At 60.5% G+C, this 45,616-nt stretch carries 38 protein-coding genes and 1 tRNA gene (1 of these 39 cut by a window edge); 22 read left to right on the top strand and 17 right to left on the bottom strand.

Annotation, left to right across the window (positions count from 1 at the left end):
- Window positions 1–150 precede the first annotated feature (150 nt).
- From V1T76_RS25375 to V1T76_RS25360, 4 genes are read right to left on the bottom strand one after another with little or no spacing between them, the layout of a single operon-like run.
- Window positions 151–1,467, bottom strand: coding sequence for an SGNH/GDSL hydrolase family protein (locus V1T76_RS25375; RefSeq protein WP_330563468.1), 1,317 nt, complete (start codon window positions 1,465–1,467; stop codon window positions 151–153).
- Between the two features lie 12 nt (window positions 1,468–1,479).
- Entirely contained in the window at window positions 1,480–3,315 is a 1,836-nt protein-coding gene (locus V1T76_RS25370; protein WP_330563467.1) for a carbamoyltransferase family protein, read from the bottom strand.
- A gap of 4 nt (window positions 3,316–3,319) precedes the next feature.
- Window positions 3,320–3,469: a DUF5989 family protein gene (locus V1T76_RS25365; RefSeq protein WP_330563466.1), complete on the bottom strand. Its 150-nt coding sequence runs from the start codon at window positions 3,467–3,469 to the stop codon at window positions 3,320–3,322.
- Window positions 3,470–3,513: 44 nt separating this feature from the next.
- Window positions 3,514–3,918 carry an SxtJ family membrane protein gene (locus V1T76_RS25360; RefSeq protein WP_330563465.1) on the bottom strand — a complete coding sequence of 135 codons (405 nt, stop codon included), beginning with the start codon at window positions 3,916–3,918 and terminating at the stop codon, window positions 3,514–3,516.
- Between the two features lie 657 nt (window positions 3,919–4,575).
- Here V1T76_RS25360 and V1T76_RS25355 point away from each other — a divergent pair.
- Window positions 4,576–5,778: a hypothetical protein gene (locus V1T76_RS25355; protein WP_330563464.1), complete on the top strand. Its 1,203-nt coding sequence runs from the start codon at window positions 4,576–4,578 to the stop codon at window positions 5,776–5,778.
- A 343-nt stretch (window positions 5,779–6,121) separates the two neighbouring features.
- Here the strand turns inward: V1T76_RS25355 and V1T76_RS25350 are convergent, their stop codons facing one another.
- Complete coding sequence (locus V1T76_RS25350; protein ID WP_330563463.1) at window positions 6,122–7,075, bottom strand: homocysteine S-methyltransferase family protein; 954 nt, start codon at window positions 7,073–7,075, stop codon at window positions 6,122–6,124.
- A gap of 283 nt (window positions 7,076–7,358) precedes the next feature.
- Between V1T76_RS25350 and V1T76_RS25345 the strand changes: the two genes are divergently transcribed.
- The 3 genes from V1T76_RS25345 (at window position 7,359) to V1T76_RS25335 (ending at window position 12,526) form a co-directional block, all read left to right on the top strand.
- Window positions 7,359–7,907: a GNAT family N-acetyltransferase gene (locus V1T76_RS25345; protein WP_330563462.1), complete on the top strand. Its 549-nt coding sequence runs from the start codon at window positions 7,359–7,361 to the stop codon at window positions 7,905–7,907.
- A gap of 4 nt (window positions 7,908–7,911) precedes the next feature.
- The gene (locus tag V1T76_RS25340) at window positions 7,912–11,637 is read left to right on the top strand and encodes an AAA family ATPase (protein WP_330563461.1); all 3,726 of its coding nucleotides are present in this window, start codon (window positions 7,912–7,914) and stop codon (window positions 11,635–11,637) included.
- A 592-nt stretch (window positions 11,638–12,229) separates the two neighbouring features.
- Window positions 12,230–12,526, top strand: coding sequence for a hypothetical protein (locus tag V1T76_RS25335; protein ID WP_330563460.1), 297 nt, complete (start codon window positions 12,230–12,232; stop codon window positions 12,524–12,526).
- A gap of 210 nt (window positions 12,527–12,736) precedes the next feature.
- On the opposite strand, the gene V1T76_RS25330 is transcribed toward V1T76_RS25335, so the two are convergent.
- Both V1T76_RS25330 and mnmA read right to left on the bottom strand, forming a co-directional pair.
- Window positions 12,737–12,813 (bottom strand) — tRNA-Met (locus V1T76_RS25330).
- A gap of 114 nt (window positions 12,814–12,927) precedes the next feature.
- Window positions 12,928–14,106, bottom strand: a complete 1,179-nt coding sequence (gene mnmA, locus V1T76_RS25325) for a tRNA 2-thiouridine(34) synthase MnmA (protein WP_330563459.1) — start codon at window positions 14,104–14,106, stop codon at window positions 12,928–12,930.
- 308 nt (window positions 14,107–14,414) lie between these two features.
- Here mnmA and V1T76_RS25320 point away from each other — a divergent pair, with 308 nt between their 5' ends.
- The 9 genes from V1T76_RS25320 to flhA all read left to right on the top strand — a co-directional run bounded on the left by V1T76_RS25320 (window position 14,415) and on the right by flhA (window position 25,603).
- Window positions 14,415–16,601, top strand: a complete 2,187-nt coding sequence (locus V1T76_RS25320; RefSeq protein ID WP_330563458.1) for a flagellar hook-length control protein FliK — start codon at window positions 14,415–14,417, stop codon at window positions 16,599–16,601.
- Window positions 16,602–16,631: 30 nt separating this feature from the next.
- Window positions 16,632–17,291: a flagellar hook assembly protein FlgD gene (locus V1T76_RS25315; protein WP_330563457.1), complete on the top strand. Its 660-nt coding sequence runs from the start codon at window positions 16,632–16,634 to the stop codon at window positions 17,289–17,291.
- A gap of 382 nt (window positions 17,292–17,673) precedes the next feature.
- On the top strand, window positions 17,674–17,949 hold the full coding sequence (gene sciP, locus V1T76_RS25310; RefSeq protein ID WP_006940094.1) for a CtrA inhibitor SciP: 276 nt from the start codon (window positions 17,674–17,676) through the stop codon (window positions 17,947–17,949).
- A gap of 309 nt (window positions 17,950–18,258) precedes the next feature.
- Window positions 18,259–19,872 carry a flagellar basal-body MS-ring/collar protein FliF gene (fliF, locus tag V1T76_RS25305; protein ID WP_330563456.1) on the top strand — a complete coding sequence of 538 codons (1,614 nt, stop codon included), beginning with the start codon at window positions 18,259–18,261 and terminating at the stop codon, window positions 19,870–19,872.
- A gap of 2 nt (window positions 19,873–19,874) precedes the next feature.
- Window positions 19,875–20,921 carry a flagellar motor switch protein FliG gene (fliG, locus tag V1T76_RS25300; RefSeq protein WP_330563455.1) on the top strand — a complete coding sequence of 349 codons (1,047 nt, stop codon included), beginning with the start codon at window positions 19,875–19,877 and terminating at the stop codon, window positions 20,919–20,921.
- A gap of 38 nt (window positions 20,922–20,959) precedes the next feature.
- On the top strand, window positions 20,960–21,652 hold the full coding sequence (locus V1T76_RS25295) for a FliH/SctL family protein (RefSeq protein ID WP_330563454.1): 693 nt from the start codon (window positions 20,960–20,962) through the stop codon (window positions 21,650–21,652).
- On the top strand, window positions 21,649–21,984 hold the full coding sequence (fliN, locus tag V1T76_RS25290) for a flagellar motor switch protein FliN (RefSeq protein WP_006940080.1): 336 nt from the start codon (window positions 21,649–21,651) through the stop codon (window positions 21,982–21,984). Before V1T76_RS25295 ends, fliN begins: the two co-directional genes overlap by 4 nt.
- Before the next feature lie 12 nt (window positions 21,985–21,996).
- Entirely contained in the window at window positions 21,997–23,349 is a 1,353-nt protein-coding gene (gene flbD / locus V1T76_RS25285; RefSeq protein WP_006940078.1) for a sigma-54-dependent transcriptional regulator FlbD, read from the top strand.
- A 76-nt stretch (window positions 23,350–23,425) separates the two neighbouring features.
- Window positions 23,426–25,603, top strand: coding sequence for a flagellar biosynthesis protein FlhA (gene flhA, locus V1T76_RS25280; RefSeq protein ID WP_330563453.1), 2,178 nt, complete (start codon window positions 23,426–23,428; stop codon window positions 25,601–25,603).
- Window positions 25,604–25,681: 78 nt separating this feature from the next.
- Here the strand turns inward: flhA and V1T76_RS25275 are convergent, their stop codons facing one another.
- Together V1T76_RS25275 and V1T76_RS25270 are read right to left on the bottom strand one after the other, a co-directional pair.
- Window positions 25,682–25,957: a flagellar biosynthesis protein gene (locus tag V1T76_RS25275; RefSeq protein ID WP_330563452.1), complete on the bottom strand. Its 276-nt coding sequence runs from the start codon at window positions 25,955–25,957 to the stop codon at window positions 25,682–25,684.
- Window positions 25,958–26,106: 149 nt separating this feature from the next.
- Complete coding sequence (locus tag V1T76_RS25270; protein WP_330563451.1) at window positions 26,107–26,382, bottom strand: flagellar biosynthesis protein; 276 nt, start codon at window positions 26,380–26,382, stop codon at window positions 26,107–26,109.
- 143 nt (window positions 26,383–26,525) lie between these two features.
- On the opposite strand from V1T76_RS25270, the gene V1T76_RS25265 reads away from it, so the two are divergent.
- Entirely contained in the window at window positions 26,526–27,143 is a 618-nt protein-coding gene (locus V1T76_RS25265) for a GNAT family N-acetyltransferase (protein ID WP_330563450.1), read from the top strand.
- A 180-nt stretch (window positions 27,144–27,323) separates the two neighbouring features.
- On the opposite strand, the gene mtnA is transcribed toward V1T76_RS25265, so the two are convergent.
- On the bottom strand, window positions 27,324–28,430 hold the full coding sequence (gene mtnA / locus V1T76_RS25260; RefSeq protein WP_330563449.1) for an S-methyl-5-thioribose-1-phosphate isomerase: 1,107 nt from the start codon (window positions 28,428–28,430) through the stop codon (window positions 27,324–27,326).
- Between the two features lie 229 nt (window positions 28,431–28,659).
- Between mtnA and V1T76_RS25255 the strand changes: the two genes are divergently transcribed.
- A complete protein-coding gene (locus V1T76_RS25255; RefSeq protein WP_330563448.1) occupies window positions 28,660–29,241 on the top strand; it encodes a hypothetical protein in 582 nt (193 codons plus the stop codon).
- A gap of 184 nt (window positions 29,242–29,425) precedes the next feature.
- On the opposite strand, the gene V1T76_RS25250 is transcribed toward V1T76_RS25255, so the two are convergent.
- Window positions 29,426–30,364: a metallophosphoesterase family protein gene (locus tag V1T76_RS25250; RefSeq protein WP_330563447.1), complete on the bottom strand. Its 939-nt coding sequence runs from the start codon at window positions 30,362–30,364 to the stop codon at window positions 29,426–29,428.
- A 531-nt stretch (window positions 30,365–30,895) separates the two neighbouring features.
- On the opposite strand from V1T76_RS25250, the gene V1T76_RS25245 reads away from it, so the two are divergent.
- A complete protein-coding gene (locus V1T76_RS25245; RefSeq protein ID WP_330563446.1) occupies window positions 30,896–31,381 on the top strand; it encodes an NUDIX domain-containing protein in 486 nt (161 codons plus the stop codon).
- A gap of 74 nt (window positions 31,382–31,455) precedes the next feature.
- On the opposite strand, the gene V1T76_RS25240 is transcribed toward V1T76_RS25245, so the two are convergent.
- Complete coding sequence (locus tag V1T76_RS25240; protein WP_330563445.1) at window positions 31,456–32,430, bottom strand: glutathione S-transferase family protein; 975 nt, start codon at window positions 32,428–32,430, stop codon at window positions 31,456–31,458.
- Between the two features lie 376 nt (window positions 32,431–32,806).
- On the opposite strand from V1T76_RS25240, the gene V1T76_RS25235 reads away from it, so the two are divergent.
- Window positions 32,807–33,319, top strand: coding sequence for a GNAT family N-acetyltransferase (locus tag V1T76_RS25235; RefSeq protein ID WP_330563444.1), 513 nt, complete (start codon window positions 32,807–32,809; stop codon window positions 33,317–33,319).
- Between the two features lie 236 nt (window positions 33,320–33,555).
- Here the strand turns inward: V1T76_RS25235 and V1T76_RS25230 are convergent, their stop codons facing one another.
- The 4 genes from V1T76_RS25230 to V1T76_RS25215 are packed head-to-tail and all read right to left on the bottom strand — an operon-like array spanning window position 33,556 to window position 40,452.
- Window positions 33,556–35,631, bottom strand: coding sequence for a hypothetical protein (locus tag V1T76_RS25230; protein WP_330563443.1), 2,076 nt, complete (start codon window positions 35,629–35,631; stop codon window positions 33,556–33,558).
- An 8-nt stretch (window positions 35,632–35,639) separates the two neighbouring features.
- Window positions 35,640–38,459, bottom strand: coding sequence for a DUF4159 domain-containing protein (locus V1T76_RS25225; RefSeq protein ID WP_330563442.1), 2,820 nt, complete (start codon window positions 38,457–38,459; stop codon window positions 35,640–35,642).
- 3 nt (window positions 38,460–38,462) lie between these two features.
- Window positions 38,463–39,398: a DUF58 domain-containing protein gene (locus V1T76_RS25220; protein ID WP_330563441.1), complete on the bottom strand. Its 936-nt coding sequence runs from the start codon at window positions 39,396–39,398 to the stop codon at window positions 38,463–38,465.
- A gap of 34 nt (window positions 39,399–39,432) precedes the next feature.
- Window positions 39,433–40,452 (bottom strand): AAA family ATPase, encoded by a 1,020-nt coding sequence (locus V1T76_RS25215; protein ID WP_330563440.1) that lies wholly within the window; start codon window positions 40,450–40,452, stop codon window positions 39,433–39,435.
- A gap of 280 nt (window positions 40,453–40,732) precedes the next feature.
- Here V1T76_RS25215 and V1T76_RS25210 point away from each other — a divergent pair, with 280 nt between their 5' ends.
- From V1T76_RS25210 to V1T76_RS25190, 5 genes are all read left to right on the top strand, one after another.
- A complete protein-coding gene (locus V1T76_RS25210) occupies window positions 40,733–41,341 on the top strand; it encodes a DUF1285 domain-containing protein (protein WP_330563439.1) in 609 nt (202 codons plus the stop codon).
- A 39-nt stretch (window positions 41,342–41,380) separates the two neighbouring features.
- On the top strand, window positions 41,381–42,031 hold the full coding sequence (locus V1T76_RS25205; RefSeq protein ID WP_330563438.1) for a CoA pyrophosphatase: 651 nt from the start codon (window positions 41,381–41,383) through the stop codon (window positions 42,029–42,031).
- Complete coding sequence (locus V1T76_RS25200; RefSeq protein WP_330563437.1) at window positions 42,031–42,291, top strand: DUF6111 family protein; 261 nt, start codon at window positions 42,031–42,033, stop codon at window positions 42,289–42,291. The genes V1T76_RS25205 and V1T76_RS25200 overlap by 1 nt, the downstream gene beginning before the upstream one ends.
- Before the next feature lie 5 nt (window positions 42,292–42,296).
- Complete coding sequence (locus V1T76_RS25195; RefSeq protein WP_330563436.1) at window positions 42,297–43,541, top strand: CCA tRNA nucleotidyltransferase; 1,245 nt, start codon at window positions 42,297–42,299, stop codon at window positions 43,539–43,541.
- 109 nt (window positions 43,542–43,650) lie between these two features.
- On the top strand, window positions 43,651–44,760 hold the full coding sequence (locus V1T76_RS25190; RefSeq protein ID WP_330563435.1) for an HD-GYP domain-containing protein: 1,110 nt from the start codon (window positions 43,651–43,653) through the stop codon (window positions 44,758–44,760).
- A gap of 9 nt (window positions 44,761–44,769) precedes the next feature.
- On the opposite strand, the gene hemF is transcribed toward V1T76_RS25190, so the two are convergent.
- Window positions 44,770–45,616 carry the 3' portion of an oxygen-dependent coproporphyrinogen oxidase gene (hemF, locus tag V1T76_RS25185; protein ID WP_330563434.1) on the bottom strand. Its footprint extends 80 nt past the window's final position, so only the last 847 of its 927 coding nucleotides appear in the window; its start codon lies off the right edge, out of view; the stop codon is at window positions 44,770–44,772.

The following is a 45,616-nucleotide window of genomic DNA, read 5'->3' as shown; positions in this document are numbered from 1 at the left end:
TCGGCCTTTCCTACCAGGGAGCCTTCGGGGAAAACGCAAGGGACCAGGGAGCAAACGCAAGGGTCAATATCAGGTTCTGAGGGGGGCTTCTCGAGCAGTTTGACCTTTGCCAGTCTCCTCGCCGCGTCCCCTGTTCCCGGCTAGGCGGGGTCAGGGGAGGGCCAGGAGCGGGTCGCTCATGATCCTGCCAGCAGCAAGCGCCGCGCCGTCGGCATTCAGATGCGCATCCGGCGCGTAAAGCCGCAGCGGCGAGGGGTGGTCGCGAAAGGTCGGGGTCAGGTCGATCAGGCCCACCCCTGCGTCCTCGGCCGCGCGAGCCACGTTCCGGCGTAGCGGGGCGCTGACGAAGCCATGCGGAAACAGCCCTCCGAACTGGTCGAGAGCGGGGATATAGACCACCACTACCTGCCCCTGCCAGCCATCCGCGATTTGCTTCATACGCTGCAGGATCTGCTCGAATTCCGGGTTGTCGCCGGCTGCCTTGGGGTAGTGCAGTCCCAAAATGCTGGCAGTTTCCTGCAAAGCGAGGAAATTGCGCATATAGGAGCGGCGGCGCAGATATTCCTCCAGACTGGCGGCGGTGCCCTGCCACCAGTCGGTGATGATCCGGGCCGCGCCCGCGCGCTGCGCCGCGTCCATCTCAATCGGGCCGAAATCAGCTCCCGGCGTCAAGGCTTCGTGCAGCCATGGCTGTTCGAGCTCTACGGTCAGGTTTTCCCAGTCATTCCCCTCGAAAAAGGCGACAACGGTGATACGGGGTCGGAAATGCGGGCCATAACGGCCAAGGACCGCCAGTTCATACAAGGGGCCCGCGCCCCTTGTGGCAGTGTTCAGGATCGAAGCCCCGCCCGCGCGCATCTGGTCGACGAGATGCTGGCCATCTTCGAGACAGATGCCTTCGGCAAAGGAATCGCCAAGGATCATCACATCGACCGGCGCGGCGGTTTCCGGCTGCGGGTTGCGAAAACCGTAACGGTCGGTGCGTGTCGTGACCGGCACGCCCATGCGGCTGCACAGCAGCATCTCGGTTCCGGGCATCCCGGACAGCACCGCATCGGCCAGAGTTTCGGTTCCTAATTTGGCATTAAGCGCTTTGATCGTATAGGCCGGGGGCATGGCGCCGCCGTAGCGGTCCTGATCGGCGCCGCCATCAACGATCCCGGCCAGGCCCACCCGCTGTGGCAGGTTTTGCCAGCGCATATAGCCCTCGAAGAGGAACATTGCGACAAGGATCGAGCAGGCAGTGATCCCAGTTGTCAGCGCATGGTCGCGCGGCAACAGCATGGCGCAACCGGCCAGCAGCGCTGCAATCGCCAGCGGTCCCACCACATAGCGCAGCAGCCGGGGCAGATCCGAGGCGTAGTCGTCGTAATGCGCCAGAGCAAAGATCGCGGTCAGCACGAAATAACTCGCCGGGATCAGGCACAGGATGATGGCAGTCCACCGATGGCGGCCAGCGATTGGCAAGGGCTTCTCCGATCAGTCCAGTTCGTACCTGTTTTCGTAATTCTCGTGCAGCGAGGCGTCCTGCGCCTCTTTCTCCAACAGGCAATTGCCGGCGACCAGCACCTCGATCCCGGTGCCCATGAAGCAGCGGAAGGCGTCGGTGGGGGTGCAGACGATCGGCTCCCCGCGCACGTTGAACGAGGTATTGACCAGCAGCGGGCAGCCGGTCAGGTCGTTAAAAGCGGAGATCAGCGCGTGATATTTCGGGTTGGTATCGCGATGAACAGTCTGCACGCGGGCCGAATAATCAACATGGGTTACGGCTGGAATGGCCGAGCGGCGGATGTTCAGCTTGTCGATGCCGAACAGGGCCTCTTCCTCGGACGTCATCTTGCGCCGGATATGTTCGGAGACATCGGCGACCAGCAGCATATAGGGGCTGTCAACGTCCAGATCGAACCACTCGCTGACATGCTCGCGCAGGACAGAGGGCGCGAAGGGCCGGAAGCTCTCGCGGTATTTCACCTTGAGGTTCAAAAGCTTCTGCATGGAGTCCGAGCGCGGATCGCCAAGGATCGAACGGTTCCCAAGGGCGCGCGGTCCGAATTCCATCCGCCCCTGGAACCAGCCCACTGCCTTGCCATCCGCCAGCGCCTGTGCGCTGCGGGTCAGGATCTCACCCTCGTCCAGCCGGGTAAAGCTGGCCCCGGCCGCCGTCAATTCCGCCGCGATCCGGTCGTCGTCGAACGCCGGGCCCAGATAGGCGCCTCGCATGGCATCACCGGGCTGCGCCTGTCGGGGTTGACCCAGTTCCATATGCCATGCCGCCTGCGCCGCCCCGAGCGCGCCCCCGGCATCGCCCGCCGCCGGCTGCACCCAGATATCGCGAAAGGCGCCGTCGCGCAGGATCTTGCCATTGGCCACGCAGTTCAGCGCCACCCCGCCGGCAAGGCACAGCGAGGGGATCCCGTATTCCTGAGCCAGCGCGCGGGTCATGCGCAGCAGGATCTCCTCGGTCACAGCCTGGACCGAGGCGGCGATATCCATGTGGAACTGTGTCAGCTGCTCTGTCTCGGGCTGGCGCACAGGATGGCCGAAAAGATCCTCCATGGCCTTGCTGGTCATGGTCAGCCCGGTCGCATAGTTGAAATAGCGCTGATCCAGCCGGAACGAGCCGTCCGGCTTTACATCGACGATCCGCTCCAGCATCAGGTCGCGAAAGCGTGGCTGCCCATAGGGGGCCAGCCCCATTACCTTGTATTCGCCGGAATTTACCTTGAAGCCGGTGTAATAGGTGAAGGCGGAATAGAGCAGGCCCAGCGAATGCGGGAAGTGCAGCTCGCGCTGGATTTCCAGATCCTTGCCGCGCCCGATGGCAACCGTGGTGGTCGCCCATTCCCCGACCCCGTCTATGGTCAGCACCACAGCCTCGTCGAAGGGGGAGGAGTAGAAGGCGCTCGCGGCATGGCTGACGTGATGCTCGGCGAACAGCAGCTTGTTCGCTGAGAAGCGTGGGTCCAAAAGGCTCAGTTCTCGCTTCAGCAGGTCCTTCAGGAACAGCTTTTCGCGAAGCCAGACCGGCATTGCCATCCGGAACGAGGCAAAGCCGTGCGGAACGTTGGCCAGATAGGTCTCCAGCAGGCGCTCGAACTTCAGGAAGGGTTTGTCGTAGAAGGCGACGTGATCGACGCCGGCCAGATCCAGCCCGGCTTCCTCCAGCACATAGGCGATGGCTTGTGCGGGAAACCCGGCATCGTGCTTGCGCCGGGTAAAGCGTTCCTCCTGCGCGGCGGCCACGATCCGACCATCGACCATCAGCGCCGCTGCGCTGTCGTGATACAGCGCAGAAATTCCGAGAATAGCCGTCACAGGCTTAGAACAGCGTATAGATAAAGGGAGCGACGGCAGAGCCCTGGCTGAGAACGATCAGCGCGCCGAAAATCGCCAGCACAATGAAGACCGGCAATAGCCAGAATTTCCGCCTTTCGCGCAGAAAACCCCACAGTTCTGCGATCATCGACATAGAGGCTACTCCTTTTTTTAAAAAAACCGTGCCAGTATTTCGTCTTAATATTGCAGTCTCATAGATTTCGGCTGCTCGGTTCTTGTAATCCAATATGATTTTTCAGTCGGATCCATTTTCTTTGAAAGCGGATCCTTTCCGCTGGCCCGCATTGCGAGGCCAATTGGAATTAATACGACGAGATAGACAATCGCCATGACGATCGGCGCCACCACAGCACCAAGCAGCAGGCCCAGCTTGAACCACAACCTGTTGGGCACTCGCAGGACCTGCGGCGCAAACATCGCGAGAGCGATGAAAACTGCCGAAAGACCAAGCAGAACCCAGCGCGGCGCGGCGCCGTCCGTGATCGGCCACAATCCGATCAGTGCAAAGACCGCCGCGAAGACCAGCCCGAAATTCCGTTCGGAGCCCATCCTGACCGATGTATTGAGCTGATTATCACTCATTTGGAAACGCACTAATTAAAACCAGTATTAGCTATATCAAAATCGAAGGGGATAGTCGCTAGTTAAAATTCCTGAAAAAAATAATTTCATAATTTGGTAATATTGCACCAATCGGTTGGCGGATTCTCTGCGTCAATCCAGTTTCTCCTCCTAGGGTCCGTAACCCATTGAACCTAGAGGAAGGACGGGCGCGGCTCCGACGCGCGCATGAATGACTACATCCTTTGCCCGACGGGTCTGAATGAACACAGCAATCAGGCGTCGGTCATCTGAGATCACCTGTTTCCGATCAACCTGGTCCATTGCGGCGGTGGCCTGAAGCCACGACACCGCAGCAAGCAATGGCAGCTTCTGCGATTGGTCACGAATAGTGGTAATCGTGTTTCTGGACCGCGGCTGGTTGCGAGAAAAACTATTCCACAATCCCGTTGCGATTACCGTAAGAGGATGAGATTGCGAAATGGTGGGCGCTAAGACGGGGGCGTTCCTCCCGACATGCGAATGATGGAGCCGACAAGCTGGAGCAGTTCAAAAAAACGCGAATGCGTGCACAAAAGTTGCGGCTGAGTTTGGAGAAATTGATTTTTTCAGCTTCAGGTCGCTTTATGCTTGCGGTGTTGCCTGCAGAAATCTGTTTGACGGATCAGAAATATCGCTGTGAAAATTCTCCTGATTGACGTGATAAACGTCCTCCTCATCCGCGATGAAAAACAGAACTATGTTCTCGATGCCGAGGTTCTGGGGGTGCTTGAACTCCTTTTGAGCCAAGGTGTCCCCATGTATGCGGTTTCAATGGTCTCGCGAGATCAATGGAAAACGTTGCAGCACGAATTTCCAGCCATGAAACCGTTGTTCCAGGGTGTAGCGTTTCCAATTGGAGAGACCGAAGATCCCATTGCCAGGACCGATGCGATCAAGCATTTCCTGAATATGCAGGGTGTCCCGGAAAACCTTGTCTTTTACGTCTTCGACAGCAGCGTTCTGGCCGAAGGCCGTACGCAAGAATTTTATGATGCCTTCCGCAATCATTCCGAGGTCGAACCTAACTTCTATGATCCAAAAAGGGTCAGTCCATATTGGTTGAAGATTCGTCTTGTCGCGAGCAAGTTGTTGTATCGGTTCGACAGGTCTACGGACATTTTGCTCAACGAGAAAGAAAAAGAGCTTTGTGGGATATTAGTCCGTTACCTCGCGATAAAAATGTGCCGACTGTTCTACGATCATGACTTTGAAATGCTGGAGTGGACTTCTCCAGAAGCAACTCGAAGCAGAGTGTATGATGAGGGGCAGCAAATAGAGGGTCGAAAATTTGCGCTTATGACAGAGCATGGGGTGAGGTCTTATGAGTTAGCTGTATCGTGTTTAATGGAATTTGATTTGGTATCTCAGGTTCTAGGCTACTACTATGAGATGCTGGTCGATGTTGATGATATTCCAAAGCTGCTGTCTGCCCGGGAGGATTTGCATCGAGAACAACTGGGTTGGGCTATCGAGACGTTCTTCGATATGGAATCTCAAGACCGGTGGAACGACGAGGATAACCGGGAACGCAGCTCTTTACGGCACGTGGAGATTACGCTCGACATAGTCGACAGTTTTCTCGCAAACGGGTTGATCGAATACGACGGTCCTGAACTCGTCTGGAGCGAAAAAATGGATCCTTATTTTCTCATGGCACAGTACGGAAAGCCGAATGCTGTGGATTCGGAATACCATTTTTCGCATGAGGAAGAAGCTGGCGAGTTTTTTCGAAGAATTTGTGGGCCACCCCAAAATATTACGGACGAGGATGAAGAATTCGACGAGCCAGGCTGTCGAACGGTTACCTGGACAATTTCTCCAATTATCTGGAAAAATTGAAATGGGTATTTTGATTAGGGCGATCCAAAATTCTGATGCTAGCGATTTTCTGATTTCGGCTGCGGTACTGTCTGCCGACTGAATGATCGCGGTTTGAGTGCCTCTTGTGATCTCATGATTGATGTTTCCGTAGAGCTCAGTCCCAGGGCCATATTCGGCTCGCGCCCGACCGGATGAAGAAAGCTGATACCTGCCAAAATACGCCGGGCGGGTTCCTTTTTGTTTCGCAAAGACGCTGCGAGCGCCCACGGCCGGGCACGATGATGCGGCGCTGTCGCGCGTCCGCTGGTGCCCGGCCGGGTTCCATGTAATCGCCGTTCGAAGACGGAGGCGATCGTGACCGTCAGGCGTGTTCCCGTGACACGCAGCAGTCGGCTATCGCTTCGACGTGCCGGTGGTCGGTTCCGCAGCAGCCGCCGTAGACCCGAAGGTTCGGCAACAGGCGCTTCAACTGCGCATAGTCACGGCCAAGTTCCGCGGGGTTGCCAGGATCAAGGTTTTCAGCCTCGTCCAGTTCCGCGTGGCTGAGGCGCGACGCGTTGGCCCGCACACCCCAGACGCGCTTCAACCATGCGGCGTCGGATTCCAGCGCGATGCGGAAATGGTCGGGATGCGCGCAGTTGACCATGAAGTAGGCCGCGGCACCCGCAGTCAGCATGTCTGTCTGCTCGAAGGCCTCGCCCAGAGGTGTGCCATCAGGCAGGCGGCCGTCGGTTTCCGTGGTGTAGGAAACGACCGACGGCATGCCTGCGGCCGCAGCGGCGCGGATGATGCCGACGCCTTCGTTCACGGTCGAGATCGTGAAGGCACTGACCATGTCGGCCTCGGTCTGGGCGAACCAGCCGATCTGTTCGGCGTGGAACGCTTCGGCCTCGTCGGCAGTCATGGCGAGATCAGGCTGGTAGCCGTCGCCGCGCGGTCCGATATTTCCTGAAATGACAACCGGCGACACGGTTTCAGAACCTCGCCTGATGTCGGCAAGCAGGGCAATGGCCGCCTCGTTGAGCTGCTTGAGATCTGCGGGTGAGTGTCCGATCTGTCGGCCCCAATCCCTGCTGGCGCGCCACGTTGGCGCTTCAAGCAGGAACCCGGTACCATGATCCGCAGCGATGGCGAGATGCCGTTCGAAATAGGTCCGCAGCACACTGCGTCCTTCCACTGTCTCAAGCAGCGGATAAGAGGCGAAAAGCGGCAGCTCAAGTCCCTCATGGAAGATCAGTGTCGTTTCGAGACCGGAATCTGTGAGAAGGGTGATGCCGTTCGATTGGGGCAGCTGATGGCGGTGAAGTGCTCGCATTACAGTTCTCCCCGTACGTGTGCAGAGTCCTGGCCGGAAAGGCAGGGCAAAGGCACGTGAGGGTTGCTGGCGCGAAAAAACCTTGAAATCGGTAGCATGGGTCGGCTCTCCTGTGGTTGACGAGGTGAGACTGACCGATGCCCATGCACTTCTGCGTTCCGGGAACCGTTACAAGCGCGTTAAATCGCACGGTGCGCATCCCGGTCCGGTTTACTCGGACCGGAGAGCGTGAGACCTAAGGGCTTCAAGTGTTGCGTGGATGTCTATTGGCCACGGAGGGGGCATGGCACAGGAACCAGGGAACCGGACCGGAAGCGAGATCATGATCCGTCATGTGCGCGCGAGTGATCGCGATGCGGTTGCGGCAATATTCAACTCCAGGCACGTCAACCTGGGAACGCAGCGACTGCCTTATCACGCCGACACCGACGTCGAGGCCCGCCTGTGCGACGATCCGGCGAAGATGAAACTGGTCGCGGAAATCGATGGCAATGTCGCCGGATACTGCGAACTGGAGACCTGGCCCACCCGGCCGCGGATCCGCCATGGTGGCGAGATCGACATGGTTGCAACGCATCCGGACTTTCGAGGGCGAGGTGTCGGGCATGCTTTGATGGAGGCGATAATCGACCTTGCAGACAACTGGCTGCAGCTGACCCGACTTCAACTCTATGTCTGGGACGGAAACGATGTGGCGGTCCGTCTCTATCAAAACTTCGGGTTCGATATAGAAGGGCGTTTGCGCCGCTTTGTTTTTATCAACGGCGAATATCGGGACGCCTTGATCATGGCCCGTCTTGCCGAGCCGGCCAGGCTCAAAACCGAGACCTGATCCCATGACGCCGGAAGACAGGCTCGCAATCAACCTTTTCGGGGTGTTTGAAGCCCGCGCGCAGGGCATTCCCCTGAGGTTGCCGACGCGGCGGGTGGAGCTTGTCCTCGCGCTTCTTGCTCTTTCTCCTGGCAAGGCAATCAGTCGCTCGTACCTTTCTGCGCTGCTTTGGCCCGGACAGGAGAGCTCGCTGGCGCGGGCTTCGCTCCGGCAGGCCCTGTTTCGATTGCGCGGAGCGCTCGGCACGCAACATGCGGCGGCCCTGGAAACGGAGGCCGGGTGGGTGAAACTTCGCCGCGAGGCTGTCGTGATCGACATCGATGCCATAGACGAGGAGGGCGCGGGTCCCGGCGAGGCCCCGGACGGGTTGCCGTTGGACGGGCTCTCCGGTTTTGAGCCGGAATTAGAAGAAGTGATCGATGCGGCGCGTGCCGACCTCCGCCTGCGCCTGTGTGCCTGGCATGCCGCGGCTGCGAAACGGGCCCTGGCTGAGCACCGATTTGTCGACCTCGAAGCTCACGGGCGACGGCGGCTCGCATTGGAACCCTATGACGAAGCGGCATTGCGTGACCTGATGACCGCCCTTTGGCGGCAAGGGCGACGTAACGCGGCGCTCCTGGCGTTCCAACAGGCGAGCCAGCGCATCCGGGAAGACCTGTCGGTCTCGGTCGAGCCTGAAACCATAGAGCTCTTCCAGAATATCCGTGCATCGCGTGACCCAAGAGAGGAAAGCAACAAGGCGGAAACCGCAGGCAAGGACAGCCCGGCCGCCGTGCATGGGGAGCCGCCAGGGCTACCGTTCGCCGAACGGGTCAAGAGCACGGAGGAGGGGGCTGGACTTGCGCATCTGCGCTACCTTGCCGTGATCCACCTTGCTTCGGAGCGATTGCGGGCGTCGATGATCGATTCCGATCCCGAAAACGCCGAGGCGGCAGGCAACAGGGCCATTCGCGCCATTGAGGTCGTTATCAAGCGCGAAGGAGGAAAGATCGTCGGCCGCGCGGGACATCAGCTTTCAGCCGTTTTCGGCGCATACCGTCCCGACGAGAGCCCGGCATTGTCCGCAGCGCTGGCGGGTTTTGAAATCGCCGGACAGGACTGCGCCGTCGGTATTCACGCAGGTGCAGGCCTCGTCGGCAGCCAGTCCGAGGCGTTTCCGCTTGCTCTGCACGCCCAGTCGCTTTCCGCTATGGCCAAATCTGGCGAGGTCCGCGTCACCGCCGAAGTCGAAGCCTCGTGCCGCGGTGCCTTCGAGTTTAGCCCGGCCGAGCCGCTACCGGAAGAAAGCGGCATCCCGGCCGTTGCGACCTGGCGTCTCAGGCGCGAAACATCGGTGCGTAGCGGCTTTGATATTCGAAAGGCGCGAGGCCTCGGCCGCTTCTGCGGAAGAGACCTGGAACTTGCTGCATTGACCGACGTCGCCGCGCAAAGCGGACCACGCATTGTGGCGGTCATCGGCACGGCCGGTATCGGAAAATCGCGCCTGGTCCATGAGTTCCTGAAGCAATCGCCACCCGGCACGTTGCTGCGCGTGCAGTTTGCACGCGGGGAGATGGGAGGGAGTGTCGCCTGCTTCTCAAACATGGTGCGATACCTCCTGGATATTGACCCGGACCAGCCGGAGCCGGGCATCGAGGCGGCGCTTCCTCCGGAACTGGCAACTGACGAGCTCAAGGAATGGCTTGTCCCGGCACTTGCCGGCGTGCTCGGCCAGGTGGAGCTGGAAAAACCATGGCTCGCGCTGCCGCGTCACCAGAGGTTTCAGGTGTTGGCAGATGCATTGCTGACGATCATCGGAGCGCTCGCCGGACGAGACTGCGTTCTGTTGATCGAGGACATGCATTGGGCCGATGAGCAGGCCGTTGCGCTGATTGAACGCCTGGTGCGCTCGCTGGATGCCGCGGGTCCGATGCTCGTCATCACACGCAGACCCGCCAGCGCGGAGAGCTGGTTCGGTCAGGAACATGTCAGGACACTGACGCTCCAGCCGCTGGGGCGAGAGGATGCGGTTGCGTTGCTCGCCGATACCGGCTTGCCAAGCTTGATCCGTGCCGCGGTGTTGGAGCGATGCGAAGGCGTGCCGCTTTTCCTGGAGGAGTTCTCGCGCGCTGCCATCTCGGAACACAAAGACCCGAAGGATGTCGCGGACACGTACCCTGGCTCTCAACCTTTCGGTTTCCTTCCGCCGGGCCTCCTCGGGATCCTGTCATACAGGATCGATGCACTCTCCGATCCGGCGCGCCAGACGCTTGAGGCCGCCGCCGTTCTTGGCGCGGAGCCGACGGATACTTTCCTGACGATGCTCTGCGGTCTGAGACGTGAGGCCTATGATGTGGCGATTTCTGAGCTCGCCGATGCTGACCTCCTGTACCGGATCCGCATGTTTCCGAAACGCTCCTACGCTTTCAAGCATGCCCTGATACAAGATGCCGCTTATCACGGGATTCCCGCGAGCCGGCGCGCCGCGCTGCATGCACGCGTCGTTCAGGCGCATGAAGAGCTGGGACGTGAAGGCGATATCGACGATGCCGCCCTGGCTTTTCACGCCGTGAACGGCAACCTGCTCGAACAGGCTGTTGAGTTTGCCACGCGTGCTGCAAGGGACGCAGCGACACGATCGAGCTACGCACAGGCCAACCGGATGACGGACATAGCGCTCCAGGCTATCGCCGGTTTGCCTTCGAGTGAGAGGCTGCTGCGCCTTGAGGCCGACATACTGTCGTGGCGCCGGGCGTTGCTGTGGCCGTTGGGGCAGATGAACCGGACCATCGACGGGCTGGAGCGGGCAGAGGCGATCGCCCGCGACCTTGGTGATGACCATAAACTGGCCGAGGTGTGCATTCACCGGGCCTATATGCATTCAGGCGATGGAAAACCCTGGCTGGGTCTTGATTTCTGCACCAAAGCCACGGCCGCGGCTTCCCGCATCGGCGAGAAACAACTTCTTGCCGAGGCTGCACTGGCCCGTTGCCAGATTCATTCGCTGCAGGGAAAGATGCGTGCGGCCCTGGAGGCGATCCATGATCACGCCGCAGCCTGGGATGATCGCCGGCACGCTCTGGACGGGCTTCTGGTGACCCGCTACGTGATGATGAATTTTCTCGTCGCGCGGGCTCATGTGGCCCTGGGGGAAGGAGACGCGGGATGGGAGCATATCCGCAGGGCCGCCAGGACAGCGATGGAGACAAACAGGCCCGCCGACCGATACATCACCTGCCGCGGACTGGCTGATATCGGCGCGTTCTGCCGGAACCCCGAAATGGCTCTCAAGGCGTGTTCAACGTCCCTTGAAATCGCGCGGCGTGCCGATATGCCGGCGTATGTCGCCTGGGCAGAGGCCGATTTGGCGGAGCTCAAGCTGGCTTCGGGTGAGTACAAGGAAGGCATGGCGGACCTGCAAACCTTGCTGGATCAGGACAGCGGCATGCTTCTGCGGATTGCCCGGATCAAGGCGAAAACGGCTCTGGCGTGTTCTGTTCCGGAGAACGGCAACAAGTCCGTTCAGCGCCTGCAAGACGTATTGCAGGAAGCCGAGGCTGCGGATCTTCCTCTGCCGCGCGTCAGGCTCCTTCGCGAGATTGCGGAGCAGCTCAAAACGGCGGACCCGGTAAATGCCACGGACCACAGAAACGCCGCAGACGAGATTGAAGCGACGGAAGGCTATTCGGTGGCAAATGCCCCGGATGCGTCAGCGTTTGATGCGCTTCTTGCAGCACTCGGGGACGTCTAGGGTGTGCCCCATGGGGCGAAACGTTCCTTGATTGCGAAGTTCAAGGTTCGTGGTCTGCCACTCCGGAGTATAGAGAATATTTCCCTGAGAGAATGGCGAATATATCTACCAAAATCATCGATGGCTTCGTCGCAAATAGACTGGTCGAAAAGAGAGACGGCAGGCTTGTTTGGAGCGAAAAGATGGCCCCGCATTTCATAATGACCCGGCGAGGAGGGCCGCTTGTCTGGCGTGATGGAAGCGACGAACCCTACAAAGAAGAAGCGAGCGAGTTCTTTGCAAGAATTTGCATGCTTTCTGATCACACCCTTTACTGACCAGGATAACCAGTCAGTTGTGCCGCTTCTGGAATTTCTTGCGGACTGCAAGGGGGAAGAGAGCCAAAGATGCCTAACAGGTTTTCTTGGTGGCCTTGAAGAATGTTGGTAGCGGAGGAGGGAGTCGAACCCCCGACACGCGGATTATGATTCCAACGTTGGTGCAATCGTAATAAGAACTCGGAGAAAGAAACGGATGCTCCACGATCGCATTCAGACTACCAATTCTACAGTTCGGCAGGTGTGTTGATCTGTGATTACTGGGCGCCTTTAAGATGAGGTATTTCACCGTAGACGGCATGAGTTCTGGAACGGGTGTCCGGGACACTCTGGATGGCGGGTTTGTTGATTTGGACAAAATCGGCGTTTCGGCCGGGTTAAAGAGAGATATCCGCGTATGGCTTTTGGAATATGAAGCTGAGTTCTTTGCTGGGTTTCGAAATTTGAAGACCCTGGCAGCCTTGGATGAGAAGGGTCTCCAAATCGCACAGCGTCTTTCCAAGGAAATACCAGGATCAAAAACTGAATATTATTCGGATGGAAAATCCGAAAAAATTTACTTCAAGCTATAGATCGATCCCATGCAGTGAAATTGATGCTGTAGTGAGCGCGATGGGGCTTGAAGTTCAAATCCGGGATCGGGCGGGCAGCGAGTGTCTCTGCGTACCCAAATTGAAGAAAATCAGGATCGACTGCAGGAAAGACAACAATCGCAAATGCAGCAGCATTTTCTTCATTGAATAAAATGCTGCTAGGCAACCGATAGGTTTTATTACGGAGGATGGTAGCGGAGGAGGGACTCGAACCCCCGACACGCGGATTATGATTCCGCTGCTCTAACCGGCTGAGCTACTCCGCCATCCCGTGCAATCCGGGCCTGGGTGGCCCGCGCGACGTGGGGTGCTTATAGTGAGGCGGCGGGCGGGCGTCAAGCGTTGAATTGGCGTCCGGCCGCAAAGTTTTTTGTCTTGCTTCAGGCCGCGGAAACCGGGGCTTTGGCCTGTGGAAAATCGATCGCCCAGTCGCCCGTGCGTTCGGTCTTGTGGATCCAGCCACCGCCCAGAACGCGGGCTGTTTCGTCGTCCGTATCGAAGAAGACGCAGGCCTGGCCCGGGGCGACACCTGTTTCGCCGTTGACGAGATCGACAAAGCCTTTGCCGTTCAAAATGCGCAAGGTGGCCGGTGCCGGCGGCCGGGTGGAGCGGACCTTGGCGAAGAGTTCGATCTCATCGCCTTCGTCCAGCGGCTGGTCGCCGATCCAGTTCATTTCACGCAGCAGGATGGTGCGGGTCGCCAGTGCTTCGCGCGGGCCGACGACGACACGGCGCTCGTCCGGGTCAAGGCGCACGACATAGAGCGGGTCACCCGTCGCGACACCAAGGCCGCGGCGCTGGCCGATGGTGTAATGGATGATGCCGTCATGCGTGCCGAGCACGCGACCGTCCATATGGACGATCTCGCCCGGTTCGGCCGCGTTGGGGCGCAGCTTGCGGATGACCTCGGCATAATCGCCATTGGGTACGAAGCAGATGTCCTGGCTGTCCGGCTTGTTGGCGACGGTCAGGCCGAATTCGGCTGCAAGCTCACGCACTTTCGACTTGGGCATGCCGCCAAGGGGAAAGCGGAGGAAATCGAGCTGATCCTGCGTGGTGGCGAACAGAAAATAGCTCTGGTCGCGGTCGAGATCGGCGGGACGGAAAAGCGCGCGCTTGTTACCCTGCTGGGCGGAGCGGACGTAGTGGCCCGTCGCCAGTGCATCGGCGCCGAGGTCCTTTGCGGTCTTCAGAAGATCGGTGAACTTGACCGTCTGGTTGCAGGAAACGCAAGGGATCGGGGTTTCGCCGGCAATATAGCTGTCGGCGAAACGGTCCATGACCTGTTCCTTGAACCGGCTTTCGTAATCCAGCACGTAGTGGGGAATGCCGATGGTTTCGGCCGCGCGGCGGGCATCGTGAATGTCGACGCCCGCGCAACAGGACTTCGCCTTGCTGACGGCGGCGCCATGATCGTAAAGCTGCAGGGTGACCCCGATGACGTCGTAGCCTTCGGCCTTCATCAGGGCAGCCACGACCGAGCTGTCGACCCCGCCGGACATGGCGACGACAACGCGGGTGTCTTCCGGGCGGCCGGGCAGATCCAGACTGTTTCGCATCCAGTGTACTTCCAGAAGTTTTCGGCCGATCGCGCAGGCGGGGCGGTTGTCCGTCCCGTGCCATCCACGCCCTGTCGGGCGGGCGGCGATCAAGGGCCCAATTCAAAGTTGGCGGCACTATACAGATAAGGTGCGCGGCTGCCAATTGCTTCCCCTGCATGGCAGGCACGCTTTGCCGGACCGGCAAAGCTTGCCGCCCGCAGGCCGGTGTCGAGGCGGGGCAATCTGGAAAAACCTGAATGAAATCAACGGTTCTTTTCGCGCTTATGACTTGGCCCGATGTTTGCTTCCAATCTCGGTGACGTAATGTGCCCGCCGCTGCGGGCCGGGATCTGGGGGCAAACGTGCTGCCATTTGGACTGACAACAGATGTTTCTGCCGGGGCGCTGGCAGCAGGCGCGGGCAGCGCGCTTGCTGGCGGACAGGCGTCTGCCGGTTCTGCTGCAGCCTCCTCGCTTGAGGGGAAGGCAAACGGATTTGCCGACGAGTTGAACTCGATTGCCGGGCAGGGCAAAGGGCAAGCCAAGGCACAGGCAGGTGCTGCGGTCACCGGCAAGGGTGGCCGGACGGCCGATCAGCTTATGCCTGGCGCGGTTGCCACGCAGATCCAGGCCAATATGGCCACCGGCGAAGTCGCTCCCGCTGGTGCAGCAGACCCGGCAGTGCCTATGATCGATCCGGCTGTCTCGGGCACAATCAGCACCGCAGGTCCTTTGCCCGGTGCTGGTCAGCCGGTGGATGCCGGGGATGATCTGCTTCCTTCCGAACGGGATGAAGCAGCGCCGTCTAGCGAGGTTGCCCTGGCTGCTGGGTTTGCCCCGGCCACGCCAGTTGTGCAGTTGGTGCCGCAAGCAACGGGTGAGGGCGCTGCTGCTTCTTCAGTTGACGCCAGCTCCGGAGTTTCGGGTGAAGGTGGTTTCGGGGGCGGTCTTCCAGGGGGTGGGGTGCCAGGTGCAGGTGGGGCCGGTACAGCGGTTCCCGGTGCAGCGGCGCCCGGTGCCGCAGCGTCTGACTCCGCACCACTTGCGGGCGCTGGACCTTCGACGCCTCTGGACGGTCCGGCAAATGGCGCAGCACCTCAGCCTGCGGCTGAAGCAGGAAGCAAGGCCAACATGGGTTCTGCTTCAGCGGCCACGACACCGAACTTCGCTGGTGCGCCGACGGATGCGCAGGCGCGTGCCACTCAGCCTGCAATGCCGGAACGGCTAGGGTCTTCCCTGATTGCAGAGGCTCAGGCCGCCGTTTCGCGGCCGGCGGCTGTTACGACAGAGCGCCGCTGGCAAAGCGAGCTGCCGAAAGAGTTTAGAGCGTCGGCAACACCTGCCGTGCCGCCGTCAAATTCGAAACCCTCCGCAACGCCGACAGTTCAGGCCGCTGTCGGGGCTGCTGTTGACGCGGTGGCAAAGGTGGCGAGCCAGAAAGCGCCTGAGGCCCCCGGTCTTCAGGTTGCGGCAGCGACACCTGCAGGAACTCATGCGGCTCCGGTTGCGGCTGTTGCTCAGGCTGTCGCAGCTCCTGAGGGTGCAGCAGTGCCTGCCGCTCCCGTCGTGGATGGGGAAGCTGCTCAGCCGGTGGTGGTGACTGCCGAAACAGGTGAAGCTGCGCCGAAGCCAGGAAACGCCACAGGCGCGGCGGTTACACAGGTTGCTGCCGGTGTGAATGCGGGTGCAGCACCCGTGCCGCAACCGGTTCAGCCGGCAGCGCAGCCGGTGGTGACTGACCAGCCGCAAATATCTGGCACTGTCACCGAGGAAGGAGCCGGTCTGGGCAATCCTGCGGTTGAGGCTGAAGCCGGACCGCAAGCCGCGAACGCTGCCAAGACGGCGGCCGCTGCTCCTCCTGCCAATGCGGCGGACCAGAAAGGGCCGGAGCCTCGGGGAGCTGCATTGACTGCTGTTCCGGCGGCGGCGCTTTCGAACATCGCATTTGAAGAAGCGGATCTGCCCGCGGATCTGCCGGAGACTAGCATTTCCGGTGAAATGGGCACGGCAACGGTACGCGGCGGCGATCTGGCCGGTGCAATGCGGACCGAGAGCCTGCAAGCGCCCAGCCAGAGCCAGTCTGGCCATGTGGCCACCCAGGTGGCGGCTGAGATCGCCCGCAATCTGAAGAACGGCCATACCCGTTTCCAGATGCGTTTCGACCCGCCGGAACTCGGCCGGGTCGAGGTTGAGATGAAGGTTTCTCACGACGGCAAGGTTCAGGCGCATCTGCGCGTCGACCGGCCGGAGACGCTGGACATGTTCCTGCGTGACCAGCGTGGTCTGGAACGGGCGCTGGAGGCCGCAGGCCTCAACCCGGATTCAGACAACCTGCAATTCTCCCTGAGGCAGGACGGGGGCCAGCAGTTCGGCTCCCAGCAGGGCGAGGGGGATCAACGGCCGGCCATGAACGGTGGCGGAGGGACGGTTTCTGCAGAAGCTGATCCTATGCTTGAAGACATTGTCAGAATGACCATCGCCGAACAACGCGGCGGTCTGGACATGAAAGTTTAACGGGGCGGGTTGCCGTCTCAGGAGTGAAAAATGACAACTGTTTCTCCAACTTCCGCAGCATCGTCGCAGAGCGGTTCGGCAACCAGCCAGGCAGGCCTGATCGCCGATTACGAACTGTTCCTGAGCATCCTGACGACCCAGATCCAGAACCAGGATCCGCTGGATCCTCTGGACTCGGCGGAATACACCAATCAGCTTGTGCAGTATTCGAGCGTTGAGCAGGCCATCAAGCAGAACCAGAACCTGGAAGAGATCATTGCCTCGCTGACCAGTAGCCAGAGCATGGGTTACGTCAGCTACATCGGCAATGAAGTCACCGCCGACGCGTCCACGACCACCTTGTCCGGCAGCAAGGCAAGCTGGAGCTACAGTCTGGAAGAAGACGCGACAGGTGAGTTCGAGATCCGCAACAGCGCTGGTTCGATCGTCTACAGCGGCGAAATCGAACTGGCCGCGGGGGATGGCACCTTCTACTGGGGTGGGCAGACGGACTCAGGACAGCAGGCGGTCGACGGGCTCTACACCATCTCCTTCGACATGAAGGACGCCTCCAGCCGCCCGGAAACCGTCAGGACCACCGTATCCGGCATTGTCGACAGCGTGGACTGGTCGAGCGGCGAGGCAGTGCTGAAGGTTGGCAGCCAGGAGTTTCCGGTCAGTTCCGTGGTATCGGTCGCGCGACCGACCTGATCGTCCCGCCAAACGAAGTTTTTTCAAAGCCGCTCCGGAGCATTCCGGGGCGGTTTTCTGCGTTTTTCGGGCCTTTGGGAAACGCTGCGCCGGACGATGGACGTTTGCCGGCACATAAAATTTGCGGTTGAAGTGCGCTTTGGGCGTGCTGCAATTTTCCAGTTAACCGAATTGCCTTGCAAATTGCACGAGCAGGTAAATATGGTTAACGATTTCATATAATACTATTTAGAATTGGACCGTTTATCTTTGCCAAATCCTAAATATCATTCATTAAATTTCGATTTTATAGTTAATAAAAACACAATTTTGCTTTAGGCGTTTGTTAAGCGTCATCTTGTAGTCTCAAATCAGCCTTGGTCATGGTTAGTGTGAGAGTACAATGACCGAACACATTCGTTCGCGTGTAAAATATGTCATCGGACCGGACGGGAGCCCGCTAACCATCGCGGACCTGCCTCCGACTTCGACAAAGCGGTGGGTCATCCGCCGCAAGGCAGAGGTGGTTGCCGCAGTTCGCGGTGGCTTGTTGTCCCTTGAAGAAGCTTGCCAGAGGTACACTCTGACAGTTGAGGAGTTTCTCTCCTGGCAAAGCTCGATTGAAAAGCACGGCCTTGCCGGGCTTCGAGCGACCCGGATCCAGCAATATCGAAATTGATCCGGAAAAAAGTTTCTGCAACGCGCTCAAAGGCGCAATCAAAGGGTCGGCTCTGCCGGCCTTTTTATTTGGCTTGCCCTCTGAGAGAAACTTATCCAAAAATTAATGAAGTAGGCAGTTTTTCCCCACCTGAGTTGCAGTTTGCATTAATGGAATTGGCAGAAACCGGCCGATCCGCCCTTATTGGAAAGGTTTTGTTAACCACTTGTTAACCACCTGGGCGGCAAATTTTGCCCATCGAAGGTGTGGCGTGTCCGGCCGACTCCAATAATAACGGCAAGGACATGTTTCAGATGCGGGCGGGCATTCGTGAACGGACTTGTTGAATTCATCAAAACCCTGGGGGCGGCGCGCATTGCTGCAATGGGGGCAGTCGCTGCAATCCTTGTCGGCGTCTTTGCGTTCATCATCTTCCGGGTGACGGCACCCCAGATGACGACGCTCTACAATGAGCTGACTCTGGAAGATTCCGCGGCCATCGTTTCGCAGCTCGAAAGCCAGGGCGTGCAGTTCGAGATCGCCCGGCAGGGTGCTTCGATTCTCGTTCCGAACGAACAGGTTGCCCGCTTGCGCATGCAACTGGCCGCCGAAGGGCTGCCGACCGGCGGTTCGATCGGTTACGAGATCTTCGACCGTTCAGATACACTCGGTGCCACCAGCTTCGTTCAGAACATCAATCACCTGCGTGCCATGGAAGGCGAGCTGTCCCGCACGATCGGGTCTCTAGATCGTATACGTGCAGCCCGCGTTCACCTGGTGATCCCGGAGCGCCAGTTGTTTCAGAAGGACCGTCGTCCGCCGTCCGCTTCCATCGTGCTGAACGTTCGCGGTGCGCTTGGGCCGGGTGAAATCCGTGCGGTCCAGCATCTTGTTGCCACAGCCGTTGACGGCCTCGAGCCGGACCGTGTCTCCATCGTTGATGAAAGCGGCCGCCTGCTGGCTTCCGGCGTGGGCAATGATGAAGACGGCCTTCTGACGAATTCGCTGCAGGAGCGGACTGTCGAGATCGAAGGCCGGCTGCGCAATCAGATCGAAGAAATTCTGAACTCCGTCGTCGGACCGGGCCGGGCACGGGTTCGCGTCAACGCGGAAGTCGACTACAATCGCCTGACAGAAACCACCGAGACCTTTGATCCGGACGGGCAGGTGGTACGGTCCACCCAGTCCAAGGAAGAAGCCTCTTCTGCCGTATCGCGGAACGGACAGGTTACGGTCGCCAACCAGTTGCCGAATGCGGATGCCGGTCAGGGTGGTGCCGAGCGTGACACCTCGTCCATTACCGAGGAAATCGTCAATTACGAGATTTCCCACTCGACCCGGACCGAGGTTGTCGAGGCCGGCAAGGTCAAGCGGCTGTCCGTTGCCGTTCTGGTCGACGGCACCTATCAGCCGGATGGCAATGGCGGCAGCACCTATACGCCGCGGTCTCAGGAAGCCCTGGACCGGATCGCGGTTCTGGTGCGTTCCGCTGTTGGATTCGACGCTGAGCGGGGTGACGTTGTTGAAGTCGTGAACCTGCAGTTCGCGTTGCCGCCGCAGGACGACCTGCTGGCCGAAAGCGACAACCTGTTCGACTTCACCCGCAACGACATCATCCGCTTTGCAGAGCTGGGCGTGCTGTTTCTGATCGCGGTGATGCTGCTGCTCTTCGTGGTTCGTCCGCTTCTGCGCCGCATCGTGACACCGGAAGAAAAGCAGCCGCAGGAGCTGATGATCGGCCCGGATGGAACACTCGTGATAGAAACGGAAGTCCCGCAGGAAGAAGCGCCTGAAGATGAATTCGTGATCGAATGGCTGGAACAGGCCAAACAGGAAGGCGCGATGCAGGCAAGCTCGATTGCCAAAGTGGGCGACATGATCAAGGACCACCCGACCGAAGCAGTGACAATCGTCCGCGGTTGGCTGGATGAACAGGCGGCCTGACAGTGAGCGATCACCTCCAGAAACAGCTAAAGGTCAGCGCCGACGAGGAAGAGCGCGAGCTGAAGGGAGCGGAGCGGGCAGCCGTTCTGCTTCTCGCGCTTGGTGAATCCCATGGGGCGCCGATCTGGGCCAAGCTTGACGAGATTGAGGTGCGTCAGGTGTCTGCCGCCATGGCAAACCTTGGCCCGGTCACACCGACCATGCTGGAGAACCTGTTCAAGGATTTCGTGCGCCGCGTGAGTTCAAAGGGCTCCCTGACGGGCAACGTCGATGCGACCGAGCGGCTTCTTGCCAGTTTTCTGCCGGGCGACAAGGTCTCCATCATTATGGAGGAAATCCGGGGACCGGCTGGACGCAACATGTGGGAGAAGCTCTCCAACGTGCAGGAGAACGTTCTCGCCAACTACCTCAAGAACGAATATCCGCAGACCGTCGCAGTGGTGCTGTCGAAGATCAATTCCGACCATGCCGCACGGGTGCTTGGCATCCTGCCGGAGGAACTGGCATTGGAAGTTGTCAGCCGAATGCTGCGCATGGACGCCGTCCAGAAGGAAGTTCTGGAGAAGGTGGAACAGACGCTGCGCGTGGAATTCATGTCGAACCTCACCAACACCTCGCGGCGCGACAGTCACGAGATGATGGCGGAGATCTTCAACAATTTCGACCGGCAGACCGAAGCCCGTTTCCTGGCGGCACTGGAAGAGGACAACCGGGAAGCGGCAGACCGCATCAAGACGCTGATGTTCACCTTCGACGACCTGTTGAAGCTCGACGCGGCGAGCGCGCAGACGCTGCTGCGGCACGTCGAAAAGGACGCTCTGGCCATTGCGCTCAAGGGGTCCACGGACACGGCAAGGGAATTCTTCTTCGGCAACATGTCGTCGCGCGCTGCAAAGCTTCTGCAGGACGACATGGATGCCCTCGGGCCCGTGCGGTTGCGCGACGTGGACGAGGCGCAGACCGGCATGGTGAACAAGGCCAAGGACCTGGCGGCAAAAGGCGAGATCATGATCTCCAAGTCCAAGGGCGAGGATGAAATTATCTACTGATGCGGCAAACGGCAGGCACTTACAGCAAAATGGGACGCATGACCAACCCATCGAAATTTCTGTTCAACGTCGACTTTTCCGAGCCTGAAGAGCCGGAAGTGGTCGCTCCCGTCGAGCCGGAGATACCGATGATTCCGGTTGCCCAGCATGAGGAAATCCTGAAGAAGGCAAAGGCTCAGGCTTTCGAGGAAGGCCGCGTGAAGGCGCTTCAGGACCTGCAGACCAAGCAGGAAACCCTGCTGACGGCCGAAGTCAGCCATCTTGCCGATTCCGTTGCCCGCGTCCTGGAAACCCTGGATGGTCAGGTGGCGGACCGCGAGAAAGATGCCATCAGCCTCGCTTTTCTTGTGGCCAGACGCCTGTGTGCCCATCTGATTGCGCGCCAGCCGCTGGCAGAGACGGTGGCTTTGGTGTCAGAATGCCTCGGACCGTTGCGCAAGGCGCCGCATCTCGTCATCCGGATCGCGGAGAAGGATGTCGAGGCGCTGAAGGCCCAGGTGGATCCGATCATTCACGAGAAGGGCTTCGAGGGACGGCTGGTCATCCTCGGTGAGCCGGATATCGGCCGTGGTGATTGCCACATCGAGTGGGCCGACGGCGGTATCAGACGCGACCGCAAGGCGATCGAGGCCGAAATCGATGCCAGCATTCGTTCCTATCTGCGCGGGCGTAGCGCGGAAAGACGCAGCAAGACCTCCGACACGTCGGCGGAAAAGGAAACTGACGCATGAGCGACGAGCAAGACCATAACATCCCGCTCGACGAGCTCGAGGCGCCGGAGCGCCGGCTCGACGATAGCGAAACGCATGTTCCGCAATCCGCGGCCGACCTTGAAGCCGTGTTCGATGTACCCGTGCGCATTTCCGCCGTCCTGGGGCATTCCAGAATGCATGTGTCGGACCTTTTGAAACTGGCGTCCGGAACGGTTCTGGAACTCGACCGGAAGGTGGGGGAAGCCATCGATATCTATGTGAACGACCGGTTGGTCGCCCGTGGCGAAGTCGTCCTGGTGGAAGACAAGCTGGGTGTGACCATGACTGAAATCATCAAGACGGATCGATAGGGATAGGAACGGATGCGGCTGTTAATTGTCGGAACGCTCGGCGGTCAGCTGACGACGGCTTCCAAGATCGCGATGCAGGGCGGGGCTCAGGTCACCCATGCGGACGATATCGAGGGGGCCCTGAAAGTCCTTCGCTCCGGTCGCGGCGCGGACCTCCTGATGGTCGAGGTTCATCTCGACATTGCCGGGCTGATCCAGAAACTCCAGAACGAACGCGTTCATGTGCCGGTGGTGGCCTGCGGCGTGGAAACGGATGCCCAGGCGGCGGTTTCCGCCATCCGGGCGGGCGCGAAGGAATATATTCCGTTGCCGCCCGATCCGGAGCTGATCGCCGCTGTGCTGGCGGCTGTCGCCCAGGAACGCGGTGATCTTATCTACCGGGACGATGCCATGGCATCGGTGGTCAAGCTGGCCGAACAGGTCGCGCCGTCGGATGCCTCGGTTCTGATCACCGGTGAAAGCGGTACGGGTAAGGAAGTCATTGCCCGCCATGTTCACAAATGCTCGAACCGGGCGTCCAAGCCGTTTATCTCGATCAACTGTGCAGCGATCCCTGAACACCTTCTGGAATCGGAGCTGTTCGGCCACGAGAAGGGCGCCTTCACCGGCGCGGTCGCGCGGCGGATCGGAAAATTCGAGGAAGCTGACGGCGGAACACTGCTGCTGGATGAAATCTCGGAAATGGACGTTCGCCTGCAGGCCAAGCTCTTGCGCGCCATCCAGGAACGGGTGATCGACCGTGTTGGCGGCACGCGCCCGGTTCCGGTCAACATCCGCATTCTGGCAACGTCCAACCGCGATCTTGCCGAAAGCGTGCGTCAGGGACATTTCCGCGAAGATCTGCTGTTCCGCCTCAACGTGGTGAACCTGAAGCTGCCGGCGCTGCGGGAGCGGCCGGCGGATATCATGGAACTCGCCCAGTTCTTCATTAAACACTACTCGGAAGCCAATGGCATGCCGGTGCGACCGCTGTCCGTGGAAGCCCGCCAGGCGCTGATGTCCAACCCGTGGCCGGGCAACGTGCGCGAACTGGAAAACACCATGCACCGGTCTGTGCTGCTGGCGTCGGGCGGCGAAATCGGCGTGGAAGCGATCCGCATGCCGGACGGCACGCCGCTGACGGTGTCCAAGGGCGCGGCGGAGCGCGCTGCACAGACGGCCGAAGCCGTCACGCGGTCGTTCGTCGGGCGAACCGTTGCCGATGTCGAGCGTGACCTCATTCTCGATACGCTCGATCATTGCCTGGGGAACCGCACCCATGCTGCAAAAATACTGGGTATTTCAATCCGGACGCTGCGCAACAAGCTGAATCAATATACCGATGAGGGAATAAGCGTTCCCGGACCGGGCGAAGCCCGGGCCTGAACGGACCGGCAGGAACCATAACAAGGACTAAGATGCCCGGTGATCCGGGCGGCGGTCACAGGATACCAGAAGAGAAATGTCGGACACGGCGGCAGGCGAACAGCGCAGGACGGAAGGCCCCTCAGCGGAGCAGCAGACGGCTGCGCCCGCCGCGGCTACCGGTCTAGCCGCCTTCCCGTTCCTTCAGGAGGTGTTTGACACCCTTCGCCGGGGTGACGTCGGTCTTGCCACCGGCATTCTCGTCATCCTGACGCTCCTGATCCTGCCGATGCCGCCGGTGATGCTGGATACGTTCCTGGCGGTTTCCATCATCTTTTCCGTCATGATCCTCATGACGGGCCTGTTCATCCAGCGGCCGCTGGAATTCTCGTCCTTCCCGACGGTGCTCCTTATTGCGACCATGCTGCGGCTCGGTCTCAACATTTCCTCCACGCGGCTGATCCTGGCAAACGGGCATGAAGGCACGGCGGCGGCGGGCAACGTCATCCAGTCCTTCGGCAATCTCGTCATGGGCGGGAACTTTGTCATCGGGATCATCGTGTTCGCGATCCTCGTGATCGTGAACTTCGTCGTTATCACCAAGGGTTCCGGCCGTATCGCGGAAGTCGCGGCACGCTTTACCCTGGATGCCATGCCGGGCAAGCAGATGGCGATCGACGCGGATCTGTCCGCAGGTCTCATCGATGAAGCGGAAGCCAAGTCCCGCCGCAAGGCGCTGGAGGACGAAAGCGCCTTCTTCGGTGCCATGGACGGTGCGTCCAAATTCGTGCGCGGCGATGCCATCGCCGGCCTTCTGATCACCTTCATCAACATTCTCGGCGGGATCTTCATCGGCGTTGCCCAGATGGAGCTGACCTTTACCGAGGCGGCCAACAACTACACGCTGCTGACCATCGGTGATGGTCTCGTCTCCCAGATCCCGGCGCTGATCGTCTCCACAGCCGCGGGTCTTCTTGTTTCCAAGGCCGGCGTTCATGGCGCTGCCGACAAGGCACTGACCAGCCAGTTCACCGGCTATCCGAAGGCCCTTGGCATGTCGGCGGCGGTGATGATGATCCTGGCGCTGCTTCCCGGCATGCCGATGATCCCGTTTTTCGGTCTTGCCGGTCTTGCCGGCTATCTGGCTTTTTCCGTCGGGGCCAAGAAGAAGCAGGCTGCCGCCAAGGCCGAGATGGTCAAGGCGGTGGAAGCCGCGCCGAAGCCGCTGCCGGAGCCGCCGATTACCGACGCGCTGAAGATGGACGAATTGCGGATCGAACTGGGCTATGCCCTGCTGCCGTTGATCAACGGCAAGGCAACGGGCGACAACGATGTGCTGACCGAGCAGATCAAGGCTCTGCGCCGACAGATCGCGGGCGACATGGGCGTGATCATGCCGCCGGTACGCATCCTCGACAACATTCAGCTTGGCGCCAACGACTACGTCATCAAGGTCAAGGAAGTCGAAGCCGGGCGCGGTGTGCTCTATCCGAACCACTTCATGGTGATGGATCCGGCCGGTGGGCAGGTCAAACTGCCGGGCACGCATACCACCGAGCCCACCTTCGGACTGCCGGCAACCTGGGTGGAAGCCCAGTACCGCGAGGACGCTTCCCTGCGCGGTTATACGGTGGTGGACCCGGCAACGGTTCTGTCCACGCATCTGACCGAGACCATCAAGGCCAACATCAGCGAACTCCTGACCTATGGCGATGTGCAGAAGCTGCTGAAGGAGCTGAAGGGCGAGCAGGCCAAGCTGGTCGAAGACCTGATCCCGTCGCAGATCACTGTTTCCGGTGTCCAGCGGGTGCTGCAGACGCTGCTGGGCGAACGTATTTCGGTCCGCGATCTCGGTACCATTCTGGAAGGCGTTTCCGAGGCGACCGGCATGACCCGCAACACGGACACCATCGCCGAACACGTGCGCACCCGGCTTGGCAGGCAGATCTGTGCCGCCAATCTAGCGCCGGGGGGCTATCTGCCGCTGATCGCGCTGTCGCCGCAATGGGAACAGGCTTTCCTGGAATCCATCATCGGCGATGGGGACGACCGTCAGCTCGCCATGCAGCCGAGCAAGCTGCAGGAATTCGTCGGCAGTGTCCGCGATGCGTTCGAGCACGCAGCCCAGCAGGGCGAGGTTCCCGTGCTGCTGACATCGCCACAGACCCGTCCGTTTGTCCGCTCCATCGTCGAGCGCTTCCGCGCCCATACGACGATCATGAGCCAGGCGGAAGTGCATCCGCGGATCAAGCTGAAGACGATCGGTTCGATCTGAGGTGGCGCAGTCGCATGAGTGCTCAGCAGGGCGCTCTACAGGGTGCTGTTGAGCACCTGCACAGGTGTCACGCTGGCTTCAGACCACCACGTTGATCCGGGCCATGGCCGCCGTCTGGCTAGCGTAAGTGCCGAGCCGTCCCTGGTTCTGCATGACGAACAGGGTATTGGCCTGCGAGGCCTGCGTGTTGATCGTTTGCATCACGTAAGAGAGGTTGTTCAACTGGTCGATGCGCTTTGCGGCTGCCTGGCGCCGCTTTGCCCATGCCTTGTTGTAATCAGCCAGCGAGAGCTTCTTGCTGGAGCTGAAACGTCTGGAATAATCCCGTTGGAAGTAGCTGCTGACCTTGGCCATGCGATTGCCTTTTCAAAAGACTGAATCAGCATAGCTCCCGGAAGGATGAACAAAGTCTTAACGGGTAGTCGTCCCGGAAGACGCTGCGTAAATTTTGGCGGGAGAAGGGGCTGCTGCCAGAGCAACCACCTGGCTGTCGGCAGGGAAAACTAGACGAGCACGTTGATGCGGGCCATCGCCGCTGTCTGGTTTGCGTAGCCACCCAGCCGACCCTGATTCTGCATGACAAACAGCGTGTTTGTCTGAGAAGCCTGGGTGTTTATGGTCGCGAAGGTGGATGCCAGATTGCGAAGCTGCTGCATTTTCTGCGACGCTCCCTGACGGCGTCCGTTCCAGGCCTTGTTGTAGTCAGACCAAGTCGACTTCCGCTTCGTGCTGAAAGTTTTGTGGTAGTCCCGCTGGACGTAGTTTCCGACCTTTGCCATGGCAGCTCCTTCCTGGAGATCTGAACAGACAGTGTGCGAAGATGGTTAACAAGCTCTTAATCAAAGGCATTCTGCCCTGGGCGCTTGGCGATGATCCAGTCATTTGGTAAGTCCTGCCAAAGGCACGGCAATCTGGAGTTTTCATGTCGACGCAAGCGCTCAACCTCGATGGCTATACGGATATCCCGGAGGGCAAGGTTGCCTTCGTGGTGACGTTTCTGGAAATGCTTCAAGCGCCGGAAAGGCCGCTTGCCCCGCCGCGCAGCGATGTGACGTTGAGGAGGTGGGAGACGCCGGAAACGGACAGCTATCGCAAGCTGTTCCGCGAGGTGGGCGAGGACTGGATCTGGTTCGGCAGGCTGGTTCATGACGATGCGACGCTGAGGCAATTGCTCGCCGAACCGGGGCGCGAGAACTATCTGCCGATGATCGACGGCAAGCCTGTCGGAACTCTGGAACTGGATTTTGCCAACCCGCAAGAGCCGGAACTTGCCTATTTCGGCCTGGTGCCGGGCGCAATCGGTGGCGGGCTTGGGCGCTGGTTGATGGCCCAGGCGCTGGATATCGTCTGGTCCCGCCCGGAAACGAAACGCCTCTGGGTGCATACCTGCACCGGTGACAGCCCTCAGGCACTGGCGTTCTACAGGGCCTGCGGCTTCAAACCCTACGGGCGTGCTATCGAAGTTGCCGAAGACCCGCGCCTGCTGGGGCTGCTTGGACCCGAAAGAGCGCCGCATGTGCCGGTGATCGGCGGAAGATGAAATCGGCGAAACCCTGAACAGGACCGGGGGGATTGCGAGCTCAGACGGCCTTTGAAAGCGCGCCAAAACCGCTAGCAAGCGACGCATACGCTGCCTTCTTCCTGAGGAAGCGTGCAGTGCTGTCTCTAAGAATTGGCACCTTGCTCTGGACGGATGGCGCTGATTTTCAAATCGGGTCGTTCAGGCGCTTGCGCGCACCCGCTCCGGGAAAGCATCTGCGATGGCCTTGCGGTTTGCCTCCAGAACTCCACGCTCGGTGATGAGACCGGTGACGAGGCGGGCAGGGGTCACGTCGAAGGCCGGATTGCCGACGGGGGAGCCGTCCGCGACGATCTCCACTGTTTCGATCCCACCGGCGCTGGAGCGCCCGGTGATGTGGCTGACCTCGTCGCCGCCGCGCTCCTCGATCGGGATCTGCCGGATGCCGTCTGACAGGGAAAAGTCGATGGTTGGTGATGGCAGCGCGACATAGAAGGGCACACTGTTGTCCTTGGCAGCCAGCGCCTTCAGATAGGTCCCTATCTTGTTGCAGACATCGCCGGTGGCGGTGGTGCGGTCCGTTCCGGTGATGACGATATCAACTTCGCCATGCTGCATCAGGTGACCGCCGGCATTGTCGACGATCACCGTATGCGGCACACCGTGATGGCCGAGTTCCCAGGCTGTCAGGAACGCACCCTGATTGCGCGGCCGGGTTTCATCGACCCATACATGAACGGGAATGCCGCCGTCGTGGGACATGTAGATCGGCGCCGTCGCTGTGCCCCAATCGACGGTCGCCAGCCAACCCGCATTGCAATGGGTGAGGATGTTGACGGGCTCACCGGCCCGCTTGAGCCTGGATATGGCGGCGATCAGTTCCATGCCGTGCATGCCGATGGCCATATTGATGGCGATGTCCTCGTCGCAGATGTCGTTCGCCAGCTTGAAAGCCGCTTCCTTGCGCATTTCGGGCGCCACCCGGACCAGTGTCCTTCGGGCCTTGTCGAGCGCCCAGTGAAGGTTGACGGCTGTCGGCCGGGTTTCCAGCAGGGAGGAACAGGCGGCTTGGAGATTGTCGTCCGAAGGATCGGCCCGCATGGCCAGCGCAACGCCATAGGCGGCCGTTGCCCCGATCAGCGGTGCACCGCGCACCTGCATGACCCTTATGGCGTGAGCGGCGTCTTCCATCGTGTGGAGCAGGGCAGTCTCGAACGTGTGGGGAAACTTGGTCTGATCGATGATTTCGACCGGGCCGCCCTCTTCCGCCAGCCAGATCGTGCGATATTTCTTGCCGTCCACGTTCATGAGCGAAACTCCGCAATCGCAGTATGGTTCTGCTTACCCCATGAATAGCTCTCAGGCCAGCGGTCCGTTGCTGGCGCGAAACCCAAAAATACCTTAATCTCTGTTAACCATGTTTGGATCATTGCCAGTGGATAGCTCGCAGGTGAGGCCCGTGTGGCTGTTTCACTCGCGATAGAGTCAGTTAAGACTTGATTCACCAACGGCAGTACAACGGAGTCACGTGTACCCCATGTCTGAAATGCAGGATAACGTCGTCCCACATACGCGCATGCGGTCCTTGCGCGATGCGATCCGTAAGGTTCAGCTTGGTGAAGTCGAACGGTCGGACGTGGTGGTTGAGCTGCAGGAGACCGAGCGTGCCCGGCTGGATATGCTCGCGGACGAGCTGAAGGACGTCTTCAGGGAAATACCGGACGACGACGACCAGTTTTCCCTTCAGATCATTTCCGGTTCGACACCGCGGCTGTGGATCGACGCAACCAGCCATGTGGCCGTTGGCGGAGACCGGCGTACCTACCGGTTCCTGAAGGATACGCGCCTCGGCCGGGTGGTCATTCTGGAAACGGCCAATATCGATGACATGGCCGATTGCCTGACCGAATATATTGCAGAGCGCGTGCTGGAACGGGAAAAGGCCCTGGAGGGCGACTGGCTCAACAACCGGCTGCGGCAGGTGGCGCTCGACAGCAAGGTCGTGCGCGTCAAGGAAAGCCGAACCCCCTGGATGGCCGTTGCCGGTGCATTCGGCATCGGTCTTGCTGCAGGTGTGGTCGGACTGATCGCCTTTGCCTGGTTCGCAAATCCGCTCTAGGGCGGACTTTCGCCGCGGTATCTGAGGTGCTGTCCGGCAGCTCACGAATGGGCCGCCCATGAAGGCGGCACACTCATTCCCCCAAGCCCGCTAGTTTTCTCGATCGGGATTGCAGGGCCATGGCGGCAGGCAGCCGCGTTCGCGTGTTGCCTCAAGCAGGTCGGGGCAGCCTCGCCCTGTGACTTCATGGTCTGTGGGACGGTATGTCCACCTGCCGCTCACTCAACAGCTTCACCGGTTCGTTCGGCGCGGAAAAGCCGTGCTCTTCCATCTGGCAGGTCCAGCCTTCGTTTGTCTTTTCGATCCGGAAAAGATTGTAACGGGCCGCAGGCTTCTTGCCGCCCGGGGCGCTGGTGGCCGATGGTACGCCAACCACCGGGACGGGTCCGTCCGGCCCCTCGATATGCTCGAAACTGTCGATATGGGTGTGGCCATGCAGGATCAGCTCCGCGCCGGCCCTCTTGACCACGGCGCGCACTCTTGAGGCATCTGACAGGCGCTTGTGCCAATGGGTCGCGTGGGGGAATGGCGGGTGATGAAGCATCACCACGCGAAAGAAACCATCACGGCCAAGGTCGTCCAGAATCGCGCGCAGGCGTTTGCTCTGCTTGCTGCCGACGCGTCCTGTTGCAAACCAGGGGGCGCTGGCACGACCTGTGGTCACGCCAACAAGAGCGATACCGTCCCGTTTGCGCACATAGGGAAAGGTGGCTTGCGACTTGGTGCCCTTGGAAGGCGCTTCGCCCGCACCGTCTCCACGCATATAGGGCCACCAGGCGGCACGTGCCCGGCGCACGGCGCCCGGCACATAGGCATCGTGATTTCCCGGAACGACGGAGACATCCTCCGGCGGGCCGATTTCCTCAAGCCAGGTGCGTGCGCCGCTGATTTCGAGTGGCAGGGCGATGTTCACCAGATCGCCGGTCACGGCAATATGGTCGGGCGCCTGCCGCTTCATGTCGTCGACGAGCTGATCCAGATAGCTGCCGCCCATGATCCTGGACCGGTTGCGGCGCCAGTTGAGGTAGCCGAGGATGCGCTTGGAAAAAAGCTGCAGCAGCTTCGGGTCCGGCAGCGGGCCCAGATGGGCGTCGGAAAGATGGGCGAGTTTGAATAGAGCCATGGTCGCGCATCTTCAAAACGAAAAGCGCCGCGTCAAGGAGAAATGACGCGGCGTCTTCACAAGAACTTCGGAACTGCCGGAAAACCGGTTACTTGACCGGTTTGATTGCCTTTGCGGCTTTCGGTGCCTTCCCGGTGTTATTGTCTGCGGAGCGCGTGGTTTCGCGCAGCGTCGCGCCAACAACATTCAAAAATCCGAACATGGGACTTCTCCGTACAGGTTCCTTCGACCGGACTTAGTTGGTCGGGAAGGTGGTCAGGGTTGCGACGATGCGCGGGTTGGTCAGATCGATGGCCGGCTTCCACTGGTAATGAGCGCGGTTGCGGCGGCGTTTTCCAAACAGAGCGTTGAACATTGGTTTGTCCTTCAGGTTAGGGCGATCGGAGGACCTGCCCTCGAATTCATCAAGTTGCCCGATATATATGCATGCAGTGCACAAAGGAGGAGCGTTATTCTCACGGGTCAGCCCTGCGGGGATTGCATGGGTTAAAAAAGTTTTACTTCCCGTTCGGATCGAATAAGATACTGAAAATGTTGAAGATATTGTCAATTCTGCCGACGCCGGTAACCACACGTCTGATCCAGGGAATTGGATTGGTTCGGAACCCGTTCACGCTCGGTGTGCGGGTGATCGTCGAAGACGAGGGCAACCGGGTGCTGCTCGTGCGGCACAGTTATGTCGCCGGATGGTACTTGCCGGGCGGCGGCGTGGACAAGGGCGAGACCATGGAGGAGGCCGCCTGCAGGGAAGTTCTGGAAGAGGCGGGTGTCGTCTCGGCCACCCGGCCTCAGCTCCTCAACATATTCCTGAACGAAGAGGCGACGGGCCGCGATCATGTCGGCCTCTATCACATGTCCGAGTGGCGTGAGGCCGACAGCTTTCTCCAGCCCAACGCGGAGATCGAGGAAGCGGCCTTCTTTGCCCTGGAGGCTTTGCCGGAAGGGCTGACACGGTCCACAGCCCGCAGGCTGGATGAATTTCGCTCCGGTCGACCACCGGACGGCGGCAGGTGGTGAAATCTGCGCCAGGTGTTCCGGCAGGCCGTGCCGACGCGGGCCAGGTCCTGCCGAAACGGATGCTTGGCAAAGGATCAGGCGGCTGCCTTGAACCGATCGCGGTCGTGGGGGCGGGTGAAGTCCAGCTCGGGCCCGACCGGAACGATCCGGGTGGGGTTCACGGTCTCATGAGAGCCGTAATAATGCTGCTTGATGGTCTCCATCTCCACCGTATCGGATACCTTGGGCACCTGGTACAGCTCCCGCAGGTAGTTCGACAGGTTCGGATAGTCTTCAATCCGACGGATGTTGCATTTGAAATGCCCGAAATAAACGGCATCGAAGCGCAGCAGCGTCGTGAACAGCCGCCAGTCGGCCTCGGTCATGCGGTCGCCGACCAGATAACGGTGTTGGGAGAGGCGCTCTTCCACCTCGTCGAGCGCTGTGAACAGTTCCGTCACGGCCTCCTCATAGGCTTCCTGAGTGGTCGCAAAACCGGATTTGTAAACGCCATTGTTGATGGCGTGATAGACGCGCTCGTTGATGCTGTCGATCTCGCCGCGCAGGTCCGCCGGGTAAAAATCCAGTTTTGAACCTGTCAGCTCGTTGAAGGCCGAATTGAACATCCGGATGATCTCGGAGGACTCGTTGCTGACGATCGTGTTTTGCTTCTTGTCCCAAAGGATCGGCACGGTCGCGCGGCCGCTGTAGTTGGGGTCGGCCTTGGTATAAATGTGCCAGGCGTATTTGGCGCCGGTGAGCGGCTCGATTTCCGGGAACTCCCAACCGTTTTCCAGCATCAAGGCCTGCACGGGTGTCACCGGAATGAGGTCTTCCAGCTTCTTGAGTTTGCGGAACACAAGCGTACGATGCGCCCAGGGACAGGCGTAGGAAACGAACAGGTGATAGCGATCGGCCTCTGCCTTGAAGCCGCTGTCGCCGGTCGGGCCTGCGGATCCGTCCGCCGTGACCCAGTTCCGGAAAGAGGATTCATTGCGGACAAACCTGCCGCCGGTGGATTCCGTGTCATACCATTTGTCTTTCCAGACGCCGTCGACCAGCAGTCCCATAATGCGCTCCTTCGTTTTGTTTCTCGACGATACGTTGTGCACATGAGCGAAAAATCAATCAATTGAATGCTCTGTTCCCTCTTGGTGAACAATCGTGCGCTTTTTCAAAACAGGCAAAAAATGCTGGACCAAAGCAGCCGTGGCGTGGTAACCGCTTCTCCTCTTTCAGGAAATACCGGCTCCAGAACAGGCCGGTGCCGTAACGAGACTGGGATAGATGACCGCAGGTCTTACGCTTCGACGACGAACCAGCCGACGAGATAGCTCTCGTCCGTACCGTCGCGGCTGACCTGATCCTGGATTTCCCTCACGTTTCATCCAGGCCCTGGCAGGCGCGACTTTCTCCAAAGATTGCCTGCTTGCTGGAACCAGCCAAATGAAACAGACCACGTGGGTCATCCGGCCCGAAGACGCGACCGACACTTCCGCAATTGAAGATCTGCAGGCCGAAGCTTTCGGGCCCGGCCGGTTTGCGCGAACCGCTTTCCGCATCCGTGAAGGCGTGCCGCACCGTGCGGATGTCTCCTTCGTCGGTCTCGCGGGCGACCAGGTTGCAGGGTCCATCAGACTGACACCGATCAGGATCGGCGAGAGTGACGCCCTGTTGCTCGGACCGCTGACCGTCTCACCTGATTTCAAGAACCGGGGTCTCGGCAAGGCGTTGATGCGCACAGCAATGGAAGCCGCGGCTGCCGCCGGAGACAAGGTCGTTCTGCTCGTAGGCGATGCGCCTTACTATGGCCCGTTCGGCTTTCAGCAGGTGCCTTTCGGGCGGATCACGCTGCCCGGTCCCGTCGATCCCGCGCGGCTCCTCGTCGCGCTGTTGAATGACGGCGACATTCCGAGCGGAATGGTGCACGGCGGGGCCTCTGCTGCCGTCGCTTCCTGACGTTGTTTCTGCGTGATGCGGGGCGGGTTGATGGTGGGTGTGGCCCATCCTTCGAGACGGCCTGAAGGCCTCCTCAGGATGAGGAAGAGACTATTGATAGACCGTTAGCTTCCCCTCGACCTCTTCCTGAGGAAGGCCGAAGGCCAGCCTCGAAGGATGGGCCGCAAACACATCAGATCGGTTCGTGGTTAGCTCAACCAGACTGCCGACCGCCGCAAGGGCGGCCGGCACAAAAGCTAACGCCCTTCGCGATACCAGGTCAGGGACAGGGCGCCGAGCAGGAGAGCAAGGCCAAGAAGTCCGATCATCAGCGGATAGCGGTCGACGCCATTGAGGACGCTTGCCTCGGTGGCCTTGAGGCCCAGCCAGCCGTTGCCGGCGAAGCTTGCTGACGGACGCATGGAAACGATGCGAGGCACCGTCAGATCGCCGCCGACATCCCGCAAGCGTTCTGACGCGCCGCCCGTTGCTTCGCTAAGCGGTGCCAGCGGTTCGGTCGTCGACAGGACGTCGGTGTATTCACGCGGGTTCTGAGGGCCGACGTGAATGAGGGCGCTCATGTCGCCTTCGGTCACGGAGAAGAGGCCGGTTTCGCCAGCGGGCATGCCGCCCCGCCACAAGCCGGGCTCCTGTTCGGTCAGGACAACCTGCGTGCGCTCGCCTGTCGGCGTCTCGACGGTGACTTCCCCGATCGTTTCGCCCAGGGTCTGGCGTTCGATGACCAGTTCCGGTCCGCGCATGGAGACATTCAGCGCTTCTTCTTCCAGATCCGGTTCCTTCATCAGCCAGTGGGCGAGGCGGCGCAGAAGCGGAACATGCGGACCGCCGCCTTCGTATCCGCGCGCCCAGAGCCAGACATGGTCGGACAGCAGCATGGCCACGCGACCTTCGCCTTCCCGGTTGAGAACCAGCAGCGGCGTGTCGCTGGGGCCGGACATCAGCGTCTGACCGGCGTCAAGTTCAGTGTCGACCACCCGGAACCAGCGGCTCCAGGCAGGCGGGTCCTGCTCGGAGCCGGGAAGACCGCGTGTGACCGGATGGCGCTTGCCGAGATCAGCCAGGGTGGCGTGATAGGGCTGTTCGAGAATGGTGCCGGTCGGACGGGCCGGAAGGATCGGTGCCAGCGGTGTGCGGTAGAGACTGCCGCTTTCGGCGTAATCCGGGCCGCCGGCCAGCAACATGGCGCCGCCGTCGCGCACATAGCGGGCGATGTTGTCAAAATAGAGCATCGGCAACACGCCGCGGCGCACGTAGCGGTCGAAGATGATCAGATCGAATTCGTCGATCTTGACCGAGAACAGTTCCCTTGTCGGAAAGGCGATCAGGGAAAGCTGGTTGATCGGCGTGCCGTCCTGCTTTTCCGGGGGACGCAAGATAGTGAAGTGAACCAGATCGACCGAGGCATCGGACTTCAGAAGATTGCGCCATGTGCGCTCACCGGCGTGGGGCGAGCCCGAAACAAGCAGCACCCGCAGGTTTTCACGGATGCCGTCGATGGTCACGACCGCACGGTTGTTGATCGTAGTCAGCTCATCCGTCAGCGGTTCGGCGTCGAATTCGAAGATATTGTTGCCGCCGTGGGCGATCTCGACCGGAATATCGATCTTCTCGCCTGTCCGGGCCGTCCGTTCGGTGACGACATCGCCGTCGCGTTTCACGGTCAGCCGCACCTGGTCACCCGGGCCGGTGCCACGGCCCTGATCAACGACAGTCAGGCTGACGATCTGCTCGGAATCGACAAGACCAAAGCGGGGTGCCTTGTCGAGCACGATGCGGCGGTCGCGTTCGTCAACCGTGCCCGTGATGAGGCCATGAACCGGGGCGTCGAAACCCAGCGCACCGGCATTGGCGGGAATGTCGTGGATCTGGCCATCGGTCACGATGATCGCTCCGCCCACCCGGTCCGGCGGCACGTCCGCAAGACCGTTGGCCAGCGTTCGGAAAGCCTCCGTGCCGTCGCCTGAGCCGGAGTTGCGCGCTTCCAGAACACGCAGGTCGAACCCGTTCAGCGAGCCGATGCGGCGTTTCAGTTCTTCCACGGCCTCGTCGGTTGTCGATTGACGGTCGGAGAGGCGTTGGCTCTGGCTTTTGTCGACGACGAGGGCGACCACGCTTGAAAGCGGTTCCCTGTCTTCCCGTTCAACCGCGGGGTTGGCGAGGGCCAGCAGCAGCAAGGCCATCGTCAGGGTGCGCAGCACCCAGCCACGCAGATTGAGGAAACCGGAAAAGGCGGTGAGAAAAACGGCAATGACGCCGCCCGCCACAAGGGCCCAGAGCGGAACGAGGGGATCGAAGGCGAGTGACCAGACCATCTAGTCTCCTATTGTCCCAAGCGCTCAAGCAGAGCGGGAATGTGCACCTGGTCGGCCTTGTAGTTGCCTGTCAGGCTGTACATGACGATGTTGACCCCGGAGCGGAAGGCATAGTCGCGCTGCATGGGGCTGTTGGGCACCGTCGGATACATGAACTCGCCGGCCTCCGTGATCGCCCAGGCCGCGGCAAAATCGTTGCCGGTGATTAGGATCGGCGAGACACCGTCCCCCGCCCGCACCGGACGGTCTCCGCGCGCGGCGACTTCTTCCAGACTTTCCACCCACAACGGGCTGGTCGCATACCGGCCAGGGAAGGAATCCAGCAAGTAGAAAGCTTTCGTAAGAACGTGATCAGGCGGTACCGGTTCGAGCGGCGGAACGTCCAGATCTTCCAGGATCTCACGAAGCTTCAGCGTTGCCGGTGTGGAGGAAAAGCCGTTGGCTGACGCATTGATGTGGTCGCGCGTATCGAACAGGATCGTGCCGCCATTGCGCATGAAGGTGTCGATGCGGGCAATCGTCTGGTCGTTCGGCTTGTCCGCCGCCGGATCGATCGGCCAGTAGAGCAGCGAGTAGAACGCCAGTTCGTCGCGTTCGATGTCGATGGCAATCGGAGCGCCAGGCTCAAGAGCGGTCCGTTCGGACAGGAACTGGGTGAGGCCCGACAGACCTGCGGCACTGGCATCGTCAATTTCCGGATTGCCCGTCAGCACATAGGCCAGTCGGGTGTCCAGGGTCGATTCCAGCGCCAGAAGATCATCGGAGACCGATTGTGCCCGTGCCTGATCGATGACAGCCGGTGCGAGGAGACCGGCGCCCAACGCGAAGACAAGCGCCGTTGCAGCAGTCCGCCCGCGCAGCCCAAGGCGGCCAAGGCCTCCGGCCAGAAGGAAGACGGCAATCGTGTCGAGGATCATCAGCAGGAACGCCAGTGTGAAGAACATGGCTCTCAGATCAAACGGGTCGGAGGTCGGATAGATGGTTTGCACCGTCCGCTCGCCCAGCGCCGAAAGGTCTAGCGGCAGAAGTTCGTCCTCCTTCTGCATGAGATTGAGCGCACGGAAGCCATCCTCGGTTCCGTAGAGGCCGGGGGGCGTTCTGCGGCTTGCTTCCGCGTCCCGGAAGTCGGATGCGCTGACAGGCGTGACTTCCACTGGCGGCGGGCCGAAACGGCCGTAACCATCAAGCAGGCGCAAGGGGGGAAGCACGCTCTTGGCCGGTGTGCCGTCTTCCGCGGTTTCCGAGGCAGCGGCCACATTGGAAACCGACAGGATGCGGCGCAGCATGTTCAGGAAGACGCCGGAGAGCGGCAGGTTGGACCAGGAAGAATCCGCCGTGACGTGGAACAGCACCATCGACCCGGCGCCAAGAGGAGCCGCGGTAACAAGGGGCGTTCCGTCTTCGAGCATCGCCCAGGTCCGTTCAGGCAGATCCGACGTCGGTTCGGCCAGCACCTGCCGTGTCACGGTCACTTCCGCCGGGACCCTGAGGCCGGAGAAGGGCGAGCCTTCCGGGAAGTCCGCCAGATGCTGCGGCTGTTTCCAGCTCAATGATCCGCCGAGAGAGCGGTCACCGGCGCGCAGGCGCACGGGAATGAGGTCGTCACTGCCGCCTGCCGTGCGCGGACCGGCAAAGCGCACTAGCGTGCCGCCATTTTCGATCCAGTCGCGAAGCGTCGCAGTGGTCGTTTCCGGCAGCCGTCCGACATCGGCCAGCACCAGCACGGAAATGCCCTGTTCGATCAACGAAGGCACCGCTTCGGCGATATCGGCATCGCGCGGGCGGCGAATGTCCGAGAAGGGCGCGAGTGCGCGTTCCAGATAATAAAGCGGCGACAACAGCGGTTGATCCAGATCACCGGATTGGCCGGAGATGAGGCCGACCGTACGCCGGCGCCAGCTATCGTCCACCAGTTGGACCGCACCTGCTGCCGCTTCGCCTGCGATTTCGACCCGCGCAATGTCGTTGCGCAACTCGCTCGGCAACTCGAAACGCGCCTGGGTTTCGGTCTCGCCGGCGTCAAAATTCGCCTGCACCTCGCCCAGAACGAGGCCCTTCAGATCCAGGGCCTGAAGGGTTGCCGAGGTCAGCCGTTGGTCCGGATGCCGGACAACGGTCAATGACAGGGCGTCGGTGTCGTTGTTCAGGTCTTTCAGTCCCATGGGCGTGTCCAGCCCGGTCAGCACGGTTATGGGCGCGGTGCCGGAAATCTGTGCGAGATCGGTCAGAAAAGCACCCTTGGTGCTGGTGTTGTCCGACAGCCAGATCACGGCGCCGGGCGGGTTGGCCTGAGCGGCCTTGCGCAGGCCGATGCTGAGTTCGGAGCGCTGCGGCGGATAGGGGCGTGGTTCCAGCGCGCGCAGTTTTTCAAGGGCGGTCGTCGCGGCCTCTGGGGTGAAGCTCTGATTTGGGCCTTCCGCCGAGGCTGCAAACAGGATCGGCTGGCCGCTCTGCTCGGCTTCGGTCAGGATTTGCTCGGCGGTGTTGACCTGTGCGCTCCACCCTTTGGCGGATGTCCAGCCGTTGTCGACCAGAACCCAAAGGACGCCTTCGCCGGTATCGAGTGGTTCGCTGGAACGCCAGATCGGTCCGGCAAGCGCAATGATCAGGATTGCTGCCATCAGCAAGCGGAGCAGCGTCAGCCACCACGGGCTGCGCTGCGGCGTTTCCTCATGCTGATCAATGCCAATCAGAAGCCGGGTCGGCGGGAACCGGATCTCGCGCGGGCGCGGCGGTGTCAGCCGCAGCAACCACCAGATAACCGGAAGCAGCGCCAGCGCGGCCAGGATCCAGGGAGCGGTGAAGGTCAGAGGCAATCCTGCAAACACGGGTCAGAAGCCTCCCTTTGGCAAAACGTCCAGCGCGCCGGACAGGGCGCTGTGAAGCACGAGCAGGGGTTCGGACGCCGGGCGGTCGGTGTGGTGCAGGACGTAGGTCCAGCCGGCCCGTCTGGCAATGTCACGAATTTCCGCCCGATGGGCTTCCAGTCGGTTGCGGTAATCCTCGCGCCACTTTTCCGCGCGTCCGGCCGTCAGCCGGACACCCTGTTCGGGGTCCGTAAACTCCACCCGACCGTCGAACGGAAAGGTTTCCTCGATGGGATCAAGCACCTGCACCAGATGACCGCGCGCGCCTGTGCTGGCAACACGGGCAACCCATGTCGCGATTTCCTCGATCGGATCGAGAAAGTCGGAAACCAGCACGACATCGGCAAAGCGCTGCACGGCAATGGTGTCAGGATAGGCGATGGGTTTGGAGAGATGGGTGAGGGCATCCGCAAGGCGTTCGGCGGCGCGGCGGTCCGAAAAGGGTCGTGTCAGGCCGGGCAGTCCGATCCGCTCGCCGGTTTCCGCCAGCATGTCGGCAAGGGCCAGCATCACGATGATGGCCCGGTCGCGCTTGGAAACACCTGCAAGTCGGGAGCGGAACACCATGGAGGGCGAAAGATCTGCCCAGAGCCACACGGTGTGCGCGGCTTCCCATTCACGTTCGCGGACATAAAGATGGTCATCGCGCGCGGAGCGGCGCCAGTCGATGCGCTTTGCAGGTTCGCCCATGTTGAACGGGCGGAACTGCCAGAAGCTTTCGCCCGGGCCTGCCCGGCGTCTGCCATGCCAGCCGGCGATGACGGAACTCGCGACATGGCTCGCCTCAACAAGCAGGTCCGGCAGGGCATCCGCGACCGACCGTGCCTCGCCGATGACATTCGGCCAGTTGTCGGCATCAATGCCTGTCTGGTTGCTGCCCTGAGTGCTGCTTGAATCCATGCGGCCGTCTTCCTGGCTGGTTAAGGGGAGGGGGTCAGGCGATCAGGTCCTTGACCCTGCGGATGACGTCGCGAACGGTGTGTCCGTCCGCCCTTGCTGCAAACGTCAGCGCCATGCGGTGCTGCAGGACGGGTTCGGCAAGAGCCAGCACGTCATCGACGGAAGGCGCAAGACGGCCGTCAACCAGGGCGCGTGCCCTGACCGTCAGCATGAGTGCCTGACTGGCGCGCGGTCCCGGCCCCCAGGCGATCAGGCTGGTCAGATCGGACGGCGCCGAGCTGTTGTCCGGGCGTGCGGACCGTACAAGCTTGAGGATGGCTTCCACCACGGATTCGCCAACCGGCATGCGCCGGACCAGCTGCTGATATTCCATCAGCTCTTCGGCACGCATGGCAACCTGGGCCGTTGCCTGATCAGCGCCGGTGGTCTCCAGCAGAATGCGGCGTTCGGCTTCAAGATCCGGATAGTGGACGTCAATCTGCATCAGGAACCGGTCGAGCTGGGCTTCCGGCAGCGGGTAGGTGCCTTCCTGCTCAAGCGGGTTCTGGGTGGCAAGCACGTGGAAGGGGCGCGGCAGATCGTGTGGGTGGCCGGCAACGGTCACATGGTATTCCTGCATGGCCTGCAGGAGCGCCGACTGGGTGCGGGGGCTGGCGCGGTTGATTTCGTCGGCCATCAGAAGCTGGGAGAACACGGGGCCCGGAATGAAGCGGAACGAGCGGCCGCCATCGGCGCCCTGTTCCATCACTTCGGCGCCCAGAATGTCGGAGGGCATCAGGTCCGGCGTGAACTGGATGCGGCGGGCGTCGAGGCCCAGAACGGTGCCGAGCGTTTCCACCAGCTTGGTTTTGGCAAGACCGGGCACGCCGACCAGAAGGCCATGTCCGCCGGCCAGAATGGTGACCAGCGATTGCTCCACCACATTCTCCTGACCGAAGATGATCCGGGCGATATCGACCTTGGCATCACTGATGCGGCTGACGGCGCGTTCTGCTTGCTCGGCGACGGCGGCGAGATCTTCTTCGCTTGGGGTGGAGGGAGAAATAACGCTCATGGATCACCTTTCCCGCAATCTGCGTTTCGACTGCCTGTCCGGCCTTCGGGCAAACTGCGCCCCGACCTTTGTTGCTGCGACTCAAGCAGTCTGACACCATATAAATCAGTAGATAAGGCGCAATTGTGCGCCATACAGTGGAAAGGTCCAAGATTCTTTCCAACCTTTGGGGAAAAGGCCGGGCCCGCTGGCCCCTTTGGCCGGGCGATCTATTTCCGTGCAGTGCCGGAATTGTCAAAAGTTCCGGTGCCTTGATGAAGACAGCAAGGACGAAAGATCCATGGCGGATGCAACCGCAAAAACAGATGCGACACTACCGGAAGGTCTGAAGGCCCTGATCAGCCGGGCGGACACAAACGGCAAGGGACCACCGCCGGTGGAGAAGTGGAATCCGCCGTTTTGCGGGGATCTGGACATTCGCATCGCTCGCGACGGAACTTGGTATTATCTTGGTTCGCCCATTGGCCGGATGCCGCTGGTGAAGCTGTTTGCCTCGGTGTTGCGCAAGGACGAGGATGGCAGGCACTATCTGGTCACGCCGGTCGAAAAGATCGGTATCACCGTTGAAGACGCACCCCTTCTGGCTGTTGAAATGGCCGTCGAAGGTGAGGTGCAGGAGCAGCAGCTCACGCTGCGGACAAATCTCGGTGATCTGGTCGCCGTTGGAGAAGATCATCCGCTGCGATTTGAAAAAGAACCGGACAGCGGCGGCCTGAAACCCTATGTTCACGTCAGAGGGCGCCTGGAGGCCTTGTTTACCAGAGCGCTGATGTATCAACTGGCGGATCTTATGGAAGAACGGGAAACAGATGACGGCACCCGGATGGGGGTGTGGAGCGGTGGCCGGTTCTTTCCGGTCGATCCTGCCTTCCTGAACGTTCAGGACTGACCGAATGATCTGTTTCGCACGACCGGACACCCCGATTGCATGACTGCCTTCCCGACGAAATCCCTTGCCGATCCCGCGGACTGGCCAACTCTGTTCAGGACGCGGCTGGGCGATGCGGCGATCCGAGGTTTCGAGAACGAAACCGGTGACCACATTCTCAATCCCGATCTCGGCCCTTACGCAAAATGGGACGGGCCGCCGCGCGATGCCGCGGTTCTTATCGGTATTGTGGAGCGTGGCGATGGGCCCAATGTGGTGCTGACACAGCGCACCGGGCATCTGAAATCCCATGCCGGACAGGTGGCTCTTCCCGGTGGCAAGATCGATCCGACGGACAACGGTCCGGTCGAGGCGGCGCTGCGAGAGGCAGATGAGGAAATCGGCCTTGCGCCGGAGCGTGTCGAGCTTATCGGCAATCTGGCGCCCTATCTCACGGGGTCGGGATACCGGGTCGTGCCGGTGGTCGGCACCATTCAGGAAGGGGCGGCCTTCCGTCCCAATCCCGGCGAGGTTGAAAGTGTTTTCGAAGTGCCGCTGGGTTTTTTGATGGATCCCGCGAACCATCAGAAGCTCAGTCGCGAGTGGCAGGGAAAACGCCGCTACTTTTACGCAATGCCCTTTGGAGAGCGTTATATCTGGGGCGTCACCGCGGGTATTATTCGCTCGTTATATGAAACGGTTTACCGCTGATGGTTCGTGTGTTCATTCTACATCTTCTGCTTTTCCTCCTGCCGTTCATCACCTACGGTTTATGGCTGTGGCTGAGCAAGCGTAACACCGACCCCGGCCGTTGGTCGGCCAAGCCGTTGGCGTGGCTCACGCTCGCCGGACTGGTGCTGGTGATCATCGGCCTTGTCGGCATGGCTTCGTTCGACCATGCCCCGGACGGAGCGAATTGGCGGCCTTCGGAAATGCGGGACGGTGTGTTTGTTCCAGGCCGGTACGAATAAACGTCATGAGCGCGACTGCAGATCAGATCCTTCAACAGGCCGACTGGTTGAAATCGCCAGGCATTCAGGCGGTGTTCGCGGCCATTGAACAAGAGGGCGACGAAGCCCGTGTTGTCGGTGGTGCCGTGCGCAACACCCTGCTCGGTCATCCTGTGCCGGATGTCGATATTGCGACCACCGCATCGCCCGAAACGGTGATGGAGCGTGCGCGGGCGGCTGGTCTGAAGCCGATCGGAACCGGTATCGATCACGGCACGATCACCGTGGTTAGCAGCGGTTACCCCTATGAAGTCACGACGCTTCGGGAGGACGTTGAAACTTTCGGGCGTCAGGCACGGGTTGTCTTCGGCAGAAACTGGACGCGTGACGCAGAGCGCCGGGATTTCACGCTCAACGCACTCTATGTGGACCGTCACGGCCAATTGCACGATCCGCTGGGCGGATTGGACGATTGCCTCAACAGGCATGTGCGTTTCATCGGCGATCCGGACACGCGCATTCGCGAAGATTATCTGCGCATCCTGCGGTTCTTCCGGATTTATGCGGCCTATGGCGCTGGAGACATGGATGCGGACGGTCTCGGAGCGTGTCTGCGCCAGCGGGACGGATTGCGGCATCTCTCCGCTGAACGTATCGGCCACGAGATGCGGCGGTTGTTGCGCGCGCCCCTGGCTGCAACGGCGCTGAAACTGTTGAACGATTGCGGCCTTTGGGAAATCGCGACTGGCGGGTTGGCCCGGATCGAGGATTATCTCTCCCTGCGCAGCCTGGAAGTTTCTGCCAGCGAGGTGACCGATCCGGAGCTGGGACTGGTGGTGCTTGCCGGTTTCGTGCGTGAGGACGTGGAGCGCGTTTGCGACCGGTTGCGGCTGTCGAATGCCGAACGCGATCGGATGCGGACTGCCTGGGCGGCGATGAGATGTCTTCGCCAGGCGGGCAAGCTGCCGGAAGCCGAGGACTTGGTCTATCAGTTTGGCCGCCAGGGCGCGGTCGACGGTCTTCTGGGGCGCTGGGCGGGCTTGCGGGCACAGGGCAAGGATCCCGGTGAAACGTTTGCCGGTTTGCTGGAGCGGTTGAGGCAGGTGCCGGTGCCGCAGTTTCCCATCAAGGGGGCCGACCTGATTGCGGCCGGTCATGCCCCGGGCAAGGCGCTCGGCGACCGCCTCAAGGCCCTGGAAGCAGATTGGCGCGACAGCGGTTTTTCGCTCACCAGAGATGAGTTGCTTGCGCATGCCGCGCAGGTGACTTAAGGAAATTTTAGGGGCACTCGGTCACATCGTGTTCGTGATTTCCTTTTGGAAAGGTTTTACGGCTAATTTGCCGTAAGTTGAGCGTGTGCGGACGACTGCGAGGCGGTGAATGGAAATTGTTCTGATATCAGACGGACCGCTTCCGCTTGATTCACCCGTCAGAAAACTTCCGTTTTTCTTTCCTGCGCGCCTGATCGACATGTCGAAGGTGTCTGCAAGGACGGTCGGCGATGGCCGGGCCGCCGTTGTGGAGTTACTGGATGCGACCGACGCCGGGTTGACGGCCCTCAAGACATCATGGCCCAGCATTGCCGAGATTCCCGTCATCTGCCTGGCGTCCAAGAAAAATCGCCGCGAAGTCATTCAGGCATCTGCACTCGGCAAGACCGAAATCATGGAACGCGACACGCCACTCGCGCTGCTGGTGCGCAAGCTCAAGCTGATCCTGCAAGACGATCCCCTTGCCAATGTTCCAAGCGGACTTCCGAAAAGGACGCTCGAGGCCTACAAGAAAGGCAATGCCTTTCTGGAAAGTCTTGCTCTGTCTGCAACGGAAGGTTCGAACATCCAGGTCGCTCTGTTGAATGAAGGCGCGGCAGAAATTCTGGCGGCCCTGGCGCTTGATGGTTTGTCGCCGTGGCTGGACGCCGTGCAGACACACCACAGCGCCACTTACTGTCATTCCCTGATGGTGGCCGGCATTGCCGGATCTTTCGCGCAGTATCTCGGCTGGAGCAAGCAGGACTGTCAGGAAGCGATTGCCGGCGGATTGCTGCATGACATCGGCAAGATGCGGATCCCGCTGACAATCCTCGACAAAGCCGACAAACTGACGGATGGCGAGCGTGCGATCATCGACAAACATCCCATGTTTGGACGTGAGATCCTGAAACCGCGGCTCGAGGTTTCTGTCGACATCAAGAAGATGGCCATCCAGCATCACGAGCTTCTGGATGGCTCAGGATATCCGGATGGACTGAAAGGAGAGAGGATCTCGCCCAAAGTCCGCCTGATGACCATTTGCGACATCTTCACCGCACTTACCGAGAAACGGGCCTACAAGGAAGGCATGCCGGTTCGTGTCGCTATTGGCGTGATGCTGGAGATGGGCCGGAAACTGGACCAGGCCATGCTGAAACAATTCGCGCACATGGTCCTGGACCGGGATATGGGAGAAGTGAGCCGTCCGCACAAGGCGACCGGCACACAGGCGGTTTGAGCCCGCCTCCTAAGGCCACTTTACCACAGGCGGCATGGACGAGAGGATCGAGGCCACGTTGCCGCCGGTCTTCAGACCGAAAATCGTGCCACGGTCATAAAGCAGATTGTATTCAACGTAACGGCCCCGCCGAATGAGCTGTTCCTCGCGCTCCGCGTCGTTCCAGGGCTTCTGGAAGTTGCGCCGGACCAGTTCCGGATAAATGTCGAGGAAGGCCAGGCCGACGTCCTTGGTGAAGGCAAAATCGTCTTCCCAGGTTCCGCTGTTCAGGTAATCGTAGAAAATGCCGCCGATACCGCGCGCTTCGTTGCGGTGCTTCAGGAAGAAATAATCGTCACACCAGGCCTTGTAGGCGTCATAGTCGGCGACGGCATGTGCGTCGCAGGCAGACCGCATGGCCTCGTGAAAGGCAACGGTGTCCGGGTCTTCCTGTGTCCGCCGGGCGTCAAGCACCGGTGTCAGGTCCGCGCCGCCGCCGAACCACTGACGGGTGGTGACCACCATGCGTGTGTTCATGTGAACGGCAGGCACATGCGGGTTCTGCGGATGAACGATCAGACTGATGCCCGAGGCCCAGAAGCGCGGATCCTCATTGGCTCCGGGGATCTGGCCGCGAAACTCCGGTGAGAATTCACCATGAACGGTCGAGATATGCACGCCAGCCTTCTCAAAGACACGGCCATGCATCATTGACATGACACCACCGCCACCTTTGGCTCCCGTGCTGTCGGTCCGCTCCCAGGGTGTGAGCTCGAAGCGGCCGGCCGGCTGGTCTGCCAGAGGGCCCGACAGATCGCCGATCTCGTCTTCCAGATCCTCGAAAGACTTGCAGATCCGGTCTCGCAGCTCCTGGAAC

Origin of the sequence: Roseibium sp. FZY0029, from assembly GCF_036350355.1 — a bacterium.
GTDB lineage: Bacteria > Pseudomonadota > Alphaproteobacteria > Rhizobiales > Stappiaceae > Roseibium.
Note: the sequence above shows the minus strand (reverse complement) of the source record. Positions and strands in the feature narration are given on the sequence as shown.

Excerpts from the sequence above, each read along its gene's own strand:
- V1T76_RS25190 (WP_330563435.1), top strand. The coding sequence starts at position 43,651 with ATGGAAATTGTTCTGATATCAGACGGACCGCTTCCGCTTGATTCACCC.
- V1T76_RS25365 (WP_330563466.1), bottom strand. The coding sequence starts at position 3,469 with ATGTCGATGATCGCAGAACTGTGGGGTTTTCTGCGCGAAAGGCGGAAA.
- V1T76_RS25270 (WP_330563451.1), bottom strand. The coding sequence starts at position 26,382 with ATGGCAAAGGTCGGAAACTACGTCCAGCGGGACTACCACAAAACTTTC.
- flhA (WP_330563453.1), top strand. The coding sequence starts at position 23,426 with ATGTCGGACACGGCGGCAGGCGAACAGCGCAGGACGGAAGGCCCCTCA.
- V1T76_RS25265 (WP_330563450.1), top strand. The coding sequence starts at position 26,526 with ATGTCGACGCAAGCGCTCAACCTCGATGGCTATACGGATATCCCGGAG.
- V1T76_RS25215 (WP_330563440.1), bottom strand. The coding sequence starts at position 40,452 with ATGAGCGTTATTTCTCCCTCCACCCCAAGCGAAGAAGATCTCGCCGCC.
- sciP (WP_006940094.1), top strand. The coding sequence starts at position 17,674 with ATGACCGAACACATTCGTTCGCGTGTAAAATATGTCATCGGACCGGAC.
- V1T76_RS25360 (WP_330563465.1), bottom strand. The coding sequence starts at position 3,918 with ATGAGTGATAATCAGCTCAATACATCGGTCAGGATGGGCTCCGAACGG.
- flbD (WP_006940078.1), top strand. The coding sequence starts at position 21,997 with ATGCGGCTGTTAATTGTCGGAACGCTCGGCGGTCAGCTGACGACGGCT.
- V1T76_RS25295 (WP_330563454.1), top strand. The coding sequence starts at position 20,960 with ATGACCAACCCATCGAAATTTCTGTTCAACGTCGACTTTTCCGAGCCT.
- V1T76_RS25315 (WP_330563457.1), top strand. The coding sequence starts at position 16,632 with ATGACAACTGTTTCTCCAACTTCCGCAGCATCGTCGCAGAGCGGTTCG.
- V1T76_RS25220 (WP_330563441.1), bottom strand. The coding sequence starts at position 39,398 with ATGGATTCAAGCAGCACTCAGGGCAGCAACCAGACAGGCATTGATGCC.
- V1T76_RS25230 (WP_330563443.1), bottom strand. The coding sequence starts at position 35,631 with ATGGTCTGGTCACTCGCCTTCGATCCCCTCGTTCCGCTCTGGGCCCTT.
- V1T76_RS25210 (WP_330563439.1), top strand. The coding sequence starts at position 40,733 with ATGGCGGATGCAACCGCAAAAACAGATGCGACACTACCGGAAGGTCTG.
- mtnA (WP_330563449.1), bottom strand. The coding sequence starts at position 28,430 with ATGAACGTGGACGGCAAGAAATATCGCACGATCTGGCTGGCGGAAGAG.
- V1T76_RS25250 (WP_330563447.1), bottom strand. The coding sequence starts at position 30,364 with ATGGCTCTATTCAAACTCGCCCATCTTTCCGACGCCCATCTGGGCCCG.
- mnmA (WP_330563459.1), bottom strand. The coding sequence starts at position 14,106 with ATGCGAAACAGTCTGGATCTGCCCGGCCGCCCGGAAGACACCCGCGTT.
- V1T76_RS25345 (WP_330563462.1), top strand. The coding sequence starts at position 7,359 with ATGGCACAGGAACCAGGGAACCGGACCGGAAGCGAGATCATGATCCGT.
- V1T76_RS25335 (WP_330563460.1), top strand. The coding sequence starts at position 12,230 with ATGAGGTATTTCACCGTAGACGGCATGAGTTCTGGAACGGGTGTCCGG.
- V1T76_RS25235 (WP_330563444.1), top strand. The coding sequence starts at position 32,807 with ATGAAACAGACCACGTGGGTCATCCGGCCCGAAGACGCGACCGACACT.
- V1T76_RS25205 (WP_330563438.1), top strand. The coding sequence starts at position 41,381 with ATGACTGCCTTCCCGACGAAATCCCTTGCCGATCCCGCGGACTGGCCA.
- V1T76_RS25245 (WP_330563446.1), top strand. The coding sequence starts at position 30,896 with ATGTTGAAGATATTGTCAATTCTGCCGACGCCGGTAACCACACGTCTG.
- V1T76_RS25275 (WP_330563452.1), bottom strand. The coding sequence starts at position 25,957 with ATGGCCAAGGTCAGCAGCTACTTCCAACGGGATTATTCCAGACGTTTC.
- V1T76_RS25200 (WP_330563437.1), top strand. The coding sequence starts at position 42,031 with ATGGTTCGTGTGTTCATTCTACATCTTCTGCTTTTCCTCCTGCCGTTC.
- V1T76_RS25240 (WP_330563445.1), bottom strand. The coding sequence starts at position 32,430 with ATGGGACTGCTGGTCGACGGCGTCTGGAAAGACAAATGGTATGACACG.
- fliN (WP_006940080.1), top strand. The coding sequence starts at position 21,649 with ATGAGCGACGAGCAAGACCATAACATCCCGCTCGACGAGCTCGAGGCG.
- V1T76_RS25255 (WP_330563448.1), top strand. The coding sequence starts at position 28,660 with ATGTCTGAAATGCAGGATAACGTCGTCCCACATACGCGCATGCGGTCC.
- V1T76_RS25350 (WP_330563463.1), bottom strand. The coding sequence starts at position 7,075 with ATGCGAGCACTTCACCGCCATCAGCTGCCCCAATCGAACGGCATCACC.
- V1T76_RS25340 (WP_330563461.1), top strand. The coding sequence starts at position 7,912 with ATGACGCCGGAAGACAGGCTCGCAATCAACCTTTTCGGGGTGTTTGAA.
- V1T76_RS25195 (WP_330563436.1), top strand. The coding sequence starts at position 42,297 with ATGAGCGCGACTGCAGATCAGATCCTTCAACAGGCCGACTGGTTGAAA.